The organism is Paenibacillus jiangxiensis, from assembly GCF_046098255.1.
In the GTDB taxonomy this organism is placed as follows: Bacteria; Bacillota; Bacilli; order Paenibacillales; family Paenibacillaceae; genus Paenibacillus; species Paenibacillus jiagnxiensis.
This window is the reverse complement of record NZ_JBJURI010000026.1, coordinates 1-57,671: the sequence shown is the minus strand read 5'-3', so window position 1 is coordinate 57,671 and position 57,671 is coordinate 1. Positions and strand designations below refer to the sequence as shown.

At 45.9% G+C, this 57,671-nt stretch carries 52 protein-coding genes, 3 riboswitches and 1 other annotated feature (1 of these 56 running past the window's edge); of the genes, 28 read left to right on the top strand and 24 right to left on the bottom strand.

Annotated features, from left to right (window positions below; all coding sequences use genetic code 11):
* The 3 genes from ACI1P2_RS22620 to ACI1P2_RS22610 form a co-directional block, all read right to left on the bottom strand.
* Window positions 1-300 carry the 5' end (the start) of an EAL domain-containing protein gene (locus ACI1P2_RS22620; RefSeq protein WP_355322912.1) on the bottom strand. 2,037 nt of this gene lie to the left of the window's left edge, so the window shows 300 of its 2,337 coding nt (coding positions 1-300); the start codon lies at window positions 298-300; its stop codon lies off the left edge, out of view.
* Between the two features lie 183 nt (window positions 301-483).
* Entirely contained in the window at window positions 484-1,050 is a 567-nt protein-coding gene (locus ACI1P2_RS22615) for a DUF4062 domain-containing protein (protein ID WP_355322910.1), read from the bottom strand.
* Window positions 1,051-1,306: 256 nt separating this feature from the next.
* Complete coding sequence (locus ACI1P2_RS22610; RefSeq protein WP_355322908.1) at window positions 1,307-1,972, bottom strand: TetR/AcrR family transcriptional regulator; 666 nt, start codon at window positions 1,970-1,972, stop codon at window positions 1,307-1,309.
* Window positions 1,973-2,126: 154 nt separating this feature from the next.
* On the opposite strand from ACI1P2_RS22610, the gene ACI1P2_RS22605 reads away from it, so the two are divergent.
* Window positions 2,127-3,077 carry an aldo/keto reductase gene (locus tag ACI1P2_RS22605; RefSeq protein ID WP_355322906.1) on the top strand — a complete coding sequence of 317 codons (951 nt, stop codon included), beginning with the start codon at window positions 2,127-2,129 and terminating at the stop codon, window positions 3,075-3,077.
* Between the two features lie 211 nt (window positions 3,078-3,288).
* Here the strand turns inward: ACI1P2_RS22605 and ACI1P2_RS22600 are convergent, their stop codons facing one another.
* Window positions 3,289-3,552: a hypothetical protein gene (locus tag ACI1P2_RS22600; protein ID WP_355322904.1), complete on the bottom strand. Its 264-nt coding sequence runs from the start codon at window positions 3,550-3,552 to the stop codon at window positions 3,289-3,291.
* 413 nt (window positions 3,553-3,965) lie between these two features.
* On the opposite strand from ACI1P2_RS22600, the gene ACI1P2_RS22595 reads away from it, so the two are divergent.
* The 5 genes from ACI1P2_RS22595 (at window position 3,966) to ACI1P2_RS22575 (ending at window position 17,741) form a co-directional block, all read left to right on the top strand.
* The gene (locus ACI1P2_RS22595) at window positions 3,966-4,946 is read left to right on the top strand and encodes a phosphotransferase enzyme family protein (RefSeq protein WP_355322902.1); all 981 of its coding nucleotides are present in this window, start codon (window positions 3,966-3,968) and stop codon (window positions 4,944-4,946) included.
* 633 nt (window positions 4,947-5,579) lie between these two features.
* Window positions 5,580-11,807, top strand: coding sequence for a DUF7601 domain-containing protein (locus ACI1P2_RS22590; protein WP_355322900.1), 6,228 nt, complete (start codon window positions 5,580-5,582; stop codon window positions 11,805-11,807).
* 128 nt (window positions 11,808-11,935) lie between these two features.
* Window positions 11,936-12,381: a binding site (T-box leader), on the top strand.
* A gap of 79 nt (window positions 12,382-12,460) precedes the next feature.
* Complete coding sequence (leuA, locus tag ACI1P2_RS22585; RefSeq protein WP_355322898.1) at window positions 12,461-14,131, top strand: 2-isopropylmalate synthase; 1,671 nt, start codon at window positions 12,461-12,463, stop codon at window positions 14,129-14,131.
* A gap of 239 nt (window positions 14,132-14,370) precedes the next feature.
* Window positions 14,371-16,053 carry a histidine kinase N-terminal 7TM domain-containing diguanylate cyclase gene (locus ACI1P2_RS22580; protein ID WP_355322896.1) on the top strand — a complete coding sequence of 561 codons (1,683 nt, stop codon included), beginning with the start codon at window positions 14,371-14,373 and terminating at the stop codon, window positions 16,051-16,053.
* Window positions 16,054-16,175: 122 nt separating this feature from the next.
* Window positions 16,176-16,256, top strand: a riboswitch (glycine riboswitch).
* Window positions 16,257-16,388: 132 nt separating this feature from the next.
* On the top strand, window positions 16,389-17,741 hold the full coding sequence (locus ACI1P2_RS22575; RefSeq protein WP_355322894.1) for an amino acid permease: 1,353 nt from the start codon (window positions 16,389-16,391) through the stop codon (window positions 17,739-17,741).
* Window positions 17,742-17,830: 89 nt separating this feature from the next.
* Here ACI1P2_RS22575 and ACI1P2_RS22570 read toward each other — a convergent pair whose 3' ends face one another.
* The 4 genes from ACI1P2_RS22570 to ACI1P2_RS22555 are packed head-to-tail and all read right to left on the bottom strand — an operon-like array spanning window position 17,831 to window position 21,771.
* Entirely contained in the window at window positions 17,831-18,634 is an 804-nt protein-coding gene (locus ACI1P2_RS22570) for an ABC transporter ATP-binding protein (RefSeq protein ID WP_355322892.1), read from the bottom strand.
* Entirely contained in the window at window positions 18,634-19,665 is a 1,032-nt protein-coding gene (locus ACI1P2_RS22565) for a FecCD family ABC transporter permease (protein WP_355322890.1), read from the bottom strand. Before ACI1P2_RS22565 ends, ACI1P2_RS22570 begins: the two co-directional genes overlap by 1 nt.
* On the bottom strand, window positions 19,662-20,702 hold the full coding sequence (locus ACI1P2_RS22560; protein ID WP_355322888.1) for a FecCD family ABC transporter permease: 1,041 nt from the start codon (window positions 20,700-20,702) through the stop codon (window positions 19,662-19,664). Before ACI1P2_RS22560 ends, ACI1P2_RS22565 begins: the two co-directional genes overlap by 4 nt.
* Complete coding sequence (locus ACI1P2_RS22555) at window positions 20,695-21,771, bottom strand: iron-siderophore ABC transporter substrate-binding protein (protein WP_355322886.1); 1,077 nt, start codon at window positions 21,769-21,771, stop codon at window positions 20,695-20,697. Before ACI1P2_RS22555 ends, ACI1P2_RS22560 begins: the two co-directional genes overlap by 8 nt.
* Window positions 21,772-22,052: 281 nt before the next feature.
* Between ACI1P2_RS22555 and hprK the strand changes: the two genes are divergently transcribed.
* The 5 genes from hprK to ACI1P2_RS22530 all read left to right on the top strand — a co-directional run bounded on the left by hprK (window position 22,053) and on the right by ACI1P2_RS22530 (window position 28,064).
* Window positions 22,053-22,967 (top strand): HPr(Ser) kinase/phosphatase, encoded by a 915-nt coding sequence (hprK, locus tag ACI1P2_RS22550; protein WP_355322884.1) that lies wholly within the window; start codon window positions 22,053-22,055, stop codon window positions 22,965-22,967.
* Window positions 22,968-23,204: 237 nt separating this feature from the next.
* Entirely contained in the window at window positions 23,205-25,064 is a 1,860-nt protein-coding gene (locus tag ACI1P2_RS22545; protein WP_355322882.1) for a beta-glucoside-specific PTS transporter subunit IIABC, read from the top strand.
* A 19-nt stretch (window positions 25,065-25,083) separates the two neighbouring features.
* Window positions 25,084-26,544 (top strand): glycoside hydrolase family 1 protein, encoded by a 1,461-nt coding sequence (locus ACI1P2_RS22540; protein WP_355322880.1) that lies wholly within the window; start codon window positions 25,084-25,086, stop codon window positions 26,542-26,544.
* A 33-nt stretch (window positions 26,545-26,577) separates the two neighbouring features.
* Window positions 26,578-27,426, top strand: a complete 849-nt coding sequence (locus ACI1P2_RS22535; protein ID WP_355323016.1) for a PRD domain-containing protein — start codon at window positions 26,578-26,580, stop codon at window positions 27,424-27,426.
* A 38-nt stretch (window positions 27,427-27,464) separates the two neighbouring features.
* Window positions 27,465-28,064: a YitT family protein gene (locus ACI1P2_RS22530; protein WP_355322878.1), complete on the top strand. Its 600-nt coding sequence runs from the start codon at window positions 27,465-27,467 to the stop codon at window positions 28,062-28,064.
* 175 nt (window positions 28,065-28,239) lie between these two features.
* Here ACI1P2_RS22530 and ACI1P2_RS22525 read toward each other — a convergent pair whose 3' ends face one another.
* Window positions 28,240-28,560 carry a MazG-like family protein gene (locus ACI1P2_RS22525; protein WP_355322876.1) on the bottom strand — a complete coding sequence of 107 codons (321 nt, stop codon included), beginning with the start codon at window positions 28,558-28,560 and terminating at the stop codon, window positions 28,240-28,242.
* Between the two features lie 73 nt (window positions 28,561-28,633).
* Between ACI1P2_RS22525 and ACI1P2_RS22520 the strand changes: the two genes are divergently transcribed.
* A complete protein-coding gene (locus ACI1P2_RS22520) occupies window positions 28,634-29,215 on the top strand; it encodes an LOG family protein (RefSeq protein ID WP_355322874.1) in 582 nt (193 codons plus the stop codon).
* Between the two features lie 65 nt (window positions 29,216-29,280).
* On the opposite strand, the gene ACI1P2_RS22515 is transcribed toward ACI1P2_RS22520, so the two are convergent.
* Window positions 29,281-29,760, bottom strand: a complete 480-nt coding sequence (locus ACI1P2_RS22515) for a hypothetical protein (RefSeq protein WP_355322872.1) — start codon at window positions 29,758-29,760, stop codon at window positions 29,281-29,283.
* Entirely contained in the window at window positions 29,757-30,383 is a 627-nt protein-coding gene (locus ACI1P2_RS22510; RefSeq protein WP_355322870.1) for a hypothetical protein, read from the bottom strand. The genes ACI1P2_RS22515 and ACI1P2_RS22510 overlap by 4 nt, the downstream gene beginning before the upstream one ends.
* Before the next feature lie 650 nt (window positions 30,384-31,033).
* Here ACI1P2_RS22510 and ACI1P2_RS22505 point away from each other — a divergent pair.
* On the top strand, window positions 31,034-31,570 hold the full coding sequence (locus ACI1P2_RS22505) for a hypothetical protein (RefSeq protein ID WP_355322868.1): 537 nt from the start codon (window positions 31,034-31,036) through the stop codon (window positions 31,568-31,570).
* Here the strand turns inward: ACI1P2_RS22505 and ACI1P2_RS22500 are convergent.
* Complete coding sequence (locus tag ACI1P2_RS22500; protein ID WP_355322866.1) at window positions 31,551-31,895, bottom strand: helix-turn-helix domain-containing protein; 345 nt, start codon at window positions 31,893-31,895, stop codon at window positions 31,551-31,553. The two genes, ACI1P2_RS22505 and ACI1P2_RS22500, sit on opposite strands and share 20 nt — an antisense overlap.
* Window positions 31,896-32,292: 397 nt before the next feature.
* On the opposite strand from ACI1P2_RS22500, the gene ACI1P2_RS22495 reads away from it, so the two are divergent.
* Window positions 32,293-32,868 (top strand): DNA-binding protein, encoded by a 576-nt coding sequence (locus tag ACI1P2_RS22495; RefSeq protein ID WP_408976307.1) that lies wholly within the window; start codon window positions 32,293-32,295, stop codon window positions 32,866-32,868.
* Between the two features lie 96 nt (window positions 32,869-32,964).
* Complete coding sequence (locus tag ACI1P2_RS22490; protein WP_355322862.1) at window positions 32,965-33,306, top strand: zinc ribbon domain-containing protein YjdM; 342 nt, start codon at window positions 32,965-32,967, stop codon at window positions 33,304-33,306.
* Window positions 33,307-33,381: 75 nt separating this feature from the next.
* On the opposite strand, the gene ACI1P2_RS22485 is transcribed toward ACI1P2_RS22490, so the two are convergent.
* From ACI1P2_RS22485 to ACI1P2_RS22470, 4 genes are all read right to left on the bottom strand, one after another.
* A complete protein-coding gene (locus ACI1P2_RS22485; protein WP_408976306.1) occupies window positions 33,382-33,735 on the bottom strand; it encodes a YmaF family protein in 354 nt (117 codons plus the stop codon).
* A gap of 194 nt (window positions 33,736-33,929) precedes the next feature.
* Window positions 33,930-34,868: an NADP-dependent oxidoreductase gene (locus ACI1P2_RS22480; RefSeq protein WP_355322860.1), complete on the bottom strand. Its 939-nt coding sequence runs from the start codon at window positions 34,866-34,868 to the stop codon at window positions 33,930-33,932.
* Between the two features lie 42 nt (window positions 34,869-34,910).
* Window positions 34,911-35,390 carry a MarR family winged helix-turn-helix transcriptional regulator gene (locus ACI1P2_RS22475; protein ID WP_355322858.1) on the bottom strand — a complete coding sequence of 160 codons (480 nt, stop codon included), beginning with the start codon at window positions 35,388-35,390 and terminating at the stop codon, window positions 34,911-34,913.
* Between the two features lie 158 nt (window positions 35,391-35,548).
* Window positions 35,549-37,045: an MFS transporter gene (locus ACI1P2_RS22470; RefSeq protein ID WP_355322856.1), complete on the bottom strand. Its 1,497-nt coding sequence runs from the start codon at window positions 37,043-37,045 to the stop codon at window positions 35,549-35,551.
* 143 nt (window positions 37,046-37,188) lie between these two features.
* Between ACI1P2_RS22470 and ACI1P2_RS22465 the strand changes: the two genes are divergently transcribed.
* The gene (locus tag ACI1P2_RS22465; RefSeq protein WP_355322854.1) at window positions 37,189-38,010 is read left to right on the top strand and encodes a MerR family transcriptional regulator; all 822 of its coding nucleotides are present in this window, start codon (window positions 37,189-37,191) and stop codon (window positions 38,008-38,010) included.
* Window positions 38,011-38,135: 125 nt separating this feature from the next.
* Window positions 38,136-38,780 carry a nitroreductase family protein gene (locus ACI1P2_RS22460; RefSeq protein ID WP_355322852.1) on the top strand — a complete coding sequence of 215 codons (645 nt, stop codon included), beginning with the start codon at window positions 38,136-38,138 and terminating at the stop codon, window positions 38,778-38,780.
* An 88-nt stretch (window positions 38,781-38,868) separates the two neighbouring features.
* Here the strand turns inward: ACI1P2_RS22460 and ACI1P2_RS22455 are convergent, their stop codons facing one another.
* Both ACI1P2_RS22455 and ACI1P2_RS22450 read right to left on the bottom strand, forming a co-directional pair.
* Window positions 38,869-39,630 (bottom strand): SDR family oxidoreductase, encoded by a 762-nt coding sequence (locus tag ACI1P2_RS22455; protein WP_355322850.1) that lies wholly within the window; start codon window positions 39,628-39,630, stop codon window positions 38,869-38,871.
* A 68-nt stretch (window positions 39,631-39,698) separates the two neighbouring features.
* Window positions 39,699-40,085, bottom strand: a complete 387-nt coding sequence (locus tag ACI1P2_RS22450) for a MerR family transcriptional regulator (protein WP_355322848.1) — start codon at window positions 40,083-40,085, stop codon at window positions 39,699-39,701.
* A gap of 166 nt (window positions 40,086-40,251) precedes the next feature.
* On the opposite strand from ACI1P2_RS22450, the gene ACI1P2_RS22445 reads away from it, so the two are divergent.
* Window positions 40,252-40,758 (top strand): MerR family transcriptional regulator, encoded by a 507-nt coding sequence (locus tag ACI1P2_RS22445; RefSeq protein WP_355322846.1) that lies wholly within the window; start codon window positions 40,252-40,254, stop codon window positions 40,756-40,758.
* Window positions 40,755-41,198, top strand: coding sequence for an SRPBCC family protein (locus ACI1P2_RS22440; RefSeq protein WP_355322844.1), 444 nt, complete (start codon window positions 40,755-40,757; stop codon window positions 41,196-41,198). The genes ACI1P2_RS22445 and ACI1P2_RS22440 overlap by 4 nt, the downstream gene beginning before the upstream one ends.
* A 57-nt stretch (window positions 41,199-41,255) precedes the next feature.
* On the opposite strand, the gene ACI1P2_RS22435 is transcribed toward ACI1P2_RS22440, so the two are convergent.
* Window positions 41,256-42,425 carry an MFS transporter gene (locus tag ACI1P2_RS22435; protein ID WP_355322842.1) on the bottom strand — a complete coding sequence of 390 codons (1,170 nt, stop codon included), beginning with the start codon at window positions 42,423-42,425 and terminating at the stop codon, window positions 41,256-41,258.
* A 78-nt stretch (window positions 42,426-42,503) separates the two neighbouring features.
* Here ACI1P2_RS22435 and yeiL point away from each other — a divergent pair, with 78 nt between their 5' ends.
* Window positions 42,504-43,175, top strand: a complete 672-nt coding sequence (gene yeiL / locus ACI1P2_RS22430) for a transcriptional regulator YeiL (RefSeq protein WP_355322840.1) — start codon at window positions 42,504-42,506, stop codon at window positions 43,173-43,175.
* A gap of 212 nt (window positions 43,176-43,387) precedes the next feature.
* Here yeiL and ACI1P2_RS22425 read toward each other — a convergent pair whose 3' ends face one another.
* From ACI1P2_RS22425 to ACI1P2_RS22415, 3 genes are read right to left on the bottom strand one after another with little or no spacing between them, the layout of a single operon-like run.
* Window positions 43,388-43,867, bottom strand: a complete 480-nt coding sequence (locus tag ACI1P2_RS22425; protein ID WP_355322838.1) for a methylated-DNA--[protein]-cysteine S-methyltransferase — start codon at window positions 43,865-43,867, stop codon at window positions 43,388-43,390.
* Between the two features lie 48 nt (window positions 43,868-43,915).
* Window positions 43,916-44,479, bottom strand: coding sequence for a bifunctional transcriptional activator/DNA repair enzyme AdaA (locus tag ACI1P2_RS22420; protein WP_355322836.1), 564 nt, complete (start codon window positions 44,477-44,479; stop codon window positions 43,916-43,918).
* A gap of 24 nt (window positions 44,480-44,503) precedes the next feature.
* A complete protein-coding gene (locus ACI1P2_RS22415; protein WP_355322834.1) occupies window positions 44,504-45,274 on the bottom strand; it encodes an isocitrate lyase/PEP mutase family protein in 771 nt (256 codons plus the stop codon).
* A gap of 191 nt (window positions 45,275-45,465) precedes the next feature.
* A riboswitch (cyclic di-GMP riboswitch) is annotated at window positions 45,466-45,553 on the top strand.
* A gap of 58 nt (window positions 45,554-45,611) precedes the next feature.
* Window positions 45,612-45,700: riboswitch (cyclic di-GMP riboswitch) on the top strand.
* A gap of 13 nt (window positions 45,701-45,713) precedes the next feature.
* Here ACI1P2_RS22415 and ACI1P2_RS22410 point away from each other — a divergent pair.
* From ACI1P2_RS22410 to ACI1P2_RS22395, 4 genes are all read left to right on the top strand, one after another.
* The gene (locus ACI1P2_RS22410; protein WP_355322832.1) at window positions 45,714-46,514 is read left to right on the top strand and encodes a transglutaminase-like domain-containing protein; all 801 of its coding nucleotides are present in this window, start codon (window positions 45,714-45,716) and stop codon (window positions 46,512-46,514) included.
* Window positions 46,515-46,796: 282 nt separating this feature from the next.
* A complete protein-coding gene (locus ACI1P2_RS22405; protein WP_355322830.1) occupies window positions 46,797-50,465 on the top strand; it encodes a collagen binding domain-containing protein in 3,669 nt (1,222 codons plus the stop codon).
* A gap of 127 nt (window positions 50,466-50,592) precedes the next feature.
* Entirely contained in the window at window positions 50,593-51,411 is an 819-nt protein-coding gene (locus tag ACI1P2_RS22400) for a helix-turn-helix transcriptional regulator (protein WP_355322828.1), read from the top strand.
* Window positions 51,412-51,497: 86 nt separating this feature from the next.
* Complete coding sequence (locus ACI1P2_RS22395; protein WP_355322826.1) at window positions 51,498-51,875, top strand: VOC family protein; 378 nt, start codon at window positions 51,498-51,500, stop codon at window positions 51,873-51,875.
* A gap of 77 nt (window positions 51,876-51,952) precedes the next feature.
* Here ACI1P2_RS22395 and ACI1P2_RS22390 read toward each other — a convergent pair whose 3' ends face one another.
* Window positions 51,953-52,546 carry an NAD(P)H oxidoreductase gene (locus ACI1P2_RS22390; protein WP_355322824.1) on the bottom strand — a complete coding sequence of 198 codons (594 nt, stop codon included), beginning with the start codon at window positions 52,544-52,546 and terminating at the stop codon, window positions 51,953-51,955.
* Window positions 52,547-52,717: 171 nt separating this feature from the next.
* Here ACI1P2_RS22390 and ACI1P2_RS22385 point away from each other — a divergent pair, with 171 nt between their 5' ends.
* On the top strand, window positions 52,718-53,071 hold the full coding sequence (locus ACI1P2_RS22385; protein WP_355322822.1) for a winged helix-turn-helix transcriptional regulator: 354 nt from the start codon (window positions 52,718-52,720) through the stop codon (window positions 53,069-53,071).
* A 34-nt stretch (window positions 53,072-53,105) separates the two neighbouring features.
* Here the strand turns inward: ACI1P2_RS22385 and ACI1P2_RS22380 are convergent, their stop codons facing one another.
* A complete protein-coding gene (locus tag ACI1P2_RS22380) occupies window positions 53,106-54,116 on the bottom strand; it encodes a phosphotransferase (protein ID WP_355322820.1) in 1,011 nt (336 codons plus the stop codon).
* Window positions 54,117-54,245: 129 nt separating this feature from the next.
* On the opposite strand from ACI1P2_RS22380, the gene ACI1P2_RS22375 reads away from it, so the two are divergent.
* Genes ACI1P2_RS22375 through ACI1P2_RS22365 form a run of 3 tightly spaced genes read left to right on the top strand, consistent with a single transcriptional unit; the run spans window position 54,246 to window position 57,525 of the window.
* On the top strand, window positions 54,246-54,920 hold the full coding sequence (locus ACI1P2_RS22375) for a response regulator transcription factor (protein ID WP_355322818.1): 675 nt from the start codon (window positions 54,246-54,248) through the stop codon (window positions 54,918-54,920).
* Window positions 54,905-56,014 (top strand): HAMP domain-containing sensor histidine kinase, encoded by a 1,110-nt coding sequence (locus ACI1P2_RS22370; protein ID WP_355322816.1) that lies wholly within the window; start codon window positions 54,905-54,907, stop codon window positions 56,012-56,014. The genes ACI1P2_RS22375 and ACI1P2_RS22370 overlap by 16 nt, the downstream gene beginning before the upstream one ends.
* Window positions 56,015-56,061: 47 nt before the next feature.
* Complete coding sequence (locus ACI1P2_RS22365) at window positions 56,062-57,525, top strand: serine hydrolase domain-containing protein (RefSeq protein ID WP_355322814.1); 1,464 nt, start codon at window positions 56,062-56,064, stop codon at window positions 57,523-57,525.
* The last annotated feature ends 146 nt before the right edge of the window (window positions 57,526-57,671 follow it).

Below are 57,671 nucleotides of genomic sequence, written 5' to 3'. Positions count from 1 at the left end.
AATCAGGATCAGCAGTGGAATCCCTTTCATGAGCTCCAACATTTTATGAACAAAAAAATTAATAACAGACAATATTTCTTCGTATTCGGCCCGCTTTAGATTCAAATCGCCTTCTGATAAAAAGGTAGAAAAGGAGGGGATCCCCTGTGGATCAATACCTAGCTTTTCACATCTCTTTTTAGACTCCGAGATCAAGGATACTTTCGTCAAAGCAATCCCCATCCCCCTTCGCTCCACGAAAATGCAGTAAAATATACTTAAATCATGAGCAACTCCGTTATAAATCGCTTCTTTTTTCATTATGACGACGCTTAAAGTTTCTTGTCAATTTATTTCTGTAGATTAGCATGGTTGAAGGGCTGATACGGCTGACTGATTCCACCACCTAAACTCAACGCCAAAAAGCAACCTCTATCCACTTCGGAAGGAGGTTGCTTTCATTGTTTTACACACACCCTTACACCATATCCTAATCCCCCTCTTTCATTTCTTTTTCTCCAACTCCGCCTTTAATCTTGCATTCTCTTCCAACAGCTTTTGAACGTCCGGGACATCCTTGCCGGAAACCCAGCCAGACAAATCGTCTCTTGCTGCATACTTCGGCAATTGATCACGAAGTACCATTTTAATGTGCTGTACATCTTCAACATAATAGATAGGGATTTGTTCCATGACCGCTTGCTTAAACTCATGAAACTCCTGATAGTATTCAATGGCTGTGAAGTCGTATGGCTTTTGTCTTAATGCTTCATCTGTAACGACAAAAGCAAATCTAGGTTTGCCCGCTTCTCCGGCATACTCATATTCCCAATGCGTATAGCTCTTGGATTCATCAGGAAGCGTTAAACCATAGAATCCTCCGAGAATCAGGATATATACATCGGACTCGTCGATCCATCTCTGCCTAATTTTCATTGGACTTTCCTTGAAAGATTGCTCAATTCCAGCAGGGATATGACCGGCTTGAAGTATGGCTTCGACAGCGGTATGTCTTTCCTCAATAAGATCGTAGTAAGTAGACGAAATGTAAATTTGTAGTTTTTTTCTCATAGCCCACCCAAATTAAAGAATTAGTATAGATAGAATCTACCACCCTCTCACTTTATTTGTCAAAATTTACTGGGGTTTTCATGCGGCAAGCATTGCTAAAAAGGAAGGATCGGGGAGTGCCCTTATCCTGCCTTCTTGCGTGTTGTATGTTTCTACTGTACTAAACTATCCATTTCCGGCTGCAATTTGTTCCGCAGAAATGAAAAAACAACGAGGGAGCTGCTGCTGCAAGCTCCTTTCGTGTTTTCACCGAACGTCAAAAAAGGTTTTTGGTAATCTTTTGCGTCAAATGCTCAATTCTTGGCATCATGATTGCATCATCAATGGCTGAAAGTTTTTCGGGTTTAAATAACTGGATTTTCTTTAGATTGTAATAGTCCACTAAAATTTGCTGGACAGTCAGTTGATTCGTCATTAAATATTTGACATTGAACATTCCCCTCAGAAGCTCATCCTGCTTAATTAACAGCTTGCCATTGATGTCATTAAAAATCCCTTTTTGAATTCCTTCTTCATAGAAAGCCAATACCAGTTGTTCCCGTTGCTTCATGGCTTCATTCAATCGATCATACCAATCCGGGTAACTGGTTTCGAGCTCCTGTAAGAAGATTTCCGTAAAATATTCGGCAAGCGAGACGGACTGCTCAAATATTTGCTGGAATCGAGCACCAAAATTTTGATCCGAATCCAACGGGTTGAAAGTTTGTTCATTCATGTATTCAATAAAACCATCTACGATGAAGCCGATGATTTCTTCTTTTGTCGAGAAATACTTATATAAAGTCGCTCTGCTGATCTCCATTACTTTTGCAATTTCGTCCATCCGAACGGATTGAAGACCATTTTTTCGTAAATAAGGGAGCAGCTTATAAATAAGCTTAGCTCGTGTCTCGTATTTTTTATCCGATTTATGGTTGTTCAACTGATGACCCCCTTGTTTCTATTATAACCTGAATTTTGATTAAGCATATAAACTCCATACAAAATAGACAAAAAATATATAAAGTGTTTACTGTGCAAATAATGTGTGCTACGATATACCTCGAAGTAACTAACTTGAAGAGAGGGCTATTACAATGAAAACACAGAAACTTGGTCACAGTGAGCTTGTCGTTTCTTCTATTGGATTGGGTGCAATGGGCATGTCTCCGGGCATTTATGGCACCATTAATGATGAAGAGTCCATTCAGACCATTCATCGAGCCCTGGATCTTGGAGTAACGTTGCTTGATACCGCTGATACGTATGGCAACGGGCATAACGAGGAACTTTTAGGCAAAGCTTTGAAGGGGCGAAGAGAGCAGGCCATTGTCGCTACCAAGTTTTCATTTGGGCCCAATTGGGAGTTCATCGGCGGGCACCCGGACTATGTGAAGAAAGCAATCGACGAGAGCCTGAGACGTCTTGATCTCGATTATATCGACCTGTATTATCAACACCGAGTCGATCCTAATGTCCCAATTGAAGAGACGGTTGGTGCAATGGCTGATCTTGTTAAGGCAGGGAAAGTGCGTTATCTTGGTCTTTCTGAAGCAGATGCTTCTGCCATTCGCCGGGCACATGCGGTACATCCCATTTCTGCATTACAAACGGAATACTCCCTTTGGAGCCGGGACGTTGAAGCAGAAATTCTGCCTGCCGTAAAAGAGTTGGGAATCACATTTGTGGCCTACAGTCCTCTTAGCAGGGGATTCATTACTGGTGAGCTTCGTAACTACGAGGATTTTAAAGCTGATGATATGCGCAGAATTTTGCCACGTTTCCAAGGTGATAACTTTCAAAAAAATGTTGACATCGTGGACAAACTCGGGGAAATCGCCGAAGAGAAGAGTTGCACGGTTGCACAACTGGCAATAGCCTGGACGATAGCTAAAGGCACGCTGCCGATTCCAGGAACAAAGCGCCGAAAATATCTAGAGGAAAATGTGGAAGCTACTGATATTCAACTTACTGCTGATGATTTGGCTCGTATTGATGCTGTTAGTCCAAATGCATACGGTGGACGTTATCCTGATAGAGAGTCTTAGAAGATAAATAAATCTTGTAACGAGTTAGCCCTGCATTTTTGTAGGGCTTTTTTTCAATGCTTTCAGTACATTTGTTTCCGCCCTTTGAAAAACAGCAGGTTATATAGTACCCCTAGAATGAATACAGGTGGGATAAAGAAGCATAACAGTAATTGCCCCTCTGGAGAAGACAAACGTCCACCAGTCACTAAAAAAGGGAGGATTAAACCAACTAAAACGGAGGCAATATTGAGAACAGCCATTTTAATGCAATGGATTTTATTTTTCTGCCGATAGCATAGCAAAAGAGAAAAATCAAAGGCACCATGATAATCAAATATAAGAAAAATGATGTAAAGACGATCCCCTTATATTCATTTTCATGGATAGTTTGATTAAAAATGATCTGGCCTCCTTTTTGGTAAAGCCAGGCTCCAACAGCATATGCAAAAACGACACCGATTGCTGCGAGGATATACCGTATGATGTTGTTCAAAGCGTTCACCTCGATTAATCAATATTATATTTCTCATTTATAAGACGCAAAAAAATGAAAAAAGTTACCATTTGCGGTTCTTTCGATTCTCCAATCAATTTTGGTAATTGTATCCAAAACCAATCTGGGGTATGATATAACTATGTTTATTTGAAGGGAGTGAGCGGCATGAAACGCCGGGCTAAAACAACGACAGTTGATATTATGGTGATTCATAATTGAATATGTAGGCAGAGACTTGCTCTGCTGTTTATTAGGGACTTCACTGCTCATTTTTCCTGTACAAGAGAGGATTAGGTAGACCGCAGACAAAGCCTGCGGTCTTTTTGCGCTCAAAAATGCCAACACAGCTAAATCCCGGATTCGCCAATGTAGTTCCACTAAATTAATCAATGATGGGAGCCTGATGTCTTGTGTTAAAGTTGAAATACCTTTTTAACAACGAGGACTTGGCGGAAATGATCTTGAAAAATTGGAAATATGATAAAGAATCGATAAATATGTTTAAATACCATCGAATTTCATCGAATGCTATTTACCCGTTTCAATGTGAAGGTAAGACGCAGCTGTTGCGATTTGCCCCAAAGACCGAGAAGCTGAAATCGAACATCTTGGCGGAGTTGGACTTTATTTCTTACTTGCGTGATCATCACTATGGAGTTTTGGAAACGGTTGCTTCCAGGAATGGTGAGGAGCTTGTGGAGGTACGGACACCCTGGGGCGAATATTTTGCGTCAGTATTTAAACGGGTATCCGGCGTACAGATCAGTAATACTGATTTTAGCGATACCGTTATCTTCAGCTATGGAAAAGCATTGGGGAGGCTTCATCGTTTATCTAGTCAATACACGCCTGGCCAATTTAAAAGATGGTCATATCGTGATGTCTTGGATTGGATCCAGGAAGTATTGAAGGATTTTCCGGATGAGTCAGCAGCATTGATGGAAACGGAACGACTACAAGTTTTTTTTGCTTCCATCCCGAAGACACCAATGAATTATGGGCTGATTCATTATGATTTCGAGTTTGACAATGTATTCTACGATGATAAGTCAGGCTCATGTAATGTGATTGATTTTGATGATGCCATGTATCACTGGTATGCAATGGACATCGTGCAAGCACTTGATAGTTTGGAAGATTGTATTCCAGCAGACATTTTTGAACTTAGGAAAAAATGCTTCATGGACGGATATCTCACTGAACATGATGATGTATCAGCGGATTATGAGCACATCTTACCGGCATGCCGGCGATTTGCGAATTTATATGGTTATGCTCGAATTTTGAGGTCAACCACTGAAAAATGGGAAAACGAACCTGATTGGCTGACAAATCTCAGAAAGAAATTGGAAAATAGTTTAGAGAGGAAATCTGCTTTCTTTGGAAAGTGATATTCAGTGGTGTAAAGCAAGGGCTATCCGCAAAGGATGGCCCTTAAAACTGACTGTTAAACATAGCAGTTAGTCCCCCTCACGCAATCCTTAACAGGCACAAGGTCATCCTAGAGAAAAAACTAAAAAGCTGTTCAACCTTTACCGATAACTATTACGCAGGCCGTTTAGTTTAAATTTAAAGAATAATCTGATTGAATACCTGAATCCATTCGCGTACCAGTTCGAAGGAGACGGGAGACGGGGTGCCCTCGTTGAGTTCATGTTCCAGCCGGGGATTTTCCGCGTTTGAAGATAGGCCGAATCAACTAGAATCCCCTGCGTTGTCGAGATTTTGTATAGGGCGATCGTAATATAATAATGAAATACGCTGTGTTAATCTGGCGTGTTTTGTCATTACCAGTATGTAAGTTGCGGGGATAAAGGAAAGAAAGGAGGAAGAAAGTACTAATCAAGATCAACGGCCTGCACACCCGCGGCACTTATCTGTTCATCTGGAATCCCGCAAGATTTCGATGATGAAAAGGGTCGCTGGGATCAAGCAAATTAGCATTTGTCTATTCGTCTGAGCGGTTATTTCGGGTAGATGAACTCGATGTCGCCAAAAATTTCGGGTATGGAGGAGAAATTTGTTTGAAACAAAAACGCAGTATAGGTAAAACTATGCTATCTTTCTGCCTGGCAGTTTTGCTTGTCTTGCAGACAGTGGTGTTCCCTGCTGACGCATTTGCCGAGAGCGTACCGGGCGATTCCGAGACGGCGTCGGTATCTGAGGCGGTATACGCTGAGCCGGACGAGCCGTCATCGGCGGACGAACCGCCGTCGGTGCCTGAGGTGGTATACGCCCCGCCAATGAATTTGGCAGTGATCGCGGCAGACCCGCTGGACAAAACGGAGTTGCTCACGGAAGCTAATAAGCCCTTTCCGCTGACGGTTACCCAAGGGACTCCTTCGAGTGAGATAAAGTCTACTACAGCCCCTGGCTACGACCCGATCGTTGACAAGATTAACGGTAGGCAGACTTTTACAATCACGTCGGAGAATCTCCGTGTGCCGATGCGGAGCGATAATGATGTGGATGCGAACAATCCAGACACTTACATCCAAAAAGGCGACTTCATTGAGTTGAAGCAAGCGGATTATTTTCAGGGTGTAACCTTGACGAGTGCCACAAAGGTTCTGAACGTCACCCTGTTTGGGCAAAACTACAAGCTGGGCACCGCCTATTTCAACCTGGATAGCATCAAGGTTGTGTTTGATGGCGATGAAAGCTTGTTCCTCCAGGGGAGGGATGTTTCCTTCAGCTTTGACACCACCGCGAAGGCCGATGTGAACGGCATGGACTACGGCACGACCAAGCCCCTCACCATTTTTGGGAGCGGCTATATGCTGGAAAATCCGAAAGTTACAGCGAAGTACAACATCAGCTTGCGCTCGAACAGTAACACGGACAGTTTTGTTACCTATACACAGCCACGAGGCAGGGTCGAGATATCCGACGCCGATTTTCAAGCGGGCAAAGTTAAATGGCAAGCGATCGTCACCGCAACTGACATGGACGACGTCAACATCAAGCTGCCGCTGGACGGAACGATATTTTCCAATGATCTTACTGATGTCGGCAATTATGTAACAGGTTCCTTTGAGGTAAAGGATGCCGACAACAATGTTGTGGAAGGAGCAACGCCGACCTATAACGGGGGCGAGCTGACCTACACCTTCCCTGGCGGTATCGGCAATACGGCAACTGTCATCTTCGAAACCTGGATTCCGAAGGAGAAATATTACACACAGTATCGGTATAATGATAGTAGCTGGGACTTCGCGAGAACACAACAAGTAAGCAATGGTACGGAAACAAGTGCAGTAAAATTGCTGAAATCAGACGACAATACGGAGCTGACAACAAGTAATCTGTGGACAGTTGCGCTCAAGCCCGTCTGGATTCAGAAGGACGGCGTCCAGAACTACAAGGATAACACCATCACATGGACCATTACGGTTAACCATAATGGCAAATACAACAGGAAGCCTCTGCAAGACTTGGTCATAACGGATGTCATCCCTACCGGGCTCACCTTCAAGTCGGCAACGTTTCAGAAGTTTGAAGCAAATGTATGGTCGGATATAAATACGATTACGATGAAGCCCGCAGACAATGCCTATTCCTTCGGAAATGTGAACGGCCCGGTGAGGCTAATCATTGTCACAGACATCACAGGCGCTCAAACCAGTTTTGTTAACTCGGCTACCGCCAAGTGGAATCTGGATCAGACGGACGGCAACGGGCAGAACAACGACAAAGGGGTAACGGATCAGGCAACGGTCACCAAAGCGACCAATAGCCTGAGCAAGACGGCCAACGGCGGCGATTTGACATCAGGTACTTTAGGATGGAAGGTGAGCTTTAAGCCGATGGATGCGATGCCGGACGGCAACATCTATGACCTGCTCGTATATGGAAATGGAAGCGACATTGACTGGAATAACGTTACGGTCAGCCCGTCCATCGATTCGGCACTCTTGACAGCAATACGAACCAAAAATGCGGCAAATCCAAGATACTGGCAGCGGTATAAGCCAGATTCCTTTGCCTCCGCCGATGGGTTAACTGAAAAAGTCTACACCATTTCCCAAAATGGCAAGGCAGTCGCCGACATCCTGTCCGTCACCGGTTTTACAACCGGAGAGAAGGTATATACGTATACCTTTAATACTTTCTTGACGAACTGGAAGGATTTTGCACACAACTTCGGGAGTAATTTTTATAATCAGGTATCTCTGTTCGACGATGGAGCTTATGCAATGGGCGCAGGTTCGAACAATAACGCTTTTAACAGCGGTATGCTGACCAAGGGGATGCTCTTTGCGTCAAAGCCAGTAAACCCGGCAACCGGCGTGGAAGATAATGTTACGCCAAATCAAGTCAACAGTTATATCTACTCCGGAAATGAGAAGGACTATTGGCCAAGAGCGGCCTATGACCGGGCGACCAACACGGTTACTTTCCGGTTGGCGGTCAACGCCAACGGAATCAAAACCGAGGAAATGGCCAAGCACGGTGGTACGCATGTCGCACAAAATATTCAGGTGGTCGACACCCTTCCCGAGGGCTGGGAGTTCAAGCCTTATTCCGAGGGAAAAGCATTTGAGATTTACAATGGAGCAAGATTCGATTATGGGTTAAGTGTCAATGCTACTTCAACCACACCTATTGCCAACCCCGGGGATTTGGTGAACTTCTCCACGTCCGGCAGCGTGGGAACGTTTAGCTTTACGAAGCTGGAACAGCCATACGTGATTTTGGTGAAGGCGGGTCCAACGGCAGCAACCCTCAAGCAATATGCCGATGCCGGCCAGACAGAACAGACGGTATATAACAAGGCGGAGCTGCGAATCAAATGGGGAGACGAGGATACGGTAGTCAACGTCGAGCGGGATAACAAGACGCCCATCCAGCGCAAAGTCATCGTTCCTCCGTCAAAATCCATGAACAAAACTGTAAAAAAAGCAGCCCCTGGCGTGCTGGAGTGGACCGTGGAATATGCTACGCCATTTACAGTGAAGGATACTGCTTATTTGCAGGATACGTTAGGCAAGGGACTTAAACTGCGCAATGACGAATTTGACCGGCTCTCTCTCCGGGCTCCCGATATGGCGGTCTATCCTGCCAAGCTAACGGCTAGCGGAGCTTTGGCCAAGGACGGAGAGGCTCTTGATTTGTACGCTCCTGACAGCGAGGTCAAGGTGACGGCGAACAAGGAGGCAGACGGGACAACGACTCTGACCTTCAAGATGGCGAATCCGAACAAGCTGTATCTGTTCGTCTACCAGACTGAAATCGACGGCACTGTGCTCGGTGTCGGCGACAAGGCGGGCAACAACGTGCAGATGATGGGCGACGATGCCGCCAAGGATGTCAGCAGCCATGCGGAATACACGGTAGAAAATGCAGACATTAGTGGCGGTGCCGGATGGCAACCTATTCTGAAGCTGAAGAAGGTCGATCCGGATGGCAAGCCGTTGCAGGGTGTAGAGTTTACGCTGTATAACAAGGACGGTTCGGTAGCTCTTGACAAGAAGGGCGATCCGATCAAGGGAGTTACCGACAGCAAAGGCGAGCTGATTTTTAACGTCGAGGTAGGACTTTACGATCTGAAGGAAACCTGGATCGACGAGACGACCTATCTGCCTACCGAGCGGGTTTATAACGTGCGTGTGTCTAGTACGCCATTTAACCCTATCTGGGTGGACGGCGATCTGGTAGATAGCACCAATCCGCTGGTCGTGCCTACACCGGCCCGAGGAAAGCTGACCATCAGCAATAAGGCGGAAGGCAACGGCAGCGATTCTTCTAAAGCTTTTGAGTACACCGTGACCTTCACCGGCGAGGGTAAGGACGGAGAGTACACCTATAAAAAGCCAGATGGTACAATTAGCGCTGTCAAGTTCAAGAGCGGAGACAAGATCTTCCTTAAGGATGGAGAATCTGTTGTTTTTCCGGCTCTGCCTGCAAATCTAGCCTATACCGTCACCGAGAGCGATTATACGACCGTTGACGGTTACACGACTAAGCCGGAGACGAGAGAACTATCCGGCACAATTGCTGATAAAGGCGATCACAAGGCGGACTTCATCAATGAACGGATCGTCAGCAAGCTGACCATCAGCAATACGGTCATGGGCAAGGACGGCGAGAAGACGAAGGAGTTCGAGTACACCGTCAGCTTTGAGGATGCAGGCAAGAATGGAAGCTATGCGTACACGAAGTCGGATGGCGAGACGAGTACACCGGGCACGATCAAATCTGGCGAATCCTTCACACTCAAGCATGGAGAGGTACTGGAAATTGTGGGTCTGCCTAAGGATCTGAAATACACAGTTACCCAGAAGGACTACACAGCCGATGAATACGTGACCAACCCTGAGGAACGGTATTATACCGGAGTCATGGAGGGCAAAGATGAAAATGCCCAGTTCACGAACGTACGAGTCTTGAAGGGCGGCCTGCTAATCAGCAACACGGTTAAAGGCAAAGACGACGACAAGAAAAAGCTGTTCAAGTACACGGTCACCTTCACAGGCGAGGGAGCAAACGAATCCTACGCCTATGAGAAGTCGGACGGCACCAAGGGCACGATCGCAAGCGGAGACACCTTCGAGCTTGCAGACGGCCAGACGTTCATTGTACAAGGGCTTCCGACGGATCTTCAGTATACAGTGACCCAGGATGATTACACGCAGGACGGCTATGTGACAGATGAAAGTCTCGTTCGCACAGGCGTCATTCCGGAGAAAATAGCGGCGGAAGCACACTTTGTCAATACCCGCCCGTATCTGGAAGGCGTGCTGCGTGACAACAACACAGGAGAAGTCATTCCGAATGCGTCCATCACGGTGACCAATCTGAAGACAGGCGAGAAGCAGACGATTCAGACGAATGAGAAGGGCGAATACTCGGTCATCGCCGAGGCTGATACCGACTATACGGTCACATTTACGAAGTTGTATCAGGTAGGCGGTAAGGATGTGCCTGTCGAGTTCACGCAAAAAGCAAATGTAGACGTCAGCGTGATTGACGAGACCGTTCCGGCTGACATCACAGCTGTCGGCATCGTGCTTCTGAAACAGCCTGAAGGGCAGACTTCGCTGCTGGGCAGCGAGTTCGCCGGCAAGATGCGGATCTATTTGCAAGATGCGAATGGCCACTATGTTGTAGATGAGGACGGCGCTCCGAAAGCGTTCGACTTGCAGCCGAACGGCGCTTTCTCGGCGGAAGGATTAGCTGCGGAAACCTACAAAATGGAAGTTCGTTACGAAGTTGCGCCAGGCAAAGAACTGACGGTAGCTAAAGCGGATCTGGACGTGAAGGCGAACGGGGAATTGAATATTTCCCAGGAGCTCGTTGACCCGTACGGCATTGTTTACGATGCAAGCAAGGGGATCACCACAGGGCAAATCGAGGGAGCTACGGTAACGTTGTATTATGCGGATACGGAGAGAAACAGATTGAAGGGAATCGATCCGGGCACGAAAGTAACCTTGCCTCCGGTTCCAGGCTTCCCGCCGCACGATAACAAGAGCCCGGAGCAGGACAGCGACGCAGCCGGCTTTTATGCGTACATGGTATTCCCGGAAACGGATTACTACCTGGTTGTAACGAAGCCCGGGTATGAAACGTATACGAGTGAAACGATCTCTGTCGATTTCGACATCGTAAAATACAACGTACCGATGAAGCCGGTTAGTTCCGGCGGTGGAGGCGGTGGAACTGGGCCTGTCAACCCTGAGCCAGAACCAGCGAACCCTGAACCTGAACCTACCAAGCCCGAGCCTGAAAATCCTGTTCCCGGCGACGGCGGTAACGGAACCGGAGGTGGTGGCAACGGATCCGGTAGCGGAGACAAAGACGACAACGGAACCGATAAAGATGACGACGGATCTGATAACGTCAACACAGGAACTGACAACGTCAACACAGGAACTGACAACGTCGGTGACGGAGCCGAAAACAACGACAACGGAATCGACAACGTCGACGACGGATCTGATAACGTCAACAATGGGACTGACATCATCGACGACGGAGCCGATAACGTCAACAACGGAACTGACAACGACGACAACGTAGTCGACAACGTCAACAACGGAGCTGGCAACGACGATAACGGAGCCAACAACGTCAACAACGAAGCTGGCGCTGGCAACAAAGGAACCGTTAACGCCGACAATGGAACCCGTAACGACGATACCGGCAGCAAGCTGCCAAACACAGCAACGAATATGTACAGCTACTTGTTGGCTGGATTCATCATTCTAATTGCTGGTCTGTTCTTGCTGAGAAGGAAGAAGCATAATTAATTTCCAAAACAGAACCTCCCCTTCAGGCTGAGTTGCTTGAAGGGGAGGTTCTATTGTTGGCTGACAGAGTGGCAAATAATAAACAATTGACATCATCTTATTGGTGATATAACATTATCCCTAATAATTATAATACGTTGAAAAGGAATAGTACGATTTTCTAAGCGAACAGAGAGCTGTTGGATGGTGTGAAACAGCCGTGGAGAAGATCGGAACTCGCCTTGGAGTTGCTCGCTGAACCCAAAAGTGCGAGTTCAAAAAGTTGGCTTTTCAGCACCGAGAAGGTTGGATGAAGCTAGGGACTGAGGAGCGGAGCGTACTTGGGGTACGTGAGCACCGGAAGGCCCGGCTGAATTCAATATTCGATGCCGAGTTACTCCTTGATCCACTTCGTGATCAAAAGACGACTTTTTGAACAACCTCTTTAAAGTAGGTGGAGCCGGAGCCTGACCGTTATCTTCAGGAGGATGCCGGGTTGTCCGTTTTTGCAAGCCCGTATCCGTAGAGTGCATGCCGCGTATGGCATGAATTCGGAGTGGTACCGCGTAAGATGTCAAAGTCTTTCGTCTCTGTTAGTGGAGATGAAAGGCTTTTTTTGCGTGTTCGGTATTTGGCTGTTAGGCACAGAAAATCGATGAAAGGAAGGGATATCCATGAAAAACGTTAATAAGTACGCCAGAGGATATTTTATGCCGCCGGAGGCAAGCCTGAATTGGACCCGGAAAGAATATATTACAGAGGCGCCGACTTGGTGCAGCGTCGACCTTCGCGACGGCAATCAGGCGTTAATCGTTCCGATGAATCTGGAGGAAAAACTGGAATACTTCAAATTGCTAGTAGATATCGGGTTCAAGGAGATTGAAGTCGGATTTCCCGCAGCATCGGAAACGGAGTTCACCTTTTTGCGCACATTGATCGAGCAGGATTTGATTCCGGATGATGTAACGATCCAAGTGCTGACCCAATCGAGAGAGCACATCATCCGCAAAACCTTTGAATCGCTGAAAGGCGCGAAGAAAGCCGTCGTCCATCTGTACAACTCGACCTCCGTGGCGCAGCGGGAGCAGGTGTTCCGCAAATCCAAGGAAGAGATTATCGACATCGCTGTGAGCGGCGCCAAGCTGTTGAAGGAATGCGCGGAGGAGACGGAAGGGAACTTCCAGTTCCAGTATTCGCCGGAGAGCTTCACCGGTACGGAGATCGAATTTGCGCTGGATATCTGCAACAGCGTGCTTGACGTGTGGCAGCCGACGGCGGAGAACCCGGTCATCATCAACCTTCCTGCAACGGTATCCATGTCGATGCCTCACGTCTATGCCAGCCAGATCGAGTACATGAGCGAGCACCTGAATTTCCGGGAGCATGTGATTTTGTCGCTCCATCCGCATAACGACAGGGGAACAGGTGTGGCGGATGCGGAGCTGGGGATGCTGGCGGGAGCCCAGCGCGTTGAAGGCACTCTTTTTGGAAACGGGGAAAGAACAGGGAACGTAGATATTGTGACGCTGGCTCTCAACATGTATTCCCACGGGGTGGACCCGAAGCTGAATTTCGAGAACATCCCTGTGATCGCTTCCGTTTATGAACGGCTGACCAAAATGAGAGTGAGCGAAAGACACCCTTATGGAGGCGAGCTGGTATTCACCGCGTTCTCTGGTTCCCATCAGGATGCCATTGCTAAAGGAATGAAATGGCGCGAGGAAAAGGAACCTCAGCATTGGTCGGTCCCTTATCTGCTGATTGATCCCAAGGATATCGGCAGGGAGTATGAAGGTGATATTATCCGCATTAACAGCCAGTCCGGCAAAGGCGGAATCGGATATGTGCTGCAGCTGAAGTACGGACTCGATCTCCCGGCGAAAATGCGTGAAAATTTCGGATACTTCGTTAAAAACGTATCGGATCAGCAGCAAAAGGAACTGATGCCTGAGGAAATATACGATATTTTCGTGAAGGAATATGTGAACATACAAACACCTGTGGAGTTTATCAAATACCGCTCTACAGACAATGAAGATTTTCAAACCATCGTCACGATTCGGACCGGCAATGAAGTCAAGGAAATTACAGGCACCGGGAACGGAAGACTCGATGCGATCAGCAATGCTCTGCAAACCGATCTTGGACTGAATTATACCGATTTGATCTACAAAGAACACGCTCTGGAAACCGGCTCTAAATCACAGGCTGTCTCTTATATCGGTATCACGGCTCCGGACGGCAGCGTGTACTGGGGCTGCGGCATTGATGTTGATATTATGACCTCATCTGTAAAAGCTCTGTTCAGTGCTGTGAATCAATTTAGCCGTAATACCCAGGTATAAGTCTGGTCAGCAGAGATTAGAATAGATCATGTCAATGATCCATTAATAAAGTAACTGTGACCCTTCTGCAGCATGCAAAAGGGTCTTTTGCTGTGGATAGCAAAGAGCGATTCGTATAGCCTGTTGTGGTTTTTTTTAGTGATCTTATGATATTTATTTTAATATTTATTTATAAGGAATATACTATAATAGAATCGATGTGAATTATCGAAGTTGTCGGATTAAAAAGGAGAAGATTTGTGAGCTTATCCGTATGGTACGATCTCTCTTTGTTCCTCCTGTTATTTGCATTATTCGTATATGTGTTTGCAACTGTTACAATTACTGATTTGCGTAAAGTTTACCTTTTGTTCCATTTCCTGATGATGCTTTGGCCGCTGTGTCAATTTGCTACAGGTATTACGCGTGATGGGCATTTACAGCTGTTATATGTGACCCTGTCTTTTGTTGCGCTTTCGATGTTGGGGAGTGGTTGGCTTCTTCTAACAGCCTTTCTTACCGGAAATGCAAATAGATTAGGAAGAAAGAGATTACTCTTGCTGTCGATCCCCGCTGTTGTTGCAGCAGTCGGCGTAGCCATGAACCCGTTTAACCTGTTCGTAAAACCGCTGGGTGGCGGGTACATACATAGAGAATACGGTCCATGGTTTTGGGTTGTGATCGTCATTTTATTATGCTATTTTTTTGCTTCGCTCTCTTTTTTATTTGGGGCATTCCATTCTTGCAGAACGATATTAACCATCAAAAAACAAGTCAAAATAACGCTCTGGGGAATCTTCGTGCTGGCCACTTTTGCATTAACGGACCTGCTTCTTAATGTGGTCTTAAGGGAGTGGCTCCCGATCGTTCCGGGGTTGACCTCGGCGGGCATTTTTATCTCTGCTTTATTTTTTGTATTTGTCATTAAAAGATACAATGTTTTGGATATTGTCACCATCGCTCATGATGATGTGATCAATACAATTCCGTATGGAATTATGGTAGTAGACGAGAACGAATCCATTATTGAAGTCAACAAAGCCTTACGGTTATTTGTGGATGTAAATGTGGGGGACTATTTTGATATGGAGAAATTTCTGGGATCTGTTCGAGTAGCTGGCAGCAGCCGGAGGTTCCTCGATCATTACAAGTATAAAAATAATACGTTATCTCAAATTGAAATTATCATTGGGCGAGATATCGTGAGTCATTTTATATTGCAAGCTTCTCCAATCGTTGACTCTTACCGTATGCAAATTGGTCGTATTCTTATGTTTCAGGATGTCTCGCAAGAGCGCTATCTTGTAAAAGAACTAAATCGGCAGAATGAAATCCTGCGGGAACGCAATCATTCTCTTGATAGCATTCGCAACGAATTATCCATAGCCAATCAAAAACTCAGGGAAATGGCGCTTACGGACAGCTTGACAAATTGCTACAATCGCCACTATTTAACCGAACAGTTAACTCAACAGATTAAAGCCAATATTCAAGATAGGACTCCATTTTCACTAATCCTGTTTGATGTGGATTTCTTTAAAGCCATTAATGACCGCTTTGGACATGTCATAGGGGATGAAGTCCTTTATCGTACTGCCCAGACCGTTAAACAATCTCTTCGCAGTACGGATATTCTAATCCGTTACGGCGGGGAGGAATTCATCATCTATTTGCCGGATACAGACCGCCGGTTAGCTGAAGAGCTGGCGGAACAAGTGAGATTATTGGTAGAGTCCACTCGCATTTTGGTGGGGCAAGAAAACGAACCTGTTTCCATTACCCTCAGCATGGGGGGATTATCTGTTGAAAATTTTGAACATGAACATTTACCGGCCAGTCCGGAAGGGGACTTAATAGGACTCCTTTCTGAGGCAGATAAGGCGCTTTATCAAGCCAAGGCGAATGGACGCAATCGGATTAGATTTGCTGAATATCAAAAATAGAATTTACCACTGTTGACATTTTATTTAACTGGGATTAATATTGAAAAAACATTTCGCAAGAAGTTGACACTTAAAAATTTTATAATAAGCAGGCTATGATTGCTATGGATCGTACTATAGCAGGAGCAGCTTCTGGAGAGACCGCGGGAATTCCGTGGCGCCGAAGGGTTCACCATCTCAGGCAAAAGGACAGAAGAGTACTAAGTAATCCATTTGTTATGCTGATTTTCAGTATAACAAAGCTTATTTATTATTCTTATGACCATGAGATTGGAGCGATCCAATCTCTTTTTTTATTTGGCAAAATTCCGTTTGACATTAAGGAGGGTCCGGTTTTGGCGCAACAAGAATTGAAGAGAAATTTGAAAAATCGGCACGTTCAGCTCATTGCAATCGGCGGGACCATTGGTACCGGGTTATTTTTAGGATCGGGTAAAGCAATACAGCTGGCAGGGCCATCCATTATCTTTGCTTATTTCATCGTGGGAATCGCCGTTTTTTTTGTGATGAGAGCGCTGGGAGAACTTCTGTTATCCAAAGCGGGGTATCAGTCTTTTACAGACATTACCGAAGATTATCTTGGGCCGCGAACAGCATTTGTAACCGGATGGACGTATTGGTTTTGTTGGATCATGATCGCTATGGCCGACATCATTGCCGTTGGGATATACGTGCAGTATTGGTTTGATATTCCCCAATGGATACCTGTGATCATTTGCTTGATCATTTTATTGGGACTGAATTTATTAACGGTTAAAAGTTTTGGAGAATTGGAATTCTGGTTTGCTTTAATCAAGGTCGTGACGATTCTCGCACTGATTGCCATTGGCATTATATTGCTGGTGCTGGGATTCAAAACGGATACGGGAGAGGTTGCTTTAAAAAATATTTGGGGGCATGGCGGTATTTTTCCAAACGGGATTTCAGGCTTCCTGCTTTCCTTTCAAATGGTTGTGTTTGCTTATGTCGGTGTGGAAGTGGTGGGTGTATCGGCGGCGGAAACATCCAATCCGGAAAAAAATATCCCATCAGCCATTAATAAAATTCCTTTAAGAATTCTGTTTTTCTACATTGGCGCATTGCTTGCCTTGTTATGCATTAACCCATGGACGGAGCTGAATGCGGCAGAAAGTCCTTTTGTTAAAACATTTAGTTTGGTGGGGATTCCCATTGCCGCAGGAATTATTAACTTCGTCGTATTGACGTCAGCCGCTTCCGGTTGTAACAGCGGAATGTTTTCAACAAGCCGGATCTTATATAATTTGGGCAGGAATAATCAGGGTCCGTCCAATTTAGCCAAACTGAATAAAAATCATGTACCAAGCAACGCGTTATTCATATCCACACTGGTTGTTTCCGTGGGGGCTCTTTTAAGCAAGCTGATTCCGGAACAAGCTTTTGGCATTGTGACAACCATTAGCGCCATTTGTTTTATTTGGGTTTGGGGTGTCGTTCTTATTTGCCATATAAGGTACAAGAAGACACAGCCGCAATTACATGAACAATCCAAATTCAAAGCACCGTTTACGCCGTTCATTAATTATGCTGTCCTGACGTTGTTTGCATTCATTCTTATGGTAATGCTCTTCGCTGATGAGACTCGTCCGGCGTTATTATTGACACCGCTCTGGTTTATTCTATTATTTGCTGTGTATGCAAGCAGAAGAAGGGGAAGAACAACAAAGTAAAAAAATCAGCAATCCATAGATGGCTGACATCCGCTACGCCATGTGTTAACGTGACCTGATGTGTAAAAGGCATCCGATTCGGGTGCCTTTTATTCATTCACATGGTATCGTCCTCTTGGTATCACCAACGGAGAACCAGAAACGGGGTCTTTGATCACCGTGCAATCGAGCCCGAAAATGTCCTTGACCAATGTGCTTGTTATCACCTTTGATGGCTCGCCCTCTGCCACAAGCTTTCCTTTTTGAAGCGCAAAAATATGGTCTGCGTATCGCGCGGACAAGTTGATATCATGAAGAACCATGACAATGGTAGTTCCGTGTTTTCGGTTAAGGTCTGTGAGCAGGTCAAGAATTTCCACTTGATAGGTGATGTCCAAATAGGTTGTCGGTTCATCGAGCAATAAAATATCTGTTTCTTGCGCCAGAGCCATGGCAATCCAGACGCGCTGTCTTTGGCCGCCCGACAGCTCGTCAATATGATGGTTGGCAAGCTCGGTTATATCCATAATTCTCATCGCTTCCGCAACGGCCTCAACATCCTTTTTTGTCCATCCGCTGAGTACGGATTGGTGCGGAAATCTTCCTCGTCCCACCAAATCCGCAACAGAAATTCCTTCCGGAACAATGGGGGACTGCGGCAGCAGTCCCAAGATTCTAGCCAATTGTTTTGGTGGAATTTTGCCAATCGGCTTTCCGCCAAGAGAGACATTGCCGGATGCAGGCTTTATCAGCCTTGCCAGTGTTTTCAGAAGGGTAGACTTTCCGCAGCCGTTTGCTCCAATAATAACGCTTATTTTATTACTGGGGATAACAAGGTCTACTCCTTGTATAACCGTTCTATTCTCATAACCTGCTACGATTTGTTCGGCTTGAAAAAGATGTGTCGGTTTCATTATAGTTCTCCCTTTCGATTCATTCGGATGAGCAGGAAGATCAGATACGGTGCTCCGAGTAATCCGGTTATAATGCCTACAGGGAATCTGTACTCAAAAGCAAATTGTCCGATTAGATCTGCCGCCAGAACCAAGTTGACACCAACAAGACCCGCCGGAATTGCGTTTGAGAAGCCAGCACCGGCTAATCTTTTTGCAATCGGTCCCGAAAGGAAGGAGACAAAGGCTATTGGGCCCGTGGTAGCGGTAGCAATAGCAATCATGCAGACGGAACTCAAAATAAGCGCTATTCTTGTCTTGTCCGTGTCCACACCGAGAGAAGTAGCCGATTGTTCTCCAAGCTCCAATATACTTAGATGTTTTCCCAGCACGATAACGATAGGCGCAAAGATCATAACCGTTATCACAAGAGGCGGGAGTTCGTCCATTTGAGAGCCATTAAGGCTGCCGGTGAGCCACCTGAGTGCTGCGGGAATATCCTGTTGTGCACCAATCAGCAGAAGATAGGATATCATGGCATCAAGCATGGCCTGTATGCCGATTCCGATCAGAATTAACCGCCCGACCGAAAATGATTTTCCTCTGGACAATATATAAATGAGTATTACTGTAGCAAGACCTGCAATGACTGAAGCAACGGAAATGACAGCTCCGCTAGTATGAAATATGGTTATACATAAAACAGCCGCCGCGCTTGAGCCGGAGGTAATACCAATGACATTCGGGTTTGCAAGGGGATTGCGCAGCATGGTCTGGAAGGTGTATCCGGCAAGGCCGAAAGCAAATCCGGCGAACAGACCTGCCAGCATTCTTGGCAGACGAATGGTATTCACCGCAAAAGACACACCTTTGAGGTGCTCCCCTGAAAGGACCCGGATGACATCCTTAACCGGATAAACGGTGCTCCCCAGTAAAAGCATGGCACAGCAAAGAATACATGCAAGAGCCGCAAGGAAGACGGTAACAAGTATCCACCGACGGCGTCTTTGACGTCTGCCGGCTATAATAAATTCAATAGATTGATTTTTCATAATGAGCGCACTTTCGATTTCATAGCTAATATGATGAGGATTGGAGCTCCTATGAACGCTGTAACTACGCCGACTTCAAGCTCTCCAGGGCTGCCGACGAGCCTTCCGCATACATCCGATATCGTCAAAATGATAGCTCCTGAAATAGCTGACATTGGTATAACAAAACGCAAGTCGGGACCAAGAATAAGGCGTATGACATGAGTGGATAAAAGTCCGACAAATCCAACAGGGCCGGCCAGAGCAGTCGCCGCGCCGCACAAAAGAACACCTGCAAGAGCCGCAACAAGCCTCAGTGCCCCTGTTCGAACACCCTGCCCGGTCGCAACTTCGTCTCCCAATGCCAGCGCATTCAGTGCGGGAGCAGTCATAATGGCGATCAGTATGCCGATGATCAGAAACGGAACGAAAGTAGCTATAGCGCTCCAGCTTGCTGAGCCGACGCTTCCTACCTGCCAAAATCTGAATTGATCCATAACATAGGAGCGTGGAATCATGATGGCAGTGACCAGAGAAGAAAGAGCGGCGCTTGTGGCGGCTCCTGCCAAAACAAGCTTAAGGGGCGTAGCACCACCACGCCCCATAGAGCCGATTCCGTATACGAAAACTGCAGTAATCGCAGCCCCGGCTAAAGCCAGCCATATATATTGATTTGCCGTGCTTATGCCCAAGAACGCAATTCCGCAGACCACAAACAATGATGCGCCTGTGTTCACACCCAGTATACTCGGGTCTGCAATCGGGTTGCGGGTGACCGCTTGCATCAGCGATCCGGATACTCCGAGTGACGCGCCGCAAAATAAACTGAAAACGGTCCGGGAAATCCGCTTGCGAACGACGTTTGCTTCATAGGAGTCGATGTCTTGATGAAATAAACCGTTAATCAGTTCATGAAAGCTCACCAGCCGAGAACCTAAGACCAGAGAGGCAATCACGCATGCGGCGAGCAAGACAAAACAAATCACCAAAACCATCGTAAAATTCCTCGGGATATGTGTGCTTGGATGCTTGTTCTTTGAAATCGATGAACTATTCATTGATTTTGTCGACGGCTCCTGCAATTAATTTCAGGTAATCATCAATGGTATAAGCGATCGAAAGCGGATTCGGGTTTCCGGCTGCCGCCAAAGGCGTACCGTCACCAATAAACACAACAGAACCTCTCTGAATCGCCGGAATTTTGCCGAGCAGGGGATCTGCTTTAACAGCTTGATATAAGTCCTCTCCGCCATACCCGATGATGATATCGGCATCGTTCAGAATATCAGCATTCTCGGCACTTAAACTCATGGAGAAGCTGGTAGGATCGCTGATCTGTTGCGTAACACTTTCGGGATAAACCATGCCTAACTCAAGCAGAAAAGAGCCGCGAGGGTCTGCAGGTGTATAGATATGTAGTTTAGACATATCTTTAGCCGAGAAGTTGACCCAGACCACCTTTTTGCCTTGGATCTGAGGATATTTGCCCGCTTTTTCCTTAGTTAAGTTCTCAGTGTCCTTAATGAGTTGCTCGCCTTCCGCTTTCATGCCCATGCCAGTTGTATTCAACATGACTTGCTCACGCCAGGTGGTTAACCAAGGAGTGGTGGGATAGGCTACGACTGGAGCGATTTGACTCAGAATATCATAATCTTCCTGTGTTATGCCGGAGTATGCTGCAAGAATGATATCCGGGTCTGCATCTGAAATCGCCTCAAAATCAAGGCCGTCTGTATCCTGAAAAATGTTGGGATTGTTCACGCCGAGTTCCTTGAGCTTTGCAGCTGTCCAAGGCAAAAGTCCGCTGTCATCCTGAACGCCGTAATTCGCTGCCGAGAAGCCTACAGGGACAACGCCGAGAGCGAGAGCAACATCGTGATTTCCCCATTGAATGGTAACGACTCGTTCAGGCTTGCTTGGGATTTCAGTTTCTCCGAATGCATGCTTGATCCCAATTGGATATTCAGAATTTGCATCCTGGGAAGCGGCTGCTTCTGTTCCAGGAGTATCTGCCGAAGTTGGTGTAGTTGTTGAACTTGATTGCTGAGCTGAACAACCAACCATTAGTACGGTAAGCACAGCCAAAAAAATAAATGTTCTTAATGGGATATTTCGTTTTCCAATCATTGATATAACCCTTTCTTATGATGAACTGTATTTTTAACACTTTTTATAGTTGATAATGATTATCAAAGTCAATATATCAATCTTTTTTCCGGGATGTCAATGAAATATTTGTAAGAGATGCTCCAAACCCGGCATTGTACATATCCTGGCTTTCGCCGTTTCCTGGCATACGCAGCGCACTTTTGCAGGAACAAACCTGCCGTTTGTTGAATATATCCGACAATCGCGTTATTGAATCCCTGGCGAATATCGGAACGCCTTGGCTGCAGGAGGAGAACTACATGAAGACGATCACTGTGCAAAGTCTTATAGAAAAGTTCCATTTGGAAGTACTTGCGGGAGCCAGCCGCATGGATCGTGTGATTACCCGTCCTCGGGCCCATAGACCCGGACTGGAGTTTGTGGGGTATTTTGATTTTTTCCCCATGGAGCGGGTGCAGGTGCTTGGCCGTAAGGAAGTTAACTATTTATTGACACTAACCATAGAAGAACGCAAGCTGCATATCGGAAACATTGTCAAATATCATCCGCCATGCTTTATTGTGACATCAGGGCAGCAGGAGATTCCGTATCTTACCTTGTTCTGCGATCAGGAGGGGATTCCGCTGCTGCGGACGAAGGAGACGACGACGGAGTTTATCGCCAAGCTGGACAGTTATCTGGTTAAGGCACTTGCGCCGGAGATATCGATCCACGGGGTATGTGTGAATGTATCGGGCATAGGCATCCTGCTCCGCGGCAAATCCGGGATTGGTAAAAGCGAAACCGCCCACACGCTCATCAGAAGGGGCCATCGGCTCGTTGCGGACGATATTGTGGTGCTTAAGAAGCTGGGCCCAACGACTTTACTTGGGACCCATAATGAAACCACCCGCGAATTTCTCTCGCTGCGCAGCATCGGCCTGATTAATGTCGTACGCCAATATGGGCGCAGGGCCTTTCAGGACGAGACGCGAATTGTGCTCGACATTGAATTGGCTTCATGGCAAGAGAATTCTCTGAACAATGAGCTGGAATTAGAACCTCAGTTCACAGAATATCTTGGCATCAAAATTCCCCATATCGAAGTCCAGCTTCAACCGGGACGTGACGTGGCTGGTCTAATCGAGGCAGCCGCCAACAACTGGTACCTCAAGCAGCACGGCTACAGTGCCGCTGAGGAGTTCATGCAGCGGATTGACAACAAAATGCAGTAAGCGCAATAGCATCCCAATAAGAAGCAGACGGTGGTATGATTTTCTATGATCATGGATGTTGACGCTTTCAAAAGCATGATATATAATTCAATCAAATGAATAAACCCATTAGACATGTGACTGGTAATGCAGGCAGGATCTAAAATGACAAATGTTTTATTTGTCGTTTTAGGTCCTTTTTTATTTGCAAAAAAGCCTGCCCCTTTCACAAATTTGCGAAAGAAAGGAGCATTGGACATGGATTACAAAAAGACAGCCGCGGAAGTTCTGAAGCATGTGGGCGGCAAGGAAAACATTGCCCATTTGGAGCATTGCTCGACAAGATTGCGGTTTTCTTTAGTCGATAACAGCAAAGCCGATGTCAAGCGGCTCGAAAGTATTCCTGGAGTGATCGCCGTAAAAATGACCGGCCAGTGCCAGGTCGTCATCGGGAATGAAGTTGTTGAAGTTTATGATGCGGTCAGTCATTTGCTGGGCTCGCCGAACCCGGACTCGGAATCCGCTGCGGCATCCGCCGCAAAACCGAAAGAGAAGAAAAAAGTTGGCAGCGTTATTTTGGATTTTATCGTGGGTGTGTTTCAGCCGCTGATTCCAGCCATTGCCGGCGCAGGGATGTTAAAGTCACTGCTGCTGCTGCTCGGTTTAATGAATGTTCTCGACCCGGACGGCCACACTTATAAAATCTTGGTCCAAATTGGAGACGCGGCTCTGTACTTTCTTCCATTATTAGTCGCCGTTACCACTGCGAACAAACTGAAAGTAAATACTTTGGTGGCACTGGCTGCCGTCGGCGCATTGCTTCTGCCGAACATGGCGGCCATGCTCGGAGAAGGCGCTCAATTCTTTGGTATTCAGGTCAAAAACATCGCCTATGCTTATCAGGTCTTTCCGGCGATTCTGACCGTGTTGCTTTATGCTCAAATGGAGAAATTGTTCACACGAATATCGCCGAAAGTGATCCGGATCTTTTTTGTCCCGATGATGTCGCTGCTCATTACCGTTCCGGTTTCGTTGTTATTTCTGGGTCCGCTCGGTTATACGCTCGGCGAAGGTTTCTCATCCATCATCTTAACCTTGTTCGATAAGGTGGGTTGGATTGCCGTAGCGCTCTTGGCCGCCGTCTTGCCGCTGATGGTATCCGTCGGCATGCACAAAGCGCTCATTCCTTATGCCATCTCCGCGATCGGAAGCACCGGCAAGGAATTGCTCTATATGCCCGCTTCGCTTGCCCACAATATCGCCGAAAGCGGCGCCTGCTTCGCCGTTGCGGTGCGGACCAAGGATAAAGCGCTAAGAGCCACGGCCATCTCCGCCGGCATTTCCGCCTTGTTCGGCATTACGGAGCCGGCCTTGTACGGGGTCACCCTGCAAAATAAAAAAGTGCTCGGCAGCGTCATGATCAGTTCTCTTATTGGCGGGGCGTTTACCGGTATTGTCGGCTTGCAGGCATTTGTGCTGGTCGGACCTGGGCTAGCCAGCCTATCCATGTTTATCTCGGAAGAGCTGCCGCGGAATATCATCAATGCCGTCATCGCGCTGGTCATCTCTTTCGTTGTTGCCTTTGCAGCGGCCTTTATTCTCGGCAAGGACAACAAGGCCAAAGTGGAAGAGCGCCAATTTGCTGATCAACCCAATACGGTGAGAGAGTTCAAAAGTCCGGTGATTGGGGAAATGATTCCCTTATCTGAAGTGAAGGATGAGGTCTTTTCCACTAAAGCGATGGGGGATGGAATTGCAGTCATTCCTGCCAAAGGTGAATTATACGCGCCAGTGGATGGTAAAATTGAGATGGTTTTCGGCAAAAACCATGCCATTGCCATGAGTACAGCGAACGGCATCGAGATGCTGTTCCATGTAGGGATCGATACCGTCAGATTGCGGGGCAAATATTTTGAACCCCAGGTTAAGGCCGGGGATGAAGTCAAAGCTGGCGATTTATTGCTGAAGTTTGATCTTGAGAAGATTATTGAAGAAGGTTATGATCCGGTAACCATCGCCATCGTGACCAATAAGGACAAATACGCAGTAGAGGTTGCGGATGTAAAACAGGTGAATCAACAGGATACTTTGATGTTTGTAACCGCTATAGGAAATTAAACCAAGGGGGAGAATAGAAATGAGCAAAGGATTTCCGAAGAACTTTTTATGGGGTGGCGCTATTGCCGCCAATCAGGCGGAAGGCGCTTGGAACGTGGATGGGAGAGGTTTGTCCGTGGCTGATATAGCCACATACAAATCCCATTTAAATGTCGATGATTACGAAGCCCACCACGTCGTTACCTCCGAAATGATCGAACGGGCGATGAAAGACCCGGACGTCCAAAAATACCCCAAACGCAGAGGGATCGATTTTTATCACCGGTATAAGGAGGATTTGGCCCTGTTTGCCGAAATGGGCTTCAAGGCCCTGCGTGTCTCCATAGCCTGGAGCCGGATTTTTCCGACCGGTGAAGAGAACGAGCCTAATGAGTTGGGGCTGAAGTTTTATGACAATTTGTTCACGGAAATGAGACGGCTCGGCATCGAACCGATCGTCACGCTTTCCCACTATGAAATGCCGCTTGCTTTAAGCGTCAAATACAACGGCTGGGCGGAAAGAAAGGTCATCGATTATTTTGTGAAATTCAGCAATGTCTGCTTCACGCGTTATAAGGACCTGGTGAAGTACTGGCTGACCTTCAACGAAGTTGACAGCATCAACCGCCATCCTTTCACAACCGCAGGTATCGTCCCGGATCGTTGTCCGGAGGGCAAGGTTGAGGAAGTTATTTATCAGGCGCTTCATCATCAGTTTGTCGCCTCGGCCTTGGTTACGGCGGATTGCCACCGCATCATTCCGGGCAGCCAGGTAGGCTGCATGCTGACAAAGCTGACGACCTATCCGAATACGTGCCATCCCCAAGATGTGGAGATGACGCTGAGACGGAATCTGAACAATTATTTTTATGCGGATGTACAGGTATTTGGCGAATATCCGGTTATGATCGAAAGAATGCTTGAACAGAAAAATATTCATCTGCAAATGGAAGCGGAAGACAGGGAGATTTTGCGGAAGCATACAGTCGATTTTGTTTCTTTCAGCTACTACATGTCGCTGACCGAGTCTGCAAAAGAAGGGCTGGAGCGGGCGTCCGGCAATACGATTTCAGGGGTGAAAAATCCTTACTTGCCTTCGACGGAATGGGGATGGCAGATCGACCCGGTCGGCCTGAAAATTTCCTTAATCGAGTTATACGACCGCTACAGAAAACCGCTGCTCATTGTGGAAAACGGCATGGGCGCCGTGGACCAGGTGGAAAGTGATGGCTCCATCCACGATGACTACCGGATCAAATATTTTAGAGAACACTTTACACAAATGAAAGAAGCGGTGGAAGCTGGTGTTGACCTGTTTGGTTACACAAGCTGGGCGCCGATTGATATCATCAGTGCTGGCACCTCCCAAATGTCCAAAAGATACGGCTTCATTTATGTCGATCAGGATGACGAAGGAAACGGGACTTTGCAGCGCAGCCGGAAGGACTCTTTTTACTGGTATAAAAAAGTGATTGAAAGCAATGGTGAAGATCTGGATTAATTCCCCATCTCTCGATCAGGAAGGTGACCCGTGTTGATCAAAATCAAAAAAGTGTTGAATTCCAGCGTGGTTTTGGTAGAGGATGAGCAGAACAAGGAATACATTCTGTTTGGCAAAGGCATCGGTTATGGCCAAAAAGCGGGCAATATCGTCGAGGAACACCAGGCCGACCAGATGTTCGTACCTGTCGAAAATGTCAAAGTCAAAGAGTATCTCGGTGTATTGGACGCCATTCCTCCGGTATACGTGGAACTGACCGGGCAGATTGTGGCTTACGCGGAAAAGATGCTGCAAACCAAGCTCAACACGGGGATCTATTTTACCCTGATGGATCATTTGCATTTTGCGGTGGAACGGTATCATAAAAATATTGCGATTACCAACAAGGTTTTTTGGGAAATTAAAAATTACTATACTGAAGAATATGAGATCGGGCTGTTCTCCTTGGAGCTGATCAAAGAAAGGCTGCACATCGAAATGCCCAAGGAGGAAGCGGCCAATATCGCTTTTCATTTAATCAATGCCCAAAGCGAGGAGAAGGAATCCAAGGATGGCATGAAGATGGCCAAAATGATCGGCAGCATCGTCAACCTGGTGCGGTATTCGATGAATATTGATATGGATACGGAAAACGTTCATTATACCCGCTTTGTCACCCATGTTAAGTTTTTTGTGGAGCGATTATATACGGATAAGATGTTAGAGAACAGTGACAATATATTGTTTGAGCAAATTGCCAGCCTTTATCCGGAGTCGATGGACGGAGCTTTCAAGATCAAGGAATATATTAACCAGGTGTACGTGAAAACCATTCCTAACGAGGAACTCACCTATCTGGCCGTGCATATTCACAGGTTAATTTCCCATAACCAGTTGGCTTAGAAGATGGGGGTTCTCTAACATTGAGAGTAAGCAACATCATGATTTCATTTGTTGGGTGTTTTATTATGGCTTTAGGCGTAAATCTTGGTTACGTTCCTGTTCATCTATTTAGCACAGGTTTTCCGGGGATCGGGGTTCTTACCCTCTATGCTTTAAATTGGAATACAGGCATCGTTGTATTTGCTCTTAATATTCCTTTGTTTTTACTGGCTTGGAAGCGTATTGGGCGTTCCTTTGTTATCCAGACGATGATGGTTGCAGGGGTATTGTCCGTCTTCCTCGACCTTCTGTATCCCATTCGGAATTGGGTGCATCCTCCTTTATGGTTAGGTATTGTGATTGGAGGAGCTTTTTTGGGATTGGGGTCGGGGATCGTTTTTCGACAAGGACTGACTAGCGGAGGCGTAGGGCTATTAGCCCGGTTAATTCAACTTCGTTTTCCGAATCTGAAAATGGGAACCGTTCATATTGCATTTGATTTTTTTGTGCTTATACTAGGAGCCCTGGTCATGGATATCAGGACGGCATTCTTCACTTTCTTAGCATCAATCATTATGGGGCGAACCATGGACTTCACAAAAGGAGCGCGAAATCCTTTTAAAAAGAAATCAGAGAAACTGTATAATCAAGCATCTTGAGCCTTTGTACTGTACTGAAGGTTTCCGAAGAAGGAGCTGCCGCTATCTATGGTATGCTCCTTCTTATTTTTTTGCAGGTAGACCCGTTGCAGGGAATCGTGTCATAACAAATAAAGCGAAAACGGATTTCATAAATATAGCATTCATTTTCACATCAAGTAAAAGGGGGATTTGGTTATTCGTCACGAAACCTTTGTTTTAACTTTCTTACATGGGTATCCATGATCTCTTCCATGCTGATATCATACTTCTTAGCCAAAATGATCAGGTTGCTGAGCACATCTCCTAGTTCTTCTGTTAGCTCCCTCTTTAGTTCATCAGTTCGTTTATCAGCTTCGTCAGGACGATCTCTCCCGATCTCTAACGAACGCACCACTCTTGCGACTTCTCCTGCTTCTTCCATTAAAAAGCCCATTCGAATAAATGGACCATAATCCGCCCATCCCCTGGTTTTATAAAAGGTTTCTACCCAATGCTGAAATTCCTTTGAGTCCATCTCTTCACTTCCATATCTATATTTAGTAACATATATATCATATCATAACAAGATGTAGTGTGAGGGGATATGTATGAAAAAAATATGTGTATATGCTGGATCTAACTTGGGGGAAGAAAATGAATTTCAGATCCATGCCCGACAATTAGGTGAAGAAATTGTAAGGAACGGATTGGAGCTTGTCTACGGGGGATCTAATGTAGGGTTGATGGGTGAGGTGGCAAATACCGTATTAGAATTAGGCGGCACTGTTACTGGCGTTATGCCGAAGGGATTGTTTGCTGGAGAAATGGTTCATACAGGATTGTCCAAACTGATTGAAGTAGAAAATATGCATCAACGGAAGGCGACCATGAGTGAGCTGGCAGATGGTTTTATTGCATTGCCCGGAGGATATGGGACATTTGAAGAACTCTTTGAAGCATTATGCTGGTCCCAGATTGGAATTCATAAAAAGCCTGTTGGTATTTTCAATATTAATGAGTATTATGAGCCATTGTTAGCAATGGTTCACCAAGGGATCATGAAAGGATTTATGAATCCAAGCCACTTGGATCTGATGATAATAGCTACAGAAGCAGCCGACCTCTTAGACCGAATGAAAACATACCAATACCCGACATTAGATAATAAATGGAAACAATTGTCCAAATAGTAGCTCTCTGCCGATGAAAATGAAAAAGCTGCTCAACGGGGAGCGGCTTGTCATATTTGTATAGATTAGGGCAGTTTCTCGGAAACCCGGAGTGCAACGCGAATTGTTTCCAGGACGGCACATACGTCTCTGGCCGCAAAGTTGGAAGTCCTCCCGTGATTTGTTTTTAATGGATTGGGCTGATCATGTTGATGGAAATGCTTTGTCGCTGGCCAGTACTGCTCCGGATGATACGTATCGTAATGGAACTTCCAACTTGCCTCGGGGTTGCCTGGATCGTATTGCCAATCATATTCAAATTGAATTACATAAGGCGCAACGTTTCTACGATCCTGTATGTATTCAGAGGCGTGCAGGGTCCCGCCTCCATATTTGATCCGAATCATTTTCCGGACTTGAGGATACCGATCACGTCCCTCTTTGTTCCCAGCAATAATATCTCCATCAATGATATCATCAAATTCTTTACGTACGTAATCCCAATCGGTGGGGACAATGGGAGGTCTGGGTACGTGTTTTTCGACGTATTCGCTATATCGACTCATGAAAGTTCTTCAAGTCTCGCCCGGTAAAACCGCCAACGGGAAACGTCACTTTCCTGCTCACTCGTGAGATTTTGAAAATTAAACGCATCGTTGAAGTCTTTCCCACCATACTTTTGTTTGAGAAATTCAATTTCACCGATTAGCATATCTCTTTCGTCTACATCGGCAAATGACTTGCTCTCTTGGCGTCTGTAACGTTCGACGATCAGACCAAGAGGCTCAATACGCCCATCGCGATGTTGAAACGGAGTAAAATGGGGAATTCGCGCATGTTTATGCGGCTTCCGCTGATAGCCGACAAACCGGCCTTCATCAATCCAATTATTGATGGCAGTCACCGAAACGTTGAAAACTTCGGCCAGATAGGTTGTTTTATAGCTAGCAGACACAGCTGGCTCGGCGGACGAACGAGCATTCAAGTCCACATAGTCAATCAATTTTTCAACGGCAGCAGCAACCTCCGACTCGGGAGCGCTTGCATGTGTAATTATGGCGTAATCGCGCATTAGTTCAACCAAGTTCTTTAGAGAACGTACATTTAATGTAAGAACTTCGTGGTCTTCTTTTTCCGCTATGACGCTGAGGAGTTCTCTTGTTTGAGTCCGAACTTCCACTGTCGTCATTATACTCACCCCTTCGCCCATAGTATATATCACCTCCCATCTTAGCAAACTGCAACTTAAATTACAAGAAAACTACAAGCTTAACTACAACCAGTATATGTTCTCATCTTAACCGGTATGAGTTCAAATCATACCTTAAAAATCTGTGTTGCTGAGTGCCTATCTCAAGATGTACCAAGAAGAGAAACGATCTGAAAAGGAGAGAGGTGTGTTAATGAATTGTGACATATCTCTACATCGGAGGCAGAAGCGGTGTTGAAAAAAATAGCATGAAAATCCCTTAAGAACATCTTTGAATTATTGATTATATGGAGAACCCTATCACAGGTGACGGCGAAAAATGGATTGTAGGTATAACGGTGAGAACGTTGAAAATGTGCTATAAAGGAGTTGTATCTGTTAGACCTTGAGTTTTACGGCTTTTAGTTCTTTTTGACTATATAATTTCCTCTTGTTTTCCATTATGTGGTATGATAAGGATAGGTAATTAGTTGCTAGTTGGGATATAACGGAGGTATTTATCAAGTTTAAGAATAATCTGAAAGCGACTTGAAAGGATTGAAAATATGAGGTATCCAATCGGAAAATTCAGAAATAATGATCTTCAAATATATCAATTTCAACTAAGAGATAGGTTAAAGAGCGTTTTTTTGAATGAAGAAGTTCAGGAAGAATGGTCATCTAAGCGAGATGAATATGGATTGACTATATATTCTCCTCGCTTAGATATCGCGGTCGGACCATTTGCCACACATGATCGCCTTGGACATGAATACGATAGCATTTTGAGAAGGCCTATTGTCGAAGAGTTCTTAAAGGTATTGGTTGAATATAATAGAATTAATCTGGAGGCATTTGATTACTTTGTTCGTCCTCCAGAATATGATGATATTAAATATATGAATCATAATGCAAGGTGTTTTATGGCTATAGAAATAGAACACTTAGTAAGCAGGAAACACTTAATTGGAGGAGCAATAAACGCCTCTGCTTTGGGTAGATTTGGAGTAGTTATTCCTTGGTCAGATGAAAAGTTGAGAGCATTTATCAAATTAGTCAGATATCTTCATTATCTTCGTTTTGCTGAGAAAAACACATTCAATACTACAAATTTATTAATTATCACAAAGGAACAAATGGACGCAGCGCTTCAAGATTTAATTGGGTCTAATCAAAAGCGCGTTTAAATTCAATATTTATTTTTCTAAGGCTACTAATCTGTTTCTCATTTAATGTGCTAACAATTCCTATGAATTCATCAATAGCCTCTCTCTTTAAAGACTCGTCATTATCTATTTCACTATCTGAATACATCAACTCACCAAGAGATACCTTCAGGGCGATTAGAACTTTCTCCAACGTATCAATGGAAAAGTTTCTTTCGCCTCTTTCTATTGCTCCGATATATCTATAATCCAATCCGGCGATATCAGCCAGTTTTTGCTGTGTAAGGCCTTTGGCATTTCTCATTGCTCTGATTCGTATTCCGACTAATTGGCGCAGATCTGACATTATAACCACCTCATAACAAGCTTAGATAAGATAGGTTATAAAAGTCAGGGCAAAATATCTAGCAATAATGGTGTGAATTACACATTATAAATAGTATAATGAATGAAAATAGTCATCTCTGAGGAGTGCAACTTCGTCTATACTAATTTTGTAAAGGAGGAGTCATCTTTGCAAACTTTCATCCTGAAATCACTCAACCCAGACATTATTGTTGGAATGCTAAATATGTGCTGCAGATTTTGAAAATTGGGACAAGGTGGTAGAGACGGCTGATATCCTGCATCAGTGTGTACATTGTATCCATGAAGAGCGGCGGGAGCGTCAATCCAAAGGTTGGTCTGCCCCGTATAATCCTACTGAACGCCCGTTGCTGTATTATCACGGATATAGTTTTGAAATGAAGGGTCTTGCCTATCAGAAGCTGGGGAGGGTAGAGGAGGCGCGAGCGTGTATCAGGCGATATGCGGGGCTGGAATGGATGGGCACGCTGAATGAGGCGGAAGAGCAGGTGATACAGGAGTTCAAACATAAAGCACAGGTGAACCTTTCTGCCCTGGAGATTGAGGCAGGACATGTGGAGCTGCTGGAGGAGTATGTGAATTTTCTGTATAAGCATCCCGAGGAATGGGTAAAGGGGCTGACAGCGATCATGGAGGCGGCGGTCCGGCATGGATGGCAGGTTGATCGGGTGTTACATACATTTAGCGAACAAATTGACGGCTTCAGCATAGAATCAAGTTCATCAAACAACGATAATATGTACCATTACTTCTATCACCGGGCGATATACGAACAGGGGATGGGGCGGCCGCAGGATGCAGTCGAGTGCATTTTGCAGGCGCTAAGACTTGCCCATGAGCTGGGGATGGATCGATATTTCAAAAGGTGTACTTCAAAATTTGAATCGTTACGGGAAACAGCAACGAAGGAGCAAATAGAGCGATATCGAGCGTTTTTGAAGAGAGTGGAGTAAACACCGGGATAGCTGTAGTGCTTGACGATCTGATGCAGCCTATGACAGTATGATAGAGACTAGATCAATATTATGAATGGAGAATCCAAAAAATTAATGTCTAACTTGCCTAATTGTCCGAAATGCAATTCTGAATACACGTATGAGGACGGAAGCTTGCTGGTGTGCCCGGAATGTGCTCATGAGTGGAGCCTGGAATCCGATTCTGCAGCCGGTGGAGACGAAAAAATCGTAAAAGATGCCAACGGTAACATCCTGCGGGATGGAGACTCGGTTACTGTCATCAAGAACCTGAAAGTAAAAGGATCTTCATCGGTCCTGAAGATCGGCACCAAGGTTAAAAACATTCGTCTGATTGATGGGGATCACGATATTGATTGCAAAATCGATGGATTCGGAGCGATGAAATTAAAATCGGAGTTTGTAAAAAAGGCCTAAGATGCTGAAGGGGCTGTCCCTAAGCCATTTTCAATGACTTTTGGGACAGCCCTATAAATAAAGTCTACCTATAAACTATTTGTTGCCGGGAGCAGGCATATCGACCCCTTGTATCCGGTGTCGATGTCCATGATCGAAAGTAGTATAAAAATCATAATAATGAACATGTCTGCCGTCACCTACGGGAATCGCGGGTCCTGAATAGGCTTTGTAATGATGAACATGACCGTTTTCAAATAATACATATCCTTCCGTATAGTGGACATGACTTCCATCTTGGGTTGCAATGGCCGGTGACGTTACATCCAGACACTGATGCACGTGTCCCTGATCAAGAGATGTATAGTCCACCGAACCATGAGTATGACCAGGAACGAAACCTGTTACGGAACTGTCCTTTGTAATCAATACAATCCAACTCCTTACCATGATCTTCTTTTATCATATGAAGAAGGTACTGGGTTGGGCACTGCAATTCAACATGAGTAAAGAGAAAAAGCCACTGACAAAGCCCTCTGTTCAAAACCACCCACAATATGATAGCCGCGTGTGACAAGGTCTCTGGATATGAAAAAGGAGCCGGGGCGGCTCCTTCTTTAATGTTTAATACATACATTTTGCTGTTAGATTGAGTTTACTTGCAGCAAAATTCTTCCCCGTCCATGTCTTGCTTCGCTTTTCTCCAGCGCTTTGTCGGCTTGGCTTAGCGGGAAAGTGGAATCGATCTCTGCTTTGATCGTCCCCTCGGCCATTAATTCCGTTATCGTCTGCAGGTTCTCGTATGTTGGGAACTTGGTGTTGAATTTAGCGGTAACGCCGTGCTTTTGCGCGTTCTCCTGGGATGGATCCTGAGCCAAAGAGACGAGAATTCCGCCCTTCTTCAGAACGGCCCAGGATCGATTCTCGGTATCTCCTCCAACGGAATCGACGACCAGATCCGCTTCTTTGACGACATCCTTGAAAGCCGTCGTGGTATAGTCGATGACCTGGTCCGCTCCCAAAGACTTGACGAAGTCCAGATTAGAGGCGGAAGCCGTAGCGATCACGGTTGCTCCTTTCCACTTGGCCAGCTGAACGGCAAATTGTCCAACACCGCCTGCTGCCGCATGAATGAGAACGGTTTGGCCAGGCTGGAGCTCGCCTTCGGTGAACAATGCTTTCCAAGCCGTTTCGGCTCCTGCCTTAATCGTTGCCGCATCTTCAAAGGTGAGACGATCAGGCATTTTAACTAATTCCTGGGCTTGCGCGATGCCATATTCAGCATAGGCCCCTCGGACACTGCCAAAAACACGATCCCCCGGTTTGAACTCCGTTACACCTTGCCCCACCTCTTCGACAACTCCGGAAGCGTAAAATCCAGGGATGTAGGGGAATGTTACAGGGAAAACCTCTTGAAGCCAGCCGTTACGAATTTTAAAGTCAAGCGGAATAACCGTAGTATACACAATGCGAACGAGCACTTCATCCGTTTGCGGTTGAGGGCGTTCAACTTTTTCTACCTTTAAAACATTTGGACCGCCATATTCATTGACCAGAATGGCCTGCATTGACTTGTTAGACATGCTAATCTCTCCTTTTTCACTCATCATTTTTTTGATTTACAGTTAAGCTTCTAATGAAGCGGCAATTTTTTGTGCCAAGGCTGTAAACAGTATTTTTTCTTCGTCATTGAGAACTTGCGTTGTTATCTCTTCCAGCTTGCTCCAAGCCTCGATCACTTTAGGTTCAAACTCACGACCCGCCTGGGTAAGCGATACAATGGTTACGCGTTTATCTTCCTGGGAGCGGCTGCAGGTAACCAACCCAGCCTCTTCCAAACGGCGAACGGATTTGGCAATGGTCGAGTGATCAAGTCGCAGCGACCGTGAGAGACTATTCTGTGATTGGCTGTCTCGGTGCCACAGCTGCATCAGCACGATTTCCTGACCTGGGTATAAGCCTGCTTCCCGAAGCAGCTGGGCCCCAATCCTATGATGTGAACGAGCAATGCCAAATATAGAAAAGCTTACGGGAAATTCCTTTACTGCCCTGATTTCATGTTCAATGGATTCATTATTATTTCTTTTTACAATAAGTTTAATCACATCCTTTGATTTATGTGGTCGTCAACGTAAGTGAATGATTAAAAGTTATCACATAAATATGTGGTCGTCAACATAAAATAAATCAGATTAATGCTCCGGGCCGTTCAACATTACAACAAAGCCGCCGATTCAGGATTCAATCAGCGGCTGAAATTAGTTTACACCCCGGTTTCTCTTTGTTTTGATCGGGCTCCTACCCAACCTATCACTAACGAAGCGACCGCGAAAAATACCGTTACCCCGACGAGAATCGCGAAAAAGGACTCATCAAAAGCTGCACGACCAGCCGCTTTCAACGCCTCGGCTGCTTGTCCAGGCAAGCCTTCCGCAACAATTAGCGCTTCGTCCAGACTGTCTTTCACATTTGCCGGAACCTGAAGTCCTGCAGGAATGTTCATGGTCAACGTATACACAAGACCTGACATGCTCCCGATGATCGCGATTCCGGACGCTCCGCCAAGTTCATAGGCTACTTCCTCGATAGAAGCGGCCATCCCGGCTTTCTCAGGCGGCGCATAACTCATGATCGAGTGAGATGCTGCCGTCATTCCTGCTCCCAAGCCTGCACCGAGGAGCGCCAGACCGAGTATTTGCCCCGCAATGCCTGAATTAAATTGGAACAGATAGATCAGCGTCCCCAAAGCTGCAACCAGAAGAGTGAAGCTCTTGAAACGTATTACATCATAGCGATGCATGATCTTCCCGACCAGCGGTCCTGCAACAAGAGCCGCGACTGGTATGCTTAGTGTAATAAGTCCCGCCTGCAGCGGACTCATACCTTCCACCAATTGCAGACGCTGAGTCACGATATACTGAATGCCCAACTGTCCGAATAGGCCAACCAAAGCTGTAATAAATCCCGTGGTAAAAGGAGATATTTTAAAAAGTGACAAGTCAAGCAACGGGTTGGAGCTTCTGAGTTGGCGCCGGATAAAGATGATCAGTGCCACGACTCCGATAATGGCTCCGATTGCTGCAAATGTTAGGGACCCTTCCCGCCGTGCAAATTCTTTGATAGCATAGATCAGCGCCACCATGGCAATCAATATCTGGAAGGAGCCGATTAGGTCCCACTTTGTTTCTTGATTGCCCACATGCTTGGGGACATATATCAAGGTCAAAACAAGTGCTGCGATCGAGATAGGAACGTTGATCAAAAAAGCCGCTCCCCACCAGAAATGCTCCACAAGAAGTCCGCCAATGATGGGTCCGAGCCCTGCACCTCCGGAGGAAATGGAGCCCCATATGCCGATGGCCAATCCAAGCTCACGCGGATCGGTAAATGTAACTCTGATGATGGACAATGTAGCAGGCATCATCATGGATGCGCCAACGGCAAGGAGAACTCTTCCAACGATCAATACAGCAGGTGTTGGAGCAAAAGTCGCCAAGAGCGAAGCTGCCGAAAAAACGATTAACCCAAGGGTGAACATTCTTCTATGACCTAAACGATCCCCAAGTGTACCCATCGCCGGAAGCAGACCCGCCATGACAAGCGAATAACCGTTCAGAATCCACAATTTTTCCGAAGCGGACGCACCAAGATCATGGGTTAGGCTCGGCAACGCCGTGTAAAGAATCGTCGCATCCATCACGATAAGCATAAGTGCACTGGATACCACGACCAGAGTTATCCAGCGTTTATAATCATTCATTCTAGTTGTTCCTCCATATCTCATGAATCTGAAATCCTTGTACAAAAATAACCTAAACTATCGGGTTACCCTATAGTCAAGCAATAACTCATCGGTTACAATGTAAGCGCAGGATCTTCAGATTATAGTGAGAGGTATAAGAGATGCCGGAAATTTACAATCAATACTTTACTACCAGCGAACTGGCCAGCATGTGCGGAGTAACCAAACATACCCTTTTTCATTACGACGAGATCGGGCTTTTAAAGCCTGAATTTATTAATGCAAAAGGCTACCGTTATTATTCTTTTCGACAGTGTTACCTGCTTGATATTATTAATGTACTCAAGAAGGCAGGCAGCTCTCTGCAGGAAATCAAAGAATTTATTCAGAATCAGAATACTCCCCTGCTCGTCAAGCTGCTTAAACAGAAACAGCACGATCTGGAGGCGGAACAGCTTCGAATCAAACGGATGCAAGATATTCTGCGAAGCGCCATTCAAATGACGGAGACAACGATGGAAGGGTTACGGGATGTTCCATTAATAGAGGAATGTGAAGAGGAGTATTTTATCGCCACCCCGCTGGAACATGGTGATGACGACAAGGAGTTTACCAGAAAACTAAGTGAACATCGAGACTATTGCGAAAAGCATGTTATCGATCACGAATTTCCCATCTGGACGATTATAGGCCAGGATGGTTTTGAAACTAGCGATTTTTCTTATGACTATATTGCCAATTTGCTGAAAGCGCCCATTCCGGGAGAAAAAATGATCATCAAACCCAAGGGTTTCTATGCTGTTATGGACCATAGAGGCTCTTATGAGACCATGCCGGAAACTTGCTCCATCCTCCAAAAGTACATCGAGCAAAACGGAATGAAGGTATGCGGAAATGCGTATGCAATGGATTTACTCAACTACTTCTCTGAGAAAAATCCGGACAGCTACGTCATTCGGATCGCAGTTAAGGTCTCAGTTTAGCGACTGTTGACAGCGCATTGTTTAAGATATATACTGTGTTCGTAAAGAGCACAGATATTTTTTTGATTTAAACTGTGCTAAATACAACACAGTAAGGTGAATAGAAAATTGGGAGGCTAAGCGGCATGGAGAATACAAAACAAAACCAAGATTTTAGCAGTGTCATTACGGAGAGACGTTCTGTACGTTATTACGATCCTGCATTCAAGATTTCAGAGCAAGAGTTGAAGGAGATTTTGACCGAAGCGACCCTTGCACCGTCAGGTGCAAATATGCAGCCTTGGAAGTTCATTGTTTTCAATGATCAGACTTTGCAACAACAGCTGCTCCCGATTGCGAACAATCAGCAGCAGGTAGTGGACGCTTCGGCCGTAATCGCAGTGCTGGGGGACTTGGAGTACATCAAGCAAGTCGACCAAATCTATGATTCGGCGATAGAAGCTGGTTATATGACCAAGGAGGTTAAAGAAACGCTGGTCTCCCATATAACGGGTATGTTGGCGACTATGGACCCTCACGACATCGAGAGTGGCGTGTTGTTCGACTCCGGTCTTGTCTCCATGCAGCTGATGCTTGTTGCCAAAGCACGCGGATATGACACGGTTGCCATGGCCGGGTACGATAAAAATAAGTTCAAAGAAGCATTCAATATTCCCGAACGTTATGTCCCTACCATTCTCATTGCCATCGGGAAAGCATCGCAGCCGGGACACCCGACCACCCGCTTGCCAATCGAGGCTGTAACGTTCTGGAACGGTTTGTCCCAGTAATTTTCTACCTCGTGCGATCACCAAAACAGCCCTGCCTCCGATTACGCACTCATGGCGTAGCGGAGGCAGGCATCTATGACAAATGTATTTATTCAACTTCGTTTTTCGTGGCCTGATACATCTTTTCCGTGTACTCGTCGATTTCATCACGCGACATGCGCAAGCGGCTAACAGAAGTACCATATCCAACTTCCTCTTTACCCTCTTCCAATCCTTTGAAAATGCCATCTGCAAAAGCATCCAATGGTTCTCCATGTACGTGCAGCCCTGATCCGCCTAAATCTGTATTCACTGCCGGAGGAGCAATTTCAATGACTTCTACAGACGTTTCAGAAAGCTGATGTCTTAGACTCATGGTAAACGAATGAAGGGCCGCTTTGGTCGCTGAATAGATCGGAGCAATGACAAACGGTGTAAAAGCCAGCCCGGATGTCACGTTAATGATGGTCGCCTCTTCTTTTGCTGCAAAATAAGGAGCAAACAGCATAGAGAGATGGAAAGGCGCCTCAATGTTGGTTGTGATTTCTTTACTGAAATCACTCCAATTGTTCTTCGCATCCGTTTTTAACACATTAAACCGTTGCTGGATCCCTGCATTGTTAACCAACACATTCACTTCCGGATAGTTCTCCGTTACCCAGTCAAACAAAGCTGCACGCTCGGATTCAATATCCAAATTACAGACACGCGTAATGAGGTCAGGAAGTTTTTCTTTCGCACTTTGCAGCACATGTTCACGCCGTCCGCAAACAATGACTTTGTTTCCGGCTTTTAAAAAGCGCTCTGCAAAAGCCAGTCCGATCCCCGCACTTCCGCCTGTAATAAGTATTGTATTTCCTGAAAGCTTCATAGCAACGCCTCTTCTCCATTATTTTCCACTTCATAAAACAGATATATTATGCGTTTGCCGGATTTGAATTATTGTTTATCATTTTTCTGTCTATCCTGAACCCGTTTTGTATAAGTTGCAATTTTTACGTCTATTCCTTCCAAGGCTGCATTCATCTGCGAAATTTCGGCCAGCACAGCCTGCTTGTGATTCTTCAACATTTCGAGTCGGAGTTCGGTGGTGCGGTCTCCTTCTACGACCCAATCAACATACTGCTTGATACCACGTATTGGCATGTGGGTGTTTTTTAAATTAGTAACGACTTTAAGGAGCGTAATTTGATTTTCTGAAAATAACCGCCTGCCAGCTTCATCACGCTCAATGAGCGGCAGCAATCCTTTTTTTTCATAATAACGCAACGTGGATTCCGGAACATTGAACATGGCTGAAGCTTCGCTAATTGAGTAATACTTCATCTGGAGGCCTCCAAATCATATCTTTCATTGTCGACAGGATTATGATACGACTTAAACCATGGTTTAAGTCAACAAGAAGTAATAATATTTTATTTGCACCTTACGTAACGTCATCTTTTATACTTAAGCTACCGGTAAATAGTTAGCGCTAACGAAGGAGTTTCTTATGAAACGTCATTGGAAGGTGGGGGACCTGGCAAAGCTAACGGGGCTCACCGTGCGAACATTGCGATTTTACGATCAAATCGGCTTGTTCTCGCCATCCGGCCAGACGGAATCGGGGCACAGGCTGTACAGTGAATCCGACCTGTCGCGCCTGCAGCAGATTGTATCGCTTAAGGAACTGGGCTTGTCTCTGGAGGAGGTCAAGTCGCTCCTGAACGACAAGCAGATTAGCCCGCTGGAGATCGTCAACCTGCAAATGGCCCGAATCAAGGAACAAATCAAGCTGCAGCAAACGATTCTTGAACAGCTTCAACATGTGTCCAAGGCGATGCAGGGGAAGGAACCGTTAGCGGTTGAAGACTTCACCGAGCTTTTGCAAGTGATGAAAAAGAGCCATGAGAAGCTGGTCGTTGAGCGGCGGACAAGCTGGGAGCACCGTCTGGATTTACTGGGTGATTTTCTTGCCAAAGAAGAGGAAGATTCGAAAACTAAGGAGGATTCACCGTGACTGAACGATTTGTCAAACACGCCACCTTCGTCGTGGAGCGGACGTATGCCGCATCGTCTGCGAGGGTATACCAAGCCTGGTCTGATCCAGCTGCCAAAGCAAAGTGGTTCTCGAAAGCCGATACTTTCGAATTTCGTGTCGGAGGACGCGAATACAGCAGCGGAGGTCCGCCAGAGGGGCCTGTATTTACCTTTGACGCATGCTATCAGGAAATTGTGCCGGAGCAGCGCATCGTCTACAGCTACACCCTGGATTCGGGTGACACACGTATCTCGGTCTCGATCACAACGGTCGAGCTTATTCCGGTCGAGGGCGGCACGAAGCTGGTCTTCACGGAGCAGGGGGCATTCTTCGACGGGCACGATACGCCGGAAGTGCGCGAGCATGGCACAAATGAGATGCTGAATGCCCTTGGCAAAACACTCGAACAAGAGGGGTAACCGAGGAATGCTTTGTTCTCGGAGCGTCTCCAGAACATGAAAAAGGAGGGTCCCAGGTCACCGAACCTTTTGGGACACCTCCGATTCCAATTTCCGATAAACAAGTGCAAGCAGCATTGCTGGCACGGTACAAACAATCATTCCCAAGAAGGCGTATCTTGGCTCGATTTCGTATAAATAGCCACCAAAAATGGTGAACACCGCTGTGCTCCAGCTAAGTGCCAGGGCCGAGTACATTCCCTGTGCTTTGGGAACCTGTTCATGCGGGATATTTTTGATCAAGTATTTCATAAAGGCATAATGCCCCATCGCGAATGAGCATGCATGCAAGGTCTGCGCAATACTGAACACAATAACGTTCGGAAAGGCAAATACCAATATCCATCGCAAGGATGAACCAAGTGCCGACAGCGCCAGTAAGGAACCTGCTGAAAAATTGTGAAATTTCCGGTCAGCGACCGCGAAGAAAATAATTTCTGCAATTACGGCAATGTTAATAATCACGCCGATCAAATATTTTGGTGCATGGATTTCTTGCAGATAAATATAACCGTAATTGTAGTAGGAAGCGTGTGCTGCCTGTAATAAAATCACAATGATAAGCACCAAAGGAAAGTGTTTGATTTGAAATAATTTTAGCATCCCGTTGCTTTGGGTTTTGCTCGCTTGCGGCTTTTCGGATAAAACCGTGGGTGCGCGCATGAATCCAAGGCATATGAACACCACGATGCCAAGTAACATCGCCCACAAAATAACTTTTTCCCCCATCGCCCCTGTAAAGACGGCCAGGATCAAACCTGTCACCACAAATCCAATGGATCCCCATAAGCGGCTTTTCCCGTAATGCTGCAATTGCTGACGCTGCACAAGCACTCCAGCCGCGCTGTCCAAAGCAGGCATTAAAGCAGGATAGACCAAATGTAAAAGTACGGTTACGGCAAGCAAGCTGCCGAAGGAATGGGAAGGAATGTAACAGAGAAGCGCAATCAGCGTGCCGATAGCCGCCCCATTTAATAGGGCCTTACTGCTGAATTTCCCCGATAATGCTGGGAAAACAACTAATGTGGACAGGCCTCTTGCCACCAAACCCACGCTCATAATCAAACTTGCCTGTGACACCGTGATCCCTTTTGTATGAATCAACCATCCGGTCCAATAGGGCAGAAAAACACCCCATGTAACAAAAAAGCTAAAAAACCGTCTGCTCATCCAGCGTTGTATGTTCATTTTGTTCCCTCCACAGGTTGCATGATATCATGGGGAGAAATACAGTAACATGAGATATCTCATCTTTTGGGGTGGACTATGGAAATTTATAAAAATGAGAAAAGGGAGCATTATCTGAAGGAGCACTCCATAGCACATTTATTTTCTTTTCCGATTGAGGAGTTTATAGAGGTGCATGAATATAAGCGTGGTGAATGGATTATTAAGGAGGACATGAGGCCGGATTATTTATTTTATATGGTTGAGGGAAAGGCCAAAATTTATGTCACTCATCACAACGGGAAGGTGTCCCTGATTAATTTTATCAATGCTAAAGACTATTTTGGGGAAATGGAATTGTTGAATGAGGTATATTATACAAAAGGTATTCAAACCTCTACCAGGACCGTTTGTTTTGCGTTTCCTTTTCATCGCTGCCGCGCACAAATGCTGGAAGATCCGCTATTTCTGCGCGGACTGACGAAGTTTCTGAGTGAAAAGGCAACCAAAATGGCTGCCAAGTCTTCGCAAAGCCTCGCCTTCCCGCTTGAAAACCGGTTAGCGGATTTTATTTTGCAGACTGCTGACGAAGGGGTCTATAAGGAAAAGCATGTAACGGTATGTGATTTTCTGGGTGTTTCCTACCGCCACTTATTGCATGTATTTGCCCAATTTTGTGATAAAGGATATCTGCAAAAGGAAGGCCGTCACTACCGGATTCAGCGGTACGACTCCCTGTATGAACTTGCCGGGATGTTGGGGAATACGTAGTTGATTTTCGATTATTAAATTGGAGGGAATGCGGATGGACCAGGAGACTCAACAGTCACCAGAATATAAAAAGTCACGTGCCGTAAAAAGGGTGGCCTGGGTGATCGGAATAATTTTGACTATCCTTGTGTTATGTTTTGTATCGATCACATTATTATATAACTCGCCCTATGAAGTTGAAAGATATCAAAATTCAGAACAATAAGAGCCCTTTATTTTCTCAAACGTTGCTCATGCTCGAGAAGCCATTCCTTTCTCCACAAGCCGCCCGCATAGCCGGTTAACTTCCCGTTTGTACCAATAATTCGGTGGCAAGGGATGACAATGCTTAATTTGTTTTTGCCGTTTGCGCTGCCGACAGCTCGTATGGCCTTTTCATTCCCGAGGGAAACAGCAATATCTTTGTAAGACCATGTTTGTGCATAGGGTACTGTTTTTAAAGAATTCCAAACCGTTTTTTGAAATTCAGTACCTTCATATATATAAGGAAATGTAAATTCGGTACGTGTGCCTTTAAAATACTCATCAAGCTGATCACGGCAAAGCTTCAAAGCCTGGGGAGTTTCGTCATGGATAGCATTTACGATCTGGTCCCGTTCCGAGAACAGGATAGAGTAAACCGCTTGATCTGTTCCTTGTATTTCAATCATTCCAATGGGTGATTGGTAATCTATTATATACAGTCTGCTCATATAAGGACCTCCAAGAAAAAAGGTAGTATTGACTCTCCAGTATGCCGATTAAGGCTCCGTCCTCATCTTTCGAAACTCGCTTGGTGAACAGCCTTTTAAATTTCGAAACACTTTGTAAAAATTAGAAAGACTTTGGAAGCCCACCTCATAACCAATTTCAAGATTGGTCATATTGGTCGTTTGAAGAAGCTGCATGGCTTTATCGATGCGCACTTTTTCCAAAAAAGCACGCGGAGTCTCTGATGTTTCTTTTTTAAATAGCCGTTCGAGATAGAAGGGGCTTAAACCGACCTGTTCTGCAATATCATTCAGCTTCAAATCTTGTTTATATTGATTCACTAAAATCGTCGTAATACTTTTAACGAATTCACTATGAGGAGAATGTTCAACCTCAGGCTGGCATCTTTTGCATGCACGAAAACCAGCCTTTTCAACCTCACTGATATTGTGATAGAACTCAACATTTATCTTTTTGGGCTTTCTGGACCTGCAGGAAGGACGGCAGTAGATTTTCGTTGTTTTCACGGCTGTAAAAAATAAACCATCATATTTCCGGTCGCAGGCAATGATTTTTTCCCACATCTCGTCAAATGAAAGATTTATACTGGTCATCCCTTCATCACCTGCCTTCCTGATCTAGTTCTCATATAAATGTGATGTATCCTGTAATTCCAATAATTTAGCCGCATTGTCTTCTAAACAAGCGATGATTTTATCTGACAGGGCATTTCCAAAGCTAAAGCGCTTCACGCCTAGCTCTTTCAGCTTATTACAACTTGTCAGGTTAGGCAAAGACAATATATTGAGCGGTGCCTTGACTTGAGCAGCGATTTGCTGAATTTCATCATCTTCCGTTACTCCTGGCACAAAAATCCCGCTGGCCCCGCTTTCAACATAGGCCTTGGCCCGATCGATCGTTTCATTAAAAGGGGCTTCCAATTGAAAATAAGTATCCGTTCTGGCGTTGATATAAAAATTATTATATCCGTGATTTTCCAGCGCTGTTCTCATTTTTGTCAGGAGGCTGCAATGATCCTTTATACCTCTTAACCCCTTTTCTTTTTTCAGGGAATCCTCAATATTGATACCGGCAACCCCGACATCTGCTGTTCTTAATACATTATCGATAATTGTGTTAAAATCCTCACTATATCCTGCTTCAATATCAGCGGATACCGGTATTTTTACATTCTCTGCAATGGTTTTGACGATTGCTAGATTTTGATTAAAATCTATTAATTCTCCGTCCGCATAGCCTAACGAATTGGCAATCCCCCAGCTGGTAGTACCAATGGCTTTAAAACCTGCCTTCTCTAATGTCAAAGCTGATAATAGATCCCAGGCATTTCCCAAAAATAATAGCTCCTCTGAAGTATGGAGATTATTGAATTCCTGAATCATCGACATTTTGCTTCCTCCTTGGCTTTGGTGTAACTCATTCTATCAAGTAGGCTTTATTATTTCGTCCTCATTCTTGCTCTTATGGTCTGAGAGAGAAACGAAAAAGATCATCGAATGGGCGCAGAAATCAATGAATCTTGTAAATTTTCTCTTGATAGAAATAGAGATGTCTGGTAAGATAGTCTCACAAAAGCTACTCACGATAACGGCAAACTTGTCGAAAGGCAAGGACGCAAAGCTACAGGGCCTACTTGGCGATATGTCAAATGGCAGCCAGCTACCGAACGAAGACGCTTTTTTTGTTTCTCATAGGACAATAATATATTAAAATCTGGAAACTCTAGCACGATAACGGCAAACTTGTCGAAAGACAGGGACGCAAAGCTACAGGGCCTTCTTGACGATTATGTCAATGGCAGCCTGGCTACCGAAGGGAGTTTGCAGTATGCGCAACGCAATATTCGCGATTGTAGGACTTTTTGCGTTATTATTGTGGGCTCCATTAGTACAAGCTACCCAATCTCAGGATTGGTTGGGCTTGGAACAGCTGGACCGTGGTGTGATCGTTATTCGATATGACGTGAAAGCAGGGACCAAGACGAAGCTCATGATTGCAAAGAGTCAGGACAAATACACGTATATGCTTTCGCCGAACAAACGGCAGGAAGTATTTCCGTTGCAGATGGGTAACGGTGATTACACGGTTACCGTACTGGAACAAGTCAGCGGCACCAAATATAAGATTGTTCAGGAAGCGCCTGTTACACTTCAACTGGCGAACAATAGCAAAGTGTTTTTGAGTTCTGTACAAAATATCAATTGGAGCGAACAGGACAAGGCTGCTCAGCTTGCGAAGAAGCTGACTGGGTCTGCTCAATCCGACGAAGAAAAAGTACAGGCTATTTATGAATATATTGTGGGCACGATCAGATACGACAAGGCTCTTGCAACCAGTGATCTGACGAACTACCTTCCCGATATCAACCGTACGATTCTTGGACAGAAGGGGATGTGTTACGACTATGCCTCCCTGTTCGCCTCCATGCTGCGGAGCATCGGCATTCCAGCCAAGCTCGATATGGGAACTTCGGAATACGTCGATGTTTACCACGCCTGGAATGAAGTTTATTTGAACGGGAAGTGGGTAACCATTGATACAACGGTCGATGCGAGCTGGAAAGCCAAAGGGGCCGATTTCAAAATGATAAAGGATGCCGCTCGCTACTCGGTATCCAAATATTACTAAAAAGAATACGATCAATTTAAGCTTTGGACAAATGTCCAAGGCTTGTTCGAGTTTGTAGAGAAATTGTAGAGATCGGGCAGGTATAATGCAAGAAGCCCATTTGGTTCTGGTGGGAAAAACAGGAACAATGAATCGTGCGCCATTAGAAATATGCGGAGGTGATGGACTGGAAGGTCTCTTAACGGCATACAATTCAATGGAGTATAGATAGCCCGATTTGCGCACGGCAAGCAGGATCGGAACCGAACATTCGAGGGTGATGTAGAGACTGAGGGAGAGATTATGAAGAAAAAAGTTAGTGGAATCGTTGTGGCGCTGCTGCTCCTGCTTCAATCGGTTTTTGGTGTAACCGCCTGGACGGGCAATGTGGCCAATGCCAATGCGGCCGATACACCAGCAAGTGTGCAGGAATCCGTGTATGGAGTAAAAGATGAAGTTGGAGTGACGGATGATGTTTATATCCCGCCAGCGCCAGTCAAGAATACGGACAACATTTTAACAAAAGTGGTATTAACCGACTTGAATGGTAACGTGATCGATGCAGTATATAATCCGGACAGTACCCTGGACATCGGTGAGGCTGTCAATCTCAGCTACGAATGGGAGCTTCCGAATAGTCACGGCTACAAGAACGGGGATACATTTACCTTCGAGCTGCCGGACCAGTTTGAAATTTTTACGGATATTGACGCTCCACTCGTGGCCGATCAAGACAAAGTTGGCACATTTACCGTCGACCGCAACGGGAAGGTTGTCATGACCTTCAACGATTATGTGGAGAGCCACTCCAACGTAAGCGGCAAGCTGGAAATACGTACCGAGTTTACGAAGGAAACGATTAAGGGAAGCACGGAAGTCGTCATTGCCATTCCGGTAAAAAGCGGAGAGCAAGTCGTTATCGTGAATCTGAAGCCGCAGGGCGGAAAGCTGATCGACAAACAGGGAAAAGCGGTTGGCAAAGACCGGATCGATTGGACGGTTCAAGTCAACAAATCACTGGATAAGATCAAGCATGCGGTCATCACGGATGTGATACCTGAAGGTTCTGAACTCATCGCCGACTCTGTGGAGGTGTACCGCCTACAGGTTAACGGCGACGGTTCGACGGTCCTTGGCGATAAGGTAGGGACCGACAAGTATACGGTCGAAACGAACGGCGGCGCCAAACTGGAGCTTGCGTTCCAGGATGAGACGATCAGCAAAGCCTACGAGATTCGTTATTCGACGAAGCTTACCGGCGAGCAGACTCGTTTTGAGAACACCGCTGTACTGTCTGGCGACGATATGAAAGATACCAAGTCGACCGCTACGGTAACAGTGGACCGTGGTAAATTTTTGGATAAGACTTATAGCCAGAATAAAGACACCGGAATCATCACCTGGACTGTGAAATACAATTTTAACGAGAAAAAGCTTACGAAAGATCAAGCGGTTATTACGGATGAATTCAGTGCGATTCATACGCTGGTTGCCGATTCGCTGAAGGTGTATAAAGGGAATTCAACGAAGGCTGAAGATCTGCTTTCACCGGATGAATACACCTTTACACCGACAGGTACAAACGGATTTACACTTCAATTCAATAAGGGTATCGATTCTCCTTATACGATCGTTTACCAGACAAAGCCGGTCGACCGGACGAGCGCTGACGGACAGCCAGTAAAGAACAAAGTCGTATCGGGTGACTCGTCCAAAGATGTAACAGCTCCGGCCCAAGGAATCCGCGCTCTGGTGAAGGGCGTCTCGAATGTCGACTTCGCCAACAAAACGGCGAAGTGGCTTATTACGATCAATGGCGATAAAAAGCCGGACGGCAGCAAGTACAGCATGGAGAATGTAGTCATCAAGGATACGTTCCCGCAAGGCGGTCTCGAATTCATTCCGGATTCAGTAATCGTGAAAGCGGACGGAAAAGTCGTTCCTGCAAGTGATTACAAGATCGAGTACGATAATGATAATGTACGCGGCGGTTTTGAAATCAAGTTCTCCAAGACCATTGACACCACGTATACAATTGAGTACCAAACGAAGTTTAACATCGATTGGCTGAATAACAGCAAGCTGGATTACATGAACAGAGCCATCATGTCATGGAGCGAGAACGGCGAGGCAAAAGGGCCGATTCAGCGGGATGCGAGCTTCTCCTCCGACGGTTATACGAAAAATAACGGCGGTAAAGACGGCAGCTACGATCCTGTCAACAAAGAGATTACGTGGAACATCAAGATGAACTACAATCTCAAATCGCTAAACGAAGCGATCGTGAGGGATGTACTGAAGCATGATCAGAAGCTTGTGCCGAATTCAGTTAAGGTATACGAGATGAAGCTGACGGGGGGACGGGATGGCGTTGCTAAGGGCGCCCAAGTTCCAGAGTCTCAATATGAGGTGACGGAACCGTCTGCAGCGAACGGAAACCAATTGTCCATTCGTTTTACAAGCCCGGTCTCATCCGCATACTGGATCGAGTTCAAAACATCGCTGCAAGGCACGTTGATTGTCAAGAATATTGATAATACGGCAGAGCTGTGGAACGGCAGCGATAAAGCGGCCACATGGAACGCCAGTGTGACGGTTCCTTACGGCGGCGAATATGTGAAGAAAAACGGCGCCCAAAACGGAAACAAAATCGATTGGTCGATTCGAATCAATGAAGGCCAGTCGCAAATTTCCAACGCCAAAATTATCGACATTCCAAGTGCGAACCAAATCTTGATCGAGGATTCATTCCATCTGTATGCAACCAAGATTAATGCAAAAGGTGAAGCGGTCAAAGCTGACGAACTGACAAAAGGGAAAGACTACACGTTGACCATTTCAAGGCTTGACGGAGATCAAGAGACGTTTGAATTAAAATTCACGGACGCTATCTCCACGGCTTATATTTTGGAATATCAGTCGTTCGTCACCGCTGGGGATAAAGAAGCTGTACAAAATAAAGTAGCGCTCGAAGGAGATCAGCTGAAGACCGAGGTTAGGGAAACGACGAAAGAGATTATCGTCCGCACTTCCTCCGGTTCAGGCTCGGGAGGCGGCGTTACGGGCAGCCTGGAAGTAACGAAGGTTGACCAGGATGATCATACAAAGCCGCTGGCAGGAGCGAAGTTTGCTCTTTACGATAAAGCAGGCAAGAAGACGCCGATCGTAAAAACAACGGATACGGACGGAAAAATCCTGTTTACGAAGCTGCTGTTTGACGACTATGTTCTAGAGGAGCTGGCGGCTCCGGAAGGATATAAGATAGATCAGGCAACATGGGACGTAACGATTGACTCCAAAATCCAGAGCCAAGGCAACGTGAAGAAAATAACCATCACAAACGCTAAGGAAGAGCCTACTAATCCAGGCGAGCCAACGGATCCGACAGATCCAACGGACCCGACAGATCCAACGGACCCGACAGATCCAACAGATCCCGGCAATCCGACGGACCCAACTGACCCAGGTAACCCAACAGATCCTGGGAATCCGGGTAACCCAACGGACCCGACCGACCCGGGAAATCCCGGTAACCCAGGCGGCCCATCGAATCCAGGAACGCCTGGTGGTTCGAAGGACGACGATGACGATGATGATCCTGGGCTGCCTTCGGAAACTCCGTCCAATCCAGGAACGGTAACCCCGTCCAACCCAGGGACGCCGTCCGGCGAAGTAGAAGTGCCGGATGAAGATGTCCCAAGAGGCGAACCGACAACAACTCCTCAAACGCCTTCGACGGAAACGCCAACCGTTGACATCGATGAGGAGGATACTCCACGCGGTGAAGGCGAGCCGAAACCGGAGAAGCCGGCAGTACCAACGCCGAAACCGCAAACTCCGCCATCGGAGACTACGGTAACGATGCTGCCGCAAACGGGCGAAGCCGGCCACTATCCGTTCTATTTGACGGGTCTCGGGCTGATCGCTCTCGGTGTATGGTTAGGCTTCAGACGGAGAATAATGAAACCATAATTCTTTGACGCTTTGCTCCCCTTGTCCTGGAAACAGGACCGGGGGAGCTTTTTTCATGCTGGGGGTGCGAAAATCTGATATGATTTGAAGAACGACGAGCAAAAATAGCAGCAAGGGAGAATGTGAAATGATACATTCCTATCGTCCTGTACCATCACCCAAACTGCAGCCGGAGCTGCACCACCCCGGGTACAGTTACCGGGAATATGCGCCGAGTCCTCACTTGGCACCATATATTGTTTGTTATTGGACAATGGACTTTCAGCCAGGAGCTGAAGAGCAATTGCACCGGATCATTCCGGATGGCTGTGTCGGCATAATCGTAGATCTTCTTTCGTCCTCTTGCCGGAAGGCTGCTTTTGTCGATGGGTTGGCGACCCAATCTGAAGTTTTGCATTTTTCTGCCGCCCGTTCGATGTTCGGCATCCAGTTTTATTCGGAGGCGGCCGGGGCTATTTTAAAATCTCCCCTCTCGGCGTTAATGGGACACCATGTTTTCCTGGAAGACATCTGGGGAATTGAAGGGCTGCTTATGGTCGAAGAAATCCTGGCCGCCAATAACGTTTCAGACATCATTAAGATCGTTGAACGCAAACTAAGCCGAATCCTGGATTTGAATGATCTTCCCGCCTCTTCCTTGGTGTACAAAAGCATGCAATATATGTACGCCTTCGGGGGGAATCTTTCTGTTAAGAATTTGGCGGAAAAGCTTAGTTTCAGCGAACGCCATCTCAGAAGAGCCTTTGATCAGGAGCTCGGTTTGAGCCCGAAAGAGATGCTGGGAATCGTCCGGTTTCAAAGTATGCTGCAAGAGCTTTATAGCCGCAGCTATTCAAGCTTGACGGATCTGGCATTGAAATACGGCTACTATGACCAGTCACATTTTGCCAAGGATTTTACGCGTTATTACGGACTGCCGCTTAGACAAATCATGAAAAAGGGGTAAAGAAGTCCGTTTTTTACTATTTTGACTGTCAGTGCAAGATATATGATTGGGGTGTTAATCAAACACAACGATTGGAGTGGTGAGGCATGGCGGTTAAATTGAAAAGAATCGGGATTTACGTGAAGGATATGAAAAAGGCTTTGGAATTCTACCGCATGTTGGGTTTGGAAATACCGCAAAGCGCCGACGAAGAACAGCACGTTGAGGTGGAGCACCACGGACTTCGCCTGGCTGTGGCCACAGTGGAAGCAGCGAAAGCGGTTTTTGGTGGCTGGGAAAAGCCATCCGGAAATCGTTTAGAGCTTACCTTTCAGTGCAGCAGCCGCGAAGCGGTGGACGAGCTGTACCGTAAATTAATGGAGCATGGATACGTTGGACTGAGCGAGCCGTTTGACGGGTTCTGGGGAGAGCGCTACGCAATTGTGGAGGACCCCGACGGCAATCTGATTAGTCTTGCCGATTAGTATTTCCAGCAAAAAAGGGCACAACCTTGATAAAGGGTTGTGTCCTTTTTTCATTTTGACCCGTTTTACCAAATGAATTATGAAGTTGCGGTCTGTGAATCGTTGTCATAATACAGTCCCAGATGATAAGCTCGCATCAGGAGACTTTCGAAAATTTCCGGCCTTGAATCCAGGGTGTCATACAGGATTTCAACCTTGCTGTCAGAGATTCCGCAGTATTCGGCAATTGCGATGTTCAGAAGATGGGAGAGCATTTTATCGTACTGTCTCTTCTCAAAGTCTTCTTGCGGAGCTGCTCCCAGACCGAGCCATAACACTCGTTTATGATGCAATTTATTGGAGCCGTACGCAAAGCCATTGTTCCATACCCGATCGATATATCCTTTCAGCATAGCCGGCAAATTGTACCACCATATCGGGAAAATAAAGGCGAGTGCATCGTGTTTTTTCATTCGTTCCATCTCAGCCACCACCTCTGGTGTGTAGATCTTGCGATCAGAGGACCAGTCCGGTTCGTCCGCTTCCCACATAACGGGATTGAAGCCAATGCGGTGCAGATCCAGCAGCTCTGTTTCATGTCCCGCATCCGTGAGCCCCTGTATAAATCTGTCTGCGACAGAAAAGGTTAAGGAATTCACCCTTGGGTGGGATACAACGGTCAAAATTTTCATAAGCGTCACCTTCCAGATCTAAAATGTTTACCTTGAATAAGCTACGATAAAATTATCTGATAATCAGTAAGAAATAGGAAGTACTTACTTTAATGTGATATAATCACCCAAAAGTGATATAGTCACTTAAAAGTAACTTTTCATCCTGATCAGCCAGAGGAGGGTTATCTCATGGAAAAGCAGACGGAAAGGACTTATAACATCCCTGCGGAAGCGACGCTGGAGGTCATAGGCGGGAAGTGGAAATTACTGATTTTATGCCATTTGAACTGCGAACCCTGCCAAATGAGAACGAGTGAATTAAAAAAGGCCATTCCTGAGATTACGCAAAAAATGTTAATTCAGCAGCTTCGGGAGCTGGAGGAAGACGGCATCATCACGAGAACGGTATATAATCAGGTGCCGCCAAAGGTGGTCTATGAAATGAGTGAATTGGGATTGTCGCTGAAATCCATATTGGACCAATTGGACGAGTGGGGCGAGCGATATATGAATCAACGGGAATGGAACTACCCCTGTTCTTAATGAGGATACATGCCCCCGAGAATGGGGGCTCATATTACTGTCGATTGGCCCAATCGTCTAATAATTTGTTGGCCTTCAGGCGGCCCGACCAGGTATTCATCATATTTTCGATTAATTCATTGCTTTTCTTTTCATTGGGAAAACGTGCCGCCAACCACGCTTCACGGGGCAACCGAAACAAAGCGGAAATTAATTTTCGTTCCCTTCGATTTAATGGCCTGATTTCCTCATAACCTGCCAGCAGCGATTGGATGAACTCCAGGTTGAATTGAGTTGTATTTGCCAGGGTTTTTGCCATTTCTACATAGATAGAGCCATACCTTACACGATCCCAATCTATAATGTATAGACGGTCGTCACCAGAAATAATCACGTTGGCGGAGGTGATGTCTCCATGTATCCGTCTTGGATGGCCTCTTTCATTACGCAGGAGAGATGCAATCCCCTTTTCCCTCATTTCAGCCCATGAACGTTCAGATAAGCGTCGACAGTCATTGCGATATTGTCTGTGCCATCTGCGGTACATTGTGTTTTTCTGCACAGCTCCAGACTTATCACAAAGAAAATAGCGATGCTGCTTCTTCCATAACCGGACTTGTTTCAGGGTGGGTGAATCCGCTTTATAGCCAGGAGTCCCATCATTCGTTGATTGATGAAGAGCAGCCATGGCCCGGCCGAGATTGGTATAGTCACCGGAATGCTCCAGAGTTCGTCCCTGCACCCATTCAGTAACGTAGTAAGGCTGTCCTTGTCTTAAGGTCCATAGCTTGCCGGTTTTTGCATAAAGAATTTTTGGCATATAGAAATACCCTGTATTCAATAAAAGCTGGATATGCCCGGCAGCTTTTTTCATTTGTTGAGTCGCACTCGTTTTAAATAAGCGGTTCCGATAGAATGGTTTTAATGCATAGTGGCCACTGCTTGTTTTGATCCGGATGACTGCTTTTTTTCGATAAAGGGAAGGAAACCATTTGAATTTTAAGGGAAATATACCGAAGCGCCGCGCTATTCTGTTGACTTGCGATTTTTTATACAATCCGCTCATAATTGTCCCTCGATTCGTAAAAAAATGACTTATTTATCGTACTCAATAAAGGGCCAGCGGTATGGGCTTTCGCCATGCAGAAGGTGAATTGTATTTAACATAATTTGAAATTGGAAGCGGAGAGGGCATATGAAAAAGATACTGATCATAGATGATGAAGCCGATCTTCGAAAACTGCTGACAGACTACTTTGAATTGAACGGGTATTTCGTTATGACTGCACCAAACGGCCATGAGGCCATGCGGCAAATTGAAAATCTACCGGACCTTGTTTTGCTGGACATCAATATGCCTGAGTTGGACGGTCTTGAGTTATGCAGGAGAATCAGGGACTTTGTGTCCTGCCCTATTTTATTTCTAACAGCCCGTGTCGAGGATGCGGATAAAATCTCGGGCTTTCGGGCAGGAGGAGATGACTATATCGCAAAGCCGTTCAGTATTCATGAACTTGGCGCAAGGGTAGAGGCACATTTACGCAGGGAAATACGAAATCAAAATAAAACATCGATAAAATTCAGTGAAGACTTGGTCATTGATTATGCGGCTCGAACGTTTTACTTCCGTGATGTACAAATTCTCCTGGCCAAAAAGGAGTTCGATATTATAGAACTGTTGTCTATGCATCCTGGCATGGTGTTTGACAAGGAGCGTATTTTTGAAAAAGTATGGGGATTTGATAATGAAGGCGACAGCAATGTGATCGCGGAACATATCAGGAGAATTCGGTACAAATTGAAGGAGCATGGCTGTGACAACAGGATCGAAACGGTCTGGGGAGTAGGTTACAAATGGCGAAAATCGTAGACTGGTTGACCTTAAAGCGGCTGACCTTGCTGCAATCATTCATTTTCCTATGCTGCATGACGCTCATCGCTGTTCTAATCGTCATCACATTGGAGTTTGGATGGGCGGAGAGCATGCGCTTGCGGTTTGCCGGCCATTCTTCCGTGCAGGATTGGATATTGCCTGTTCAGGTTGCGATGGTGCTGATAACGGTTGCCGTCGGTATAGTTCTAATGGCCAGCCTCTTTTATCGGTGGAAGCTGAAAGAGCCGCTTGAAATCCTGATGAAGGCTTCGGAGAAAATTTCAGCGAATGATTTGGGGTTTCATATTTCTTACGATAGTGCGGATGAGATGGGCGAGTTGTGCCGCGTATTTGAAAAAATGCGCGGTCAGTTGGAAAAAAACTTTAAAACGCTGTGGCGATCGGTTGAGGAACGCAAACAGCTGAATGCTATTTTTGCCCATGATCTGAGAACACCCTTATCCGTTCTGAAGGGATATTCCGAGCTGTTGGCCACCTATCTGCCCCAAAATCATATATCCAGGGAAAAGCTTCTGGACATGATTGAAACCATGAACGTACATATTGTGCGTCTTGAGAGCTACACGGAGGTGATGAATTCCATTCAGAAGCTGGAAGACATGCCGGTACATAGCCGTACGATGGAAACGGATCATCTTATCTCCTTGCTGAATGACAGTGCGCGGCAAATAGCCGGACAACGCGGTAAGATACTCAGCACGTCCATTGCTGCGGATGTGAGCAAAATCGCTGTCGATCTCCATTTGGTGATGCAGGTATTTGAGAACTTGCTGAACAATGCAGCGCGTTATGCTTCCAGCCATATAAGTGTTCACTATAGCGCCTGTGAAGGATTTTTTACGGTTACGGTCACGGATGACGGCCCAGGTTTTTCGGATACAGAGCTGCAAAAAGCCGTACTTCCCTTTTATCGCGGAGAGGTATCAGATGCTAATAAACATCATGGACTTGGACTTTATATTTGCAAAGTACTGTGCGAAAAGCATGATGGGAGTTTGCATGTAGAGAATGGCCCCCAGGGTGGAGGAAGCGTAGCAGCCAAGTTTTTCGCGGAGTTGATAAAAAGTTGAAAATGATATATTAGCATTTCCTTATCATAGAACTGAGGAGTGCTAGTATGAGAATCGTGCATAAAAAGAAAATAGTTTTAAGTTTCGGCTGCTTGCTGCTGATCATGGCCATCCTGGTTCAACCGGCTTTCGCTGTTGAAATCCGGAACAAGGCTGAGATACAGCATGAAATTGATCATTATGTCAAAAAAACCATGGAAGCCAATCATATTAAGGGCGCGGCTCTTGCCATAGCCAATAACGAAGAGGTTTTCTATGCGAAAGGTTATGGCACGTTTTCGGATGGTCGCGTTATTAACGGCAATACTCTCTTTCCCATTGCTTCCTTAAGCAAATCTTTTACGGCACTGGCCGTCCTTCAATTGGCGGACAAAGGATTGATTGACCTTGACGCGCCATACACAACTTATTTCCCCGATCTCTTGCCTAAGGACGAGCGTGTACGTCATATTACGATTCGGAATCTGCTTAACCAGACAAGCGGTCTTAATGACAAAGTGAATCCTGACATGACAAGATCCCCCCAGTATCAATCGCTGCAGGAGATCAACCAATCGTTGAACGGGGTTAAGCTTGCTAATGATCCGGGAGCGGCTTATAACTACCACAATCCAAATTATCAATATTTGGCTCTTCTTGTGGAGAAAATGAGCGGACAGAGCTTCTCTGATTACCTGGAAAATCATATATTTAAACCTTTGGGGATGAATCAAACCTTTAACGTCAGCACCACACAACAAATCAATGTCAATTCCGCCATTCCACGGGGGCACTATCTTTTATTTGGCCATCCTGTAAGCCAAGCTGAACCTTTATGGTTTGTTGACGGTCCGGCCGGTATTATTTCGACTGCTGATGACATGGCTAAATGGATGCTGGCCCAATATGATGGCCGTCTTCTGCCCCCGGAGCTGATGGAGCAGTACCATACAGCCGGACAGAGCGGTCCGTATGGAATGGGCTGGCTAGCAGGCGTGGATGAACAAGGGGGACGGACGATTTCCCATAGCGGAATTTTCTGGACGTATAAGGCGGAAGAGACGATCTATTTGGATCAGCGGCTGGGCATTACGATGATGTTTGATTCCGGTTTAAACGCGTTTGTCGATTATTCGGCTTTAATCGACGGGATCGCAAGTATTATTCATGGCGAAAAGCCCGAGGCTTCTTTCTTTAACAGCAGCATGGAGATCCTTATAATTCTGCTGGTGGTTGCGACGATTTTGTGGGGAGGATACTCACATTTTCGTATCCATCGAAGCAAAAAGAGCATTACGACCGGGAAGTTGATTTTTTCGGCGGCCGTAAGAATGCTTCCTGTCTTGATTCTCTTGTTTCTATCACCATTAGCTACATTCATTGGTGCCGGTCGTGTTTTGCCTTGGTTTGGACTATGGACAACAATGTCATCGCTGATGATATGGCTTATTGTATTGTCGATCGTAAGTACAGCGAATTTGGGTTGCTATTTCAAATCGTACTGCAATGTTAAGAAAAGAGACCGTTATTAAGCTGAAGCCATGAACCGCGAATCAGTTCGTAATCTTTTTTAAGATTATAGAATTTATAACTCAGCTTTCGGTGCGACCAAGCTTAGGTTGTGAAGTTTAGCAGGTGGAAATCCTGCTTGGAAAGGCTAAAGCCAAGCCACCAATAG

Bases quoted from the DNA above. Each gene is read 5' to 3' on its own strand.
- ACI1P2_RS22420 (WP_355322836.1), bottom strand. From the start codon at position 44,479: ATGACCAGTATAAATCTTTCATTTGACGAGATGTGGGAAAAAATCATT.
- ACI1P2_RS22465 (WP_355322854.1), top strand. From the start codon at position 37,189: ATGCCGGAAATTTACAATCAATACTTTACTACCAGCGAACTGGCCAGC.
- ACI1P2_RS22605 (WP_355322906.1), top strand. From the start codon at position 2,127: ATGAAAACACAGAAACTTGGTCACAGTGAGCTTGTCGTTTCTTCTATT.
- ACI1P2_RS22510 (WP_355322870.1), bottom strand. From the start codon at position 30,383: ATGACGACAGTGGAAGTTCGGACTCAAACAAGAGAACTCCTCAGCGTC.
- ACI1P2_RS22380 (WP_355322820.1), bottom strand. From the start codon at position 54,116: ATGAGCGGATTGTATAAAAAATCGCAAGTCAACAGAATAGCGCGGCGC.
- ACI1P2_RS22415 (WP_355322834.1), bottom strand. From the start codon at position 45,274: ATGTCGATGATTCAGGAATTCAATAATCTCCATACTTCAGAGGAGCTA.
- ACI1P2_RS22545 (WP_355322882.1), top strand. From the start codon at position 23,205: ATGGATTACAAAAAGACAGCCGCGGAAGTTCTGAAGCATGTGGGCGGC.
- ACI1P2_RS22525 (WP_355322876.1), bottom strand. From the start codon at position 28,560: ATGGACTCAAAGGAATTTCAGCATTGGGTAGAAACCTTTTATAAAACC.
- ACI1P2_RS22455 (WP_355322850.1), bottom strand. From the start codon at position 39,630: ATGAAGCTTTCAGGAAATACAATACTTATTACAGGCGGAAGTGCGGGG.
- ACI1P2_RS22500 (WP_355322866.1), bottom strand. From the start codon at position 31,895: ATGTCAGATCTGCGCCAATTAGTCGGAATACGAATCAGAGCAATGAGA.
- ACI1P2_RS22450 (WP_355322848.1), bottom strand. From the start codon at position 40,085: ATGAAGTATTACTCAATTAGCGAAGCTTCAGCCATGTTCAATGTTCCG.
- ACI1P2_RS22400 (WP_355322828.1), top strand. From the start codon at position 50,593: ATGATACATTCCTATCGTCCTGTACCATCACCCAAACTGCAGCCGGAG.
- ACI1P2_RS22385 (WP_355322822.1), top strand. From the start codon at position 52,718: ATGGAAAAGCAGACGGAAAGGACTTATAACATCCCTGCGGAAGCGACG.
- ACI1P2_RS22395 (WP_355322826.1), top strand. From the start codon at position 51,498: ATGGCGGTTAAATTGAAAAGAATCGGGATTTACGTGAAGGATATGAAA.
- ACI1P2_RS22555 (WP_355322886.1), bottom strand. From the start codon at position 21,771: ATGATTGGAAAACGAAATATCCCATTAAGAACATTTATTTTTTTGGCT.
- ACI1P2_RS22520 (WP_355322874.1), top strand. From the start codon at position 28,634: ATGAAAAAAATATGTGTATATGCTGGATCTAACTTGGGGGAAGAAAAT.
- leuA (WP_355322898.1), top strand. From the start codon at position 12,461: ATGAAAAACGTTAATAAGTACGCCAGAGGATATTTTATGCCGCCGGAG.
- ACI1P2_RS22390 (WP_355322824.1), bottom strand. From the start codon at position 52,546: ATGAAAATTTTGACCGTTGTATCCCACCCAAGGGTGAATTCCTTAACC.
- ACI1P2_RS22530 (WP_355322878.1), top strand. From the start codon at position 27,465: ATGATTTCATTTGTTGGGTGTTTTATTATGGCTTTAGGCGTAAATCTT.
- ACI1P2_RS22445 (WP_355322846.1), top strand. From the start codon at position 40,252: ATGAAACGTCATTGGAAGGTGGGGGACCTGGCAAAGCTAACGGGGCTC.
- ACI1P2_RS22410 (WP_355322832.1), top strand. From the start codon at position 45,714: ATGCGCAACGCAATATTCGCGATTGTAGGACTTTTTGCGTTATTATTG.
- hprK (WP_355322884.1), top strand. From the start codon at position 22,053: ATGAAGACGATCACTGTGCAAAGTCTTATAGAAAAGTTCCATTTGGAA.
- ACI1P2_RS22480 (WP_355322860.1), bottom strand. From the start codon at position 34,868: ATGTCTAACAAGTCAATGCAGGCCATTCTGGTCAATGAATATGGCGGT.
- ACI1P2_RS22460 (WP_355322852.1), top strand. From the start codon at position 38,136: ATGGAGAATACAAAACAAAACCAAGATTTTAGCAGTGTCATTACGGAG.
- ACI1P2_RS22470 (WP_355322856.1), bottom strand. From the start codon at position 37,045: ATGAATGATTATAAACGCTGGATAACTCTGGTCGTGGTATCCAGTGCA.
- ACI1P2_RS22485 (WP_408976306.1), bottom strand. From the start codon at position 33,735: ATGGTAAGGAGTTGGATTGTATTGATTACAAAGGACAGTTCCGTAACA.
- ACI1P2_RS22615 (WP_355322910.1), bottom strand. From the start codon at position 1,050: ATGAGAAAAAAACTACAAATTTACATTTCGTCTACTTACTACGATCTT.
- ACI1P2_RS22540 (WP_355322880.1), top strand. From the start codon at position 25,084: ATGAGCAAAGGATTTCCGAAGAACTTTTTATGGGGTGGCGCTATTGCC.
- ACI1P2_RS22405 (WP_355322830.1), top strand. From the start codon at position 46,797: ATGAAGAAAAAAGTTAGTGGAATCGTTGTGGCGCTGCTGCTCCTGCTT.
- ACI1P2_RS22370 (WP_355322816.1), top strand. From the start codon at position 54,905: ATGGCGAAAATCGTAGACTGGTTGACCTTAAAGCGGCTGACCTTGCTG.
- ACI1P2_RS22425 (WP_355322838.1), bottom strand. From the start codon at position 43,867: ATGAGCAGACTGTATATAATAGATTACCAATCACCCATTGGAATGATT.
- ACI1P2_RS22515 (WP_355322872.1), bottom strand. From the start codon at position 29,760: ATGAGTCGATATAGCGAATACGTCGAAAAACACGTACCCAGACCTCCC.
- ACI1P2_RS22365 (WP_355322814.1), top strand. From the start codon at position 56,062: ATGAGAATCGTGCATAAAAAGAAAATAGTTTTAAGTTTCGGCTGCTTG.
- ACI1P2_RS22375 (WP_355322818.1), top strand. From the start codon at position 54,246: ATGAAAAAGATACTGATCATAGATGATGAAGCCGATCTTCGAAAACTG.
- ACI1P2_RS22495 (WP_408976307.1), top strand. From the start codon at position 32,293: ATGAAGGGTCTTGCCTATCAGAAGCTGGGGAGGGTAGAGGAGGCGCGA.
- ACI1P2_RS22435 (WP_355322842.1), bottom strand. From the start codon at position 42,425: ATGAACATACAACGCTGGATGAGCAGACGGTTTTTTAGCTTTTTTGTT.
- ACI1P2_RS22570 (WP_355322892.1), bottom strand. From the start codon at position 18,634: ATGAAACCGACACATCTTTTTCAAGCCGAACAAATCGTAGCAGGTTAT.
- ACI1P2_RS22490 (WP_355322862.1), top strand. From the start codon at position 32,965: ATGTCTAACTTGCCTAATTGTCCGAAATGCAATTCTGAATACACGTAT.
- yeiL (WP_355322840.1), top strand. From the start codon at position 42,504: ATGGAAATTTATAAAAATGAGAAAAGGGAGCATTATCTGAAGGAGCAC.
- ACI1P2_RS22565 (WP_355322890.1), bottom strand. From the start codon at position 19,665: ATGAAAAATCAATCTATTGAATTTATTATAGCCGGCAGACGTCAAAGA.
- ACI1P2_RS22560 (WP_355322888.1), bottom strand. From the start codon at position 20,702: ATGAATAGTTCATCGATTTCAAAGAACAAGCATCCAAGCACACATATC.